Source organism: Virgibacillus ainsalahensis (genome assembly GCF_055380755.1).
On sequence record NZ_AP043943.1, the window covers coordinates 692,057 to 749,727 of the forward strand.

The window sequence follows — 57,671 nt, forward strand, 5'->3', positions numbered from 1 at the left end:
ACCTATTACATGGCTTCAAGATCCCTTTTGGGCGAAAGTAGTCATTATATTGGCGATAACTTGGAGATGGGTAGGATACAATATGATTTTTTATCTTTCTGCGCTTCAAAATGTTGATGAATCTATTTATGAAGCTGCAAAAATGGATGGTGCATCAGCATTTCAACAATTTTTTAAGATTACCATTCCGATGTTAAAACCAATTATTCTATTTACTTCCATTGTCTCTACAATAGGAACACTTCAGTTATTTGATGAACCTATGAATATTACAGAGGGCGGACCGGGAAATGCGACCTTAACCATCTCTCAATATATTTATAATCTATCATTTGAATATACTCCTGATTTTGGATACGCAGCTGCAGTTTCCTTTACGATTGTTGTAATGATTGTCATCTTTTCCATTATTCAGTTCAGATTTGCAGGTGATAAAAATGAATAAATTAAAACAAGGATTTATGTATGCGTTTTTAACTGGTGCTTCGATTATTTCAATTTTTCCTTTTTATTATATGATTGTTAGCGCTACAAATGAATCGATTGATGTAACAAGGGGAAGTTTGCTCCCTGGAACAAAATTGATCGAAAATTTTCAGAACATGTTAGATACTGTTGCAATTGGCCAGGCATTATGGAATTCAGCACTTATTGCAGTTGGGACGACTGTATTTGCATTGCTGATCGCATCTTTAGCCGGTTATGGCTTTGAGATTTTCCGAAGTAAGGGGAAAGATATCGTATTTAGCATTCTGCTCCTTTCCATGATGATTCCATTTGCATCATTAATGATACCTTTATTCCGATTTTTTGGTGGTATTTCACAAGTAGCTCCCTTCATCGGTATTGATACACTGGCAGCTGCGGCTTTACCGACAATTACCACCGCATTTTTGATTTTTTTCTTCCGGCAAAACACGAAAATGTTCCCACGTGCATTGCTTGAGGCTGGAAGAATGGACGGGCTCTCAGAATTAGGGCTTTTCTTTAAGATCTATGTACCGACAATGAAAACATCCTATGCCGCTGCAGCAATCATCACATTTATGAACAGCTGGAATAATTATCTGTGGCCACTGGTTGTTTTACAATCTCCGGAAAATCAGACGGTTCCATTATTGATTTCTAATCTTGGTTCAAGTTATACACCAGATTATGGTGTGATTATGCTGGCTATTGTTATCACTACATTGCCGACAGCACTTATTTTCTTCCTGCTGCAACGATATTTTGTTGCTGGTATGCTTGGATCTGTAAAATAAATGATGAGCAAAGCACTTCCATCAAGGAAAGTCATTTGGACAAGATGAAGGAGGTAAACGATGATTCTATTCAATGAATCAACAAAGGAATTCCACTTACAAGCCAAAGATACCAGCTATATCTTTAAGGTGTTACGGAATAATCAGCTGGGGCATTTGTATTATGGCAAAAAAATAAGGCATCGCGATTCGTTTGCTCATTTATTTACCAGAAGAAACCGTTCAAACATCAGTAATGTCTATGAAGGGGAAGAGAGTTTTTCTTTAGAAGTTATCAAACAGGAATACCCATCTTATGGCACGACTGATTACAGAGAACCTGCCTATCAGATTTTGCAAGAAGATGGAAGTCGTATCACAAACGCTGAATATAATGGGCACCGCATCTTTAAAGGAAAGAAGCCCCTTAAAGGGTTACCGGCTACTTATGTGGAAAATAATGAGGAAGCAGAAAGCCTGGAAATTTCATTATATGATCATCTGATACATGTAGAGATCAAACTTACTTATACGGTTTATGAACAATTTAACGTGATTACGAGATCTGCCATGTTTATCAACCATGGGAAGGAAGATATGAATCTATCAAGGGCACTGAGCGCCAGCGTAGATTTCTTTGATTCTGATTTTGAAATGATCCAATTATCCGGTGCATGGTCAAGAGAAAGACATGTGACATCCAGAAAACTAACCCAGGGCATTCAGCGGATTTCCAGTACGAGAGGTTCCAGTAGTGCCCATCAAAATCCTTTTCTTGCTTTAAAAAGACCTGAGGCAACCGAGCATCAGGGGGAAGTCTACGGATTTAGCCTGGTATATAGCGGGAATTTCCTTGCACAGGTAGAAGTTGATCACTACGATGTCTCCCGTATGACGATGGGAATCCATCCATTTGATTTCAATTGGCTATTGAAAAATGGAGAAGTTTTCCAGACGCCTGAAGTTGTAATGGTCTATTCGAATGAAGGATTGAATGGAATGAGCCAAACCTTTCATCATTTATATCAAAGCAGACTCGTTCGCGGCAAATGGAGGGACCAGGAAAGGCCGGTATTGATTAATAACTGGGAAGGAACTTATTTTGACTTTAACGAGGAAAAAATTCTAAACATGGCAAAACAATCCAAGGAATTAGGGATAGAATTATTTGTGCTGGATGACGGCTGGTTTGGGAAAAGAGATGACGACACCACCTCACTGGGTGATTGGTTTACTGATGAACGAAAACTACCGAATGGAATCACAGGACTGGCGGAGAAAATTACGAAAATGGAACTGGATTTTGGATTGTGGTTTGAACCGGAGATGGTTTCTAAGATCAGTGAACTTTACGAAACCCACCCGGACTGGATTATCCATGTACCAGGACGCCATCTTTCTCATGGAAGAAATCAATATGTTCTTGATTTTTCCCGAAAAGAAGTGGTTGACCATATTTATCACAGGATGGCTACCATACTGAAGGATGCTCCAATTACTTATATCAAATGGGATATGAATCGTTATATGACAGAGATCGGTTCTGCTGGATGGCCGAAAGACAGGCAACAAGAGGTGGCGCATCGATATATTCTTGGAGTCTATGATTTATATGAAAGACTTACCACAGAATTTCCTGATATCTTATTTGAATCCTGCGCCAGTGGCGGTGCCCGTTTTGATCCAGGTATGCTTTATTATGCGCCACAAGCGTGGACGAGTGATGATACAGATGCTGTGGAACGACTGAAGATTCAATATGGTACATCTATCGTATATCCGCTTCGTTCGATGGGCGCACATGTTTCTGACATTCCAAATCACCAGGTGGGAAGGAATACCAGTCTTGCCACAAGAGCAAATGTCGCTTGTTTTGGGGTGTTTGGTTATGAACTGGATCTGACCAAAATGACGATTGAAGATAAAGAACATGTGAAAAGACAGATCAGCTTTTATAAAGAAAATCGCAAACTCCTATTAAATGGTGACTTTTACAGACTGGAAAGCCCTTTTGAAGCAGATGGAAATATAACAAGCTGGATGGTTGTTTCCAAAAATAAGGAAGAAGCACTGGCAGGACGCTTTCAGGTGTTATCTCTTCCAAATACCGGCTTGAAGCGGATTCTGTTGAAAGGACTACATCCCGACTATGAATATAACATTGCGGGACTTGAGGAAACTTTCTATGGGGATGAACTGATGCATGCCGGGTTACGGATTGACCTGTTTCCGGCTGAAGAACGTGCCAAAGATTTTTCATCACAGATTGTTAAATTAAGCAGATGTCAGGAAAGCTGAACCAGTTGCCGCGAGCGCAGAACAATCTGGCTTGAGCGCAGGACAATGCGATCTAAGCGCCGGACTAGCTGTTCCAAACGCAGAACGATCCGCCCTGAGCGCAGAACCACCTGCTCTGAAAGCTGAACCATCTGTCGCAAACGCAGCCCCACCCGTCCTAACCACGGGACGTCATCAACACCAAAGTATAATAATAAACTAGGAAATAAACAAAATGAAACTTATCCAATGCGGATGAGTTTCATTTTTTAGTTTAACGCGATATAACCACAGTAATGCAGGTGGCCTTAAATAAGGTATACTATATATAACATTATTTAATTGAAAATATTCCTTTCATTTAAAAAGGAGGTATCCGATTGGACAATGCCAGTGAATTAGAGACGCACGGTATTCGGATAAAAGAAAACAAACATGCGCAAAGAAATCTAGTGAAAGATCATTATCATCCAGTTTACCAAATATTATATGTTTTAGAGAATAAGGGTGAAATCACATTTGATCATCAAAGCCAGCCGTTTTCGCAGGACAGTTTGGCATTTATTACGCCATATTCGAATCATTCAATCACGTCTGAGAGCAAAATGACGGTGCTTGCACTGGAGTTTGATTTGAAAAAATTGGGTGCAGATATGGAAAATCTGCTGGATCAACATCAATGGAAGGAAACGAAGCAAATTGAACTGAATCTATTTGATGCAGGGAAAGTAAGGCAATTATTAAGAAGAATGCTGTATGAACAATCGCAGGGGGAGGCCATTAACCTAGTGGCAATGAAAATTTACCTTGCTGAATTATTACTTATTCTACTCAGGATCAGGAAAGAACCATATATAACGGATGCGAATATCCTGCGGGCCCAGCGGTTGCGTAAATATATTGATACGAATTATTTTGAAGTTGCGGATGCGAATGATATTTCTCAGAAACTTGGAATTAGCACACGGCATGTTAATTCGATCTTTAAAGAACAGTATGACATCACGCCAATGCAATATTTAAATGAGGTACGTATGGAAGTGGCAAAAAAATTGCTGATGGAAACAGATAATGATATTGCCTCCATTTGTTTTGAAGTTGGTTTTGAATCACTTTCTACATTCTATAGAAGATTTAAGGAATTTACCCATTTATCCCCAAATAAATACCGAATGAATCATCCGTTTTCAGAGACGGATGAATAAGAGCAGTCTGATCCTTTAATTGGGTCAGGCTTTTTTCATTTCCGAAATTGAGAATTTAATTCTTTGATTAGTAAGACTTCAAAACGAAAATCCCCTAGGCTTAAACTAAGAAATAAATCATATAGCAGGAGGATGACACATGACTACAAAAAATATTGGTATTATCATGAATGGTGTAACAGGTCGGATGGGGACAAATCAGCATTTGATTCGTTCCATTGTTGCAATTCGCGAACAGGGAGGAATTGAACTTCCTTCTGGAGATATTATTATGCCAGATCCGATTCTGGTTGGAAGACGTGCGCATCGTCTGGAAGAGCTGGCAGAAACGCATAACCTGTCGCGCTGGGCAACAGATTTGGATAAAGCGTTGGCCGATGATTATAATGAAATCTATTTTGATGCACAGACAACAGTAAGAAGAGCCGAAGCGATCCGCAAGGCAATTGCTGCAGGGAAACATATTTATTGTGAAAAACCAACCGCAACAAGCATGGAGGAAGCAGTGGAACTTGCGAATCTTGCAAAAGATGCTGGTGTGAAAAATGGGGTCGTACAGGACAAATTGTATTTGCCTGGTCTCCTGAAGCTGAAACGTCTTATTGATTCCGGGTTCTTTGGAGAAATTCTCAGTGTCCGTATGGAATTCGGTTATTGGGTATTTGAAGGTGACTGGCAAGAAGGGCAGCGTCCATCATGGAACTATCGAAAAGAAGATGGTGGCGGAATTATTGTAGATATGTTCCCACATTGGAGCTATGTCATCGATGATTTATTCGGATCCGTGAAATCGGTTTCCTTCCTTGGTGCGACACATATTCCGGAACGTCTGGATGAAAATGGAAAGGCATACAAAGCTACGGCGGATGATGCAGCATACGGAACATTTGAACTGGAAAATGGCATTATCGTGCAGGCGAATTCTTCCTGGGCAGTCCGTGTAAACCGTGATGATCTGCTTACTGTACAGGTGGACGGTACAGAAGGTAGTGCGGTTGCTGGCCTTAGGGATTGTAAAACACAGCATCGCGTAAATACACCGAAGCCTCTTTGGAACCCGGATATTGAGAATCCATTTGATTTCCAGTCCCATTGGGAAGATGTACCAGCGAACCAGGTGTTTGATAATGCATTTAAAGTACAGTGGGAAATGTTCTTGAAACATGTTGTTGCTGATGAAGCGTATGATTTGGATTTAATGGAAGGTGCGAAAGGGATTCAACTTGCAGAACTTGCCCTTCAATCTTGGGAGGAAAGACGCTTTGTTGATGTACCGAAAGTCAAAAGTAAAGTAAACGTATAGGAGGGATTGTATTGGTACAGTCGATCAGATTACCGAATAAAAACGGAGAATTATATACGTATACACCAAAAGAGCCTGTTTCGTTTGATATTCCAAAAGAAAACTTTAAAAACCGGATCGCCTATTCTGCGGCACACGTCGTAGCGGATCCTTTTGCGGATACAGACCCGATTCATAACAGTAAAATTGATTGGGATACGACATTAAAATACCGTCATCACCTGTGGTCCCTCGGTTTTGGTGTGGCTGAGGCGATGGACACAGCCCAACGCGGGATGGGGCTGAACTGGGAGCATGCCAAAGCGTTAATCAGCCGTTCGGTGAAGGAAGCGAAAGCGGTAAATGGAAGAATCGCCTGTGGGGCAGGGACAGATCATTTGGCAGCAGGCCCGGATGTGACGATTGATCAAGTAGAAAAGGCATATGATGAACAATGTGAATTTGTAGAAAAAGAAGGCGGCCGAATTATTTTAATGGCCAGCCGTGCATTGGCTGCATGTGCGAAAACACCAGAGGATTATGAACGTGTCTATCGCAATGTATTGAATAAAATCTCTCAACCGGTTATCTTACACTGGCTCGGTGATATGTTTGACCCGGCATTAAAAGGATACTGGGGCCATGAAGATATTGATCAGGCGATGGATGTCTGCTTACGGGTCATCAAGGAAAATGAAGATAAGATTGATGGGATCAAGATCTCTTTACTTGATGACCAGCGGGAAATCCAGATGAGACGCCTGCTTCCGGATAGTGTGAAAATGTATACAGGGGATGACTTTAACTATCCTGATCTAATCAAAGGGGATGAACAAGGATATAGTCATGCATTACTAGGGATATTTGATGCGATAGCACCGGCAGCGGCCAGTGCGATGCATTCACTGGATGCGGGCAATATGGAAGCCTATGATGCTGTTTTAGAGAAAACCGTTCCATTATCCCGCCATATTTTTCAAAAACCAACCTATGCCTACAAAACGGGTGTTGTGTTTATGGCATACCTGAATGGGCATCAATCCCATTTCAGAATGATAGGTGGAGCAGAGGGGCAGCGTTCCATCATGCATTTAAGCGAATTGTTTGTGATGGCAGATGATGCTGGATTACTTGGAAATCCAGAAATGGCTGCAGAGCGAATGAAGCTTGTATTAGCTCAAGCCGGCGTTTCACAACAAACAAAACAGCTGTTGTAATTGTAAAAGAGGAGGAGAAAGAGATGGAGGAAGATATCACCTTGTTGAACCGGCTCAGTTTAAATCAAATCACAACTGAACAATGGAATTTGCGTGAGGCTGTTGCTGGTTGTGAGCGGGCACAGGTTCCATGGATTTCCTTATGGCGTCATAAGATAGATGAAATTGGCCTTGCTGAGAGTAAGCGGCTTGTAAACGATGCTGGTCTGAAAATTTCCAGTCTGTGCCGTGGAGGGATGTTCCCGGCAGCAACAAAAGAAGAGCGCCAGAAGAACTTGGATGATAACAAACGTGCAGTGGAAGAAGCAGCGGAACTGGGGACAGATGTACTGGTTCTTGTTTGCGGGCCTTCACCAGATAAAAATATTGACTTATCACGCAGGTGGGTGGAAGAAGGAATCGAACAACTCGTTCCTTTCGCACAATCCCATGGAGTCAAACTGGGAATCGAACCCCTTCACCCAATGTATGCTGCAGACAGATCTGTCGTTGTGACACTTGGCCAGGCGAACAAAATGGCTGAAAAATTCACCGCTGATCAAGTCGGTGTTGTTGTAGATGTGTTCCACGTATGGTGGGACCCGGAGCTTTATGAGCAGATCGCACGTGCGAAGGGAAGAATTCTTGGATTCCATGTTTCGGATTGGAATGTACCAATTACAGATACGTTCAAAGCTCGTAAAATGATGGGCGATGGCGTGATTGAAATCCGTCGAATGAGAAAAGCAGTGGAAGAAGCAGGATATCACGGACCGATTGAAGTAGAAATTATGAATCAGGATTTATGGAATATGGCCGGTGATGATGTCCTGACCTTAATGAAAGATCGTTTCGTGAAACATGTTTAACTGATACAAGGGGAACGTGAGAATAGTTTACAGCTATTCTCTTTCCTTGTTTTTGTTAGAATGAAAGATATTAATTTGGAGGTGACGGGAGAATGAAAGGTTTATTTATTATGGAAACAAGTATGTTTGATATGGTCTATCCGGAAAAGGTAAGAAAGGAAATTGAAACATTGGCAGATATCTATGCTCCGCCAATGAGAGCGGATGAAGTCATGGAGGATTCCTCCATTTTAAAGGATGTCGATGTGCTTTTTTCCAGTTGGGGCGGCCCGAAAATCGATCAGGCTTTTTTAGATGCAGCCCCTCATTTGAAAGCAGTATTCTATGGAGCAGGCACGATTAAAAATATTATGACAGATGCGGCATGGGATAGGGACATTATGATTACAACAGCAAATGCAGCAAATGCAATCCCTGTCGCAGAATATACGCTATCACAAATTTTATTCTTAGTAAAAGATGGCTGGCGGTTAGCGTTGGATGTTAAACGAAATAAATCCTATCCAAAATGGCCGCTGACAACAATTGCCGGAGCATATGGCAGTACAGTAGGGATCATTTCCCTCAGCACGGTGGGACGTAAAGTCATTGAACTTCTGAAGCCTTTTGACATGAACGTGTTATTATATGATCCGTTTGTGAGCGAAGAAGAAGCAAAAAAATGGAATGTTGAGCAATGCGCTTTGGACGAAATTTTCGAACGTTCGGATGTAGTGTCCCTGCATAGTCCGTTATTAGAGGCAACAACAGGTATGATTCGAGGAGAACACTTTGAAAAAATGAAACCGAATGCAAGCTTTCTAAATACTGCAAGGGGAGCAATTGTAAACGAACCTGAAATGACAGAGGTGTTAAAACGCCGAGAGGACATTACCGCTGTATTGGATGTAACCAATCCGGAGCCACCTGTGGAAGAATCCCCCTTATATGAATTACCAAATGTGATTTTAACCCCACATATTGCCGGAAGTATAAGACAGGAATGTGGCAGAATGGGTGCTTATATGCTGGAAGAATTTAAACGCTATCGGAAAGAAGAACCCCTGCAGTGGCAGGTTACTAAGGAAAAATTTGATGTGATGGCTTAAAATGTGTGTTCAAAAAGTTGTTGAAATAGAAGCAAGAAGGTCGAGGCGGCGTAGTTTTGAGAATCGGAACGTATGCTTTTAGCGGAAAAACAAGCCAACGAAGAAATTCGCCGCTTATCATTAAATGACTTATTGAACAACTTCTTAAGAGGGGACCTGTTATTTGGCAGTTTAGACGAACGCAGGACGTTTGGTCGTGAGCGCAGAACAATTGAGTGTGAACGCAGAACAACCGGGGCTGAGCGCAGGACGTTTGGCCATGACCGCAGGACAACCGAGTTTGAGCGCAGGACCATCTGCCCCGACCGCCGGACCACACGCCCGGAACGCAGTACCTCCCGCCGTGAACGCCGAACCACCTGCCCTGAACGCCCCACACAAAAAAGATGCAACCCCCAAAAAGGTTGCATCTCTTGTGCCAGCTTCCGCACTGTCCTACCTAGTTTGATTCTACTGGTTTTCTCCAAATACCAAGGATAATTGCTGTAATAACGGTTCCGATAGCAAGTGCCAGCAGGAAGAATAGCGCATTATTTGCTAATGGTGTGACGAAAATGCCGCCATGCGGAGCTGGAATCGTACTGTTCCAAAGCTGTGTCAGACCGCCTGCCACTCCAGCACCGATAACGGAAGATCCGATAACACGAAGCGGATCCGCTGCAGCAAAGGGAATGGCGCCTTCTGTAATGAAGGAGAGGCCCATCACATAGTTGGTAACTCCTGATTTTCGTTCATCCTCTGTAAATTTATGCTTGAAAATGGTGGATGCCAATGCAATTGCAAGTGGTGGGACCATTCCGCCCGCCATCACTGCAGCCATTAAGCTACCATCCCCAGTATCTGTGAAAATACCGATGGAAAAGGCATAGGCTGCTTTATTAAATGGTCCACCCATATCGATGGCCATCATGCCACCAAGTAAAACACCGAGAATCACTGCATTTCCTGTTCCAAGATCTTGCAGGAAGGTAAGCATTGCTGTGTTAATTCCGGCAAAAATAGGGCCGAATATAAAGTACATTAGAACCCCTGTGATAAGCAGTCCGAATACAGGATAGAGCAGAATTGGTTTTAATCCATCCAAAGATTTCGGTAAGACGCGCAACAGGCGTTTTAGCATAATAACGACATAACCTGCCAGGAAACCGGCAATTAGTCCACCAATAAATCCGGCATCACTATTCACCGCGATTAATCCGCCAACCATACCTGGCATTAAACCTGGCCGATCGGCAATACTCATTGCAATAAAACCGGCAAAGATTGGAATAAGGAAGTTAAATGCATTGGAACCTATCTCATTTAGAAAAAGAAAGGTTTCACTTTCGCTTCCAAGCATGCTCTCAACTAAGAAGGAAATCGCCATGATAATCCCGCCGCCAATGACAAATGGAAGCATATGGGAAATACCATTCATGAGATCCTTGTAAATCGTCCCCCAAATAGATTTTGGCTTCTCGTTATCCCCGGAGCTATCTTCCTGTTGCTGTGCCTGATAAACAGGAGCATCCTGCTGAATTGCTTTGGTAATCAATTCTTCTGTTTTCTTGATGCCGTCTGCTACAGGTCTTTCCAGCACAGGCTTTCCATCAAAACGTTCCATATCGACTTTTTTACTGGCAGCTACAATGACTGCGTCTGCTCGCTTGATTTCTTCATCGGTTAACGCATTTTTCGCACCATCAGAACCATTGGTTTCCACACGAATATCAACATCCATTTCCGCCGCTTGCTTCTTCAAAGCATCTTCTGCCATATAGGTATGCGCAATCCCTGTTGGACAGGCAGTGACCGCCACAATAAAGGGCTTGTCTGCTGGAGCATCCGTTACGTTTTCAGGTGCTTTTGTTTCGCCACCCTCATCCTCATCCTCTTCTTCTTTTTCAAAAAGGCGATGCACATCTTCTGGTGTTTCTGTTTTTATCAATTGATCCACAAAATATTTATCCATTAATAAGCGGGAAAGCGCTGCGATGGTTTGTAAGTGGGTATCGTTTGATCCCTCTGGAACAGCAATCATGAAAAAGAGGAAAGCTGGCTCGCCATCCATGGATTCATAGTCGACACCCTTTTTGCTTTTGGCAAACAGAACAGTGGGTTCCTTCACCGTTTCTGTTTTTGCGTGAGGCATGGCGATTCCGTCACCAAGCCCGGTAGATGACTGTGCCTCCCGATCAAGAATAGCTTCTCTGAATTGGTTGACATCATTGATCACATCATTCGCTTGAAGGCTTGTAATCATCTCATCAATTGCAGCTTCTTTGGAGGTTTCCTGCAAGTCCAACAGCATGACATCTTTTCGCAATAAATCCGTTGTCTTCATTGTTATGTTCACTCCTTTATAGGACAATCGCCTACGATTTATACCGACGTATTTCTACTTGGTCACGTATGGCTTGAATGTCCTTTTCTTTTGCTAAATCACTTGAAAAAGCGGTCGCACTCCCAGCAGCAATTCCCGTTTGAAAGGCTTGAATCGCGTCGCTTGATTGCTTATATTCTCCAATGAATCCGGCAATCATGGAATCACCCGCGCCGACGGAATTTTTCACCGTTCCTTTGGGGGTAGTGCCCTGATATATCCCATTTTTTGTAAAAAGGAATGCGCCCTCACCAGCCATGGAAACAATCACATGTTTTGCACCGGCATCCTGTAATTTTTGCCCATATTGAAGAATTTGCTCTTTCGTATGAATGGATACATCAAATAACTGCTCTAATTCCTGCAAATTTGGTTTAACGAGCAATGGTTTATAAGGTAATGCGGCTTGTAATGCCTTGCCAGTGGTATCGATGATAAATTCCGCTTTATTTTCGATGAGGCGTTTAATCAGTTCCATATAATAATCCTCCGGCAGGGAAGGAGGTTTGCTTCCCGATAAAATGACCGTATCGGCACTTGTTATCTTTTCCATCTGGGTTAGAAGTTTCTCTGCTTCTTCCTTTTCTATCGCTGGACCGCGGGCATTGATTTCGGTTTCCGTATCCGATTTTATTTTAATATTGATGCGTGTATCTGCATGAATGGGGATAAAATCAGAAGGAATCGCATCGTTTTTCAGGGATTTTAAAATAAAATCACCGGTGAACCCACCTAAAAAACCAAGTGCCGTCGCATGTGTTCCTAATTCTTTTAGAATACGGGACACATTAATACCTTTCCCTCCAGGAAATTGCTGGCCGCTTCTACTATGATTTATTTCGCCAAGCTTCACATGGTCTGCTTGAACGACGTAATCAATGGATGGATTAAGGGTCACAGTATAGATCATTGTTTTGCCTCCAATATGGTCGTTTTTTCTTCATAGGCTTTCCGCTGGTTAGGATGCCCATTCGTTATAATAGTAGTTTCTCCAATGTCACAAACTTTTACGAAATTTACTTTGTTCCATTTTGTATGATCTGCCAGACAATAGGTTATTGCTGCATGTTCATGGGCCAATCGTTTAATTGCTGCTTCTTCTGGGTCAGGGGTGGTACAGCCAAAGGCGATATCAAGGCCATTAATTCCGAGAAATGCCTTCGTGAAGCGGTAATTTTGCAACTCCTGCAGCCCCGTCGCGCCGACAATCGCTTTGGTCGCATTTTTTAATTTCCCCCCGATTTGAATGGTGGGGATGTCTTTGTCGGCAAGCATGGAAGCATGCCATACACCATTTGTGACAACCGTAATATTTTTTGCATGTATTGATTCAATCATTGCCATCGTTGTCGTACCAGCATCTAAAAAGATCACATCATTCGCTTCAATAAGGGAAGCAGCTAATTTGCCAATGGCATCCTTTTCTTGAACGTTTTTGGATGTTTTTTCTTTATTTGATATTTCCTCATCCAATTGATATATCCGCTTGGCCCCACCATGAATCCGCTTAAGGGAACCTGCTTTTTCCAATTGGTCAAGATCTCTGCGGATTGTGGATTCGGAGCAATTTAACTCCTCCATTAAATCCTGTGATTTCACGACACCATTTACTTTTAATTGTTGTAAAATATAGGAATAACGTTCATCTGTAAGCATGATAACCCTCCTATAACATTATAATACCATCAAAATCATTCTAAAACAATCATAATGAAAACGTTTTTTGCGTGTTGGATAAATTTAAGGAGGAAGCAGGTAAGGCCACCCTCGCCTGAGGTCAAAAGCTGCGAATTCCCGCTGGTTGTTGGGAGAAAAAGTTCTCTAATGGAAAAAATGAAATTTTCTTGTATCAATATTTAAATGGGTTGGTTGAACACGATCGTCACCATTTTGAACAAATCAAAAATACTTTAAGTTATTGAACAAATGGGTGCGTTATGATAGTTAAAACAATAATCGTAATAGAATAATTGGATTGCTTTTTTTCTTCTGTGAAGCTTCAATACCGCTAAAAAAAAGCAGATCAACAAAAAGTTGACCTGCTCTTTCAATTTTAAATGGTATGATTATTCTCCGGTCATCTGATCTACTTTATCGCGGTTTTCTTCAATCCACTCGGCAGCTAAATCTTCAAAGGATGTACCGTTTTCTTCATTTTCACTTATCATTGCTTCAAGTTCATCGATGGAAATACTCCAATTCGATAGAATCTCATATGCTTCTGGATGTTCTTCTTCAATCCCTTTATAAGACAATACATAAACGTTGTCTGGCTTAAAGTATTCATCTTGACCTTCTAAGAATTTCAAGTCATTTCGTGCAAAGACAGAATGTGGTCTCCAGGCAGTGAATACAACAGGCTCTTCATTAGCGATTTTTTCTTGTACAACGGAAATCATCGCACCTTCACTGGATGGTGTTAATTTCAATCCGTGTTCTTCCAGGTTTTCACCTTCCATTAGTTCTTTTGAAATTTCAACAATGCCTGCACCTTCAGAAATTGTGTACACTTCGCCTTCATATTTGTCTGCATTTTCAATTAGATCCTCAATCGAGTCTTCTTCCACATAAGTAGGTACGACCCAGCCAAGCGCTGCATTTTCATAACTGGTGGACACTTTCACTAACTCATCTTTAAACTCTTTCCATCTGGCAGCTTCTGTATATGGTAACCATGCGTCCATAAAGAAATCAATCTCTCTTTTTACCATTCCTTCCCAAATAACCGGTTGTGAGATTTGTTGGACTTCAACTTCATATCCTTGTTCCTCTAAAATTTGTTTTGCGATTTGTGTTGGTGGTGCAGTACTTGACCACGGAGTTTGTCCGAATACAATCGTTTCTTTTTCTTCATTTACTTCTTCATTTGTTGTATTATTTTCCTCATCACCATTGCCGCAAGCAGCAAGTGTCAATAAAGATAATGTGATAAGTAACAGTAAAAATCTTTTCATTCTTGATGTCTCCTTTACTTGTGTAGTTTATTAAAAATTTCTTGCATATTTTCCGGGGTAAATTGCAAGGAATCGACTTTATCGGATTCCCATGCATCGTATTCTTCCCCATTGATACGTTTGAGTATATTTGTCGTATCATACATTTTGAGAGCATACACCCAATTTGCCATCATCATAAGTGCTGCCATATGCGACCCTTGATTGGAAGCTGTGCAGATATCTTTAACAAGGTGGATATTATAATCTCTGAAATAAGCATCAAATACCGAGGTTAATAAACAACCATCTGTCACTACTCCACCAATCACAACATTTTCCACGTTTAGACTCCGGAGTATAAGATCAAGATTTGTTTCGTAAAAAGCACTCCATCGATATTTATCAATAACAATGTCTTCATCTTGTGGTTTTATTTCATCGATAATTTCTATACTTTCGTCAGCAGAGTTGTAAAAAAACGGTGTACCATCATTGTTTAAGGGGTCACCTAAGGAAAGTCCGACTCCATCTGCCCGATTGATCTGACGTGTATAAATAATAGGGATATCCATTTCTCTAAAACCATCAATCAGTCTTTTTGTGTTTGTAACTACTTGATCCATTTGCTCCAGTCCAAAATTACTTTCCTTCTGTAAATCAATGAGGACTAAAGCTGTGTTCTGTTTATTCATGTTGCATCTCCTTCATTCTTCTGTTTTTTTGGCAGATAATTAAATATCTCCCCGGATTCCATTGCATTTGCAAGCCGCATCGTCCAATCAAAATAATGGTGAGAGTTCTTAATGAGGGCAAGGTCTTTTTCAGCCTCAGCTTTTACTTGATCATCAGAAGTATGACGCATGATATCTTCTAAAGCTGGCTCGACTTGTTCTGTAGCCTTCATAATTAAATTGCGTTCTTGCCGTATTTTGTTAACAAGGTACGTAATAAAATTTCTTAAATAATCCTTCTCTGCAACATAATGGTCTTTTCGGTCACCTTTTTTCCAAACCTTTGTAACCATATCTGTCTCTAATAATTCCCTCATGCCATTGCTTACACTTGCCTTGCTCATTGCTACCTGATCTTTTATCTCATCAAGGGTCATTGGTTCTGTGGAAAAATAGAGCACACCGTAAATTCGGCCTACAGATGGGGTAACCCCATAGATAACCATGGACTGTGCTATCGCGCTGATCATAATGTCTCTTGCTTGTTCTACTGATTCCAGCTCATTAGACAATAATACCAACCTCATTTTGTTTAGTTTGTTTAAGTTATATTAAATATATTAAATTAATTGAACGTAAAAATCAACCGTCTCTTTGAAAAAAATGAAAATTGGAGAGATATATCGAAACCGATTTCGTGATAAAAATGATTTGGAAAAATGAAGTATAATGAATAGAAGCAGTTTTCGAACATAGTGGTAAGTGGGATGCAAGTAAATGTTAATAGTTAAATACAGAGTTTGTAACAAAATATCCTTCAGCTAAATGGTGCTTTAATACAGCAATTAGATCGTCGATACAGGGCCTTATTCAACGAATGGGGCAGTTTAATTGAAGAAGGTGGTAGTTAAAGTTCTTTAAAAGTAAGCGTTATGAAAAGAGGGATATTCTATACTCGTTCAGAATATATAAATTAGAAGATCTAAACTAGAAACGAGGGCGGCGTAATGAGCAAAAAACTAGTATGGTTCACCTTAATTTTCTTAATAATAATCTCAGTTGCTGCTTTGAAACTGACTACCCAAAGTGAAAGCGAAGAATCAATTAATACGGAAAACAACACTCTGGGAAATTTCACCCCCAAAACAGTGCCTCCAGGTAGTGATAGTCAATACGATATGGAATTAACAATGACTAAAGAAGGAAAATTCAATGTAGAGGCCAAAGTAATCATAAATAACACCTCTCAAGATTCGTGGAACGACCTGGTATTTTACTTTATCCCAAATATCTTTACGGAGAACACTTCCCAAGAATTAAATTCTTCTATAGAAGTTCCAGCAACTGTTCAATTAAATAATGTCATATTAGATGATGAACAAGTGGATTATAATCTAGAAAAAGATACATTACGTATCCCTCTTGCAAAAGGATTAGAACCAGGTAATAGTGTAAGCGTGCACTTTGATTATGAATTCACGCTTCCTGAAGGAGGATTGAGATTTACTAAAAGTAATCAAAATTACCATTTGGCTCAATTCTATCCAATGGTTGCAACATATCGAGATCATAAATGGAATAAGGAAGAATATCGGTTTAGGGGAGAAACATACCATACAGGATTCAGTGATTTTAAAGTATCATATGATATTCCTGAAGGTTATACCTTTGTTTCTACAAGCGAGGTTGATGAATACCCGGGAAAAACGGTTGGAACAGTTGAAGTAAATAATGTTAAAGATTTTTTTATAGCAATCCTAAAAGAACCAATGGTTATTCAGAAACAGGACGGCAACGTAAACATAAGCGTATTTGGATTCGAGGAGAAAGAGGGTTTATACAAGGAGATTAGTGAAGTCGCTTCAGATACGTTAACTTATTTTCAAGAGAATATTGGTCCTTATCCATTTACCCAACTAGACATTGTGATAGATGGTCTCGGAATGGAGTATCCAGGCATTGTTACAGCTAATTCAATTTATCATAGTGGTCCTGTAAATCCTGATGCTCTAAAAAGTATGGTCATTCACGAAATAGCTCATCAGTGGTTTTATGGTGTTATTAGCAATGACCCATATCATAATGCTTGGTTAGATGAAGGATTGGCAAGCTTCTCAGCTAGTCTTTATCATTTTTCTACAAGTGATGAAAAAATTCCATACGAATCTATGAACGAGCAATTAGAGAAACTTGAGCCAATCCCAGTTAATTTACCATTAGATAAATATGATAAACATATGAGTTCATATGTTTATGGCAAATCGGGCACTATGTTGTGGAATTTATTTAAACAAAAGGGTGGAATAGAGGAAGCTGAAAAGTTTGTAAAGACTTATTATGATTATTATAAATATAAAGAAGTAGATTCTGAGGAATTTGTAAGATTTACGAAACATTATTTCAACTTAGAAGATGATTCATTCTTCAAAGAATGGTTATTACTGGAGTGATTTTAGGCATTTCACTTTTATTATTAGAATGACGAGGATATTGTTGAGTTTTTTAAAAATTACTAATATATGGTAAGCTAACTTTGTGAAATATTGTTCTTCAACTAACGAGCAGTTTAGTGGAACAGTCTAGATTGTAGCATTAAACTAAAATACGACATAAGGAGATTTGATGACATCTTGGGTTTCTTGGATAGCTGTGGGACTTATAGTAGCTGTATTAATTTATGCGATTTTTAGCATATATTTAAAGAAACCGATAGGCTTATATATTGCAGCGGCTTTCCATATTGTTTTGGGGATTTTTTCACTTCCTTCAATTGGATTATATGTATTAGGATTAGCCATATTTGAAATAATCGTAAGGAATTGCAATGACTGTAAAATACCGTCGTACACGTACTAATTAATCGAAAACATGAGATAAATTATCAGTTAACTTGTGCTATATTTAATCCCAAGTTAGAACATTAATTTTTAGAAATGATACTATACTATAACAAAAATGGTAAGATGAAGTAAGGAGGGATATATATGAAAAAAGTTGATGGTGAAGCTGCAAGAGTTTTAGAAGATATTATTCAAGACAAAGATCAGTCATTTGAATTTAATGGGAGACAGTATAAAATTGTTGCAATAGATAATAAAGATGACTCTGAAACAACAGTAGCAGAAGATGTTAAAAAAAATCCAGAGTTAAAACAAAAATTGTTACAGGCTAAAAAGGATATTGAAGAAGGAAATTATTACACTTCTGAGGAAATGCGAGAAATGATTCGGAGTGGCCAAATATAATATGGATTTTATCTGGTTAGAAAACACAAAGGAGTCATTTGAGAATATTAAAAGTCGGCATTTTTCCTATAGTGAAACCATTGAATATAAATTAAGATTGTTAGAGCGTATTGAGGATAAGATTCAAACACTTGGCACAAGTACAAGAGCAGATAAACCAGAATGGAAAGGCAGTCATAAAATCCTCGTGGATAGGTTCATTATTTACTACTCCTTTTCTGAGGATAAACAAACTTGTTATATTGAATATTTTAAACACTCTAGCCAACATTATTAACCTATCCTCAACTTATCATGAGGATAGGTTTTTATTAAATTTTTTCTTTTTAAGTAGACCTTAAATTTATTTGAGGTGAATGAATATGTGAAATGTTGGACTTAAACAAACTGGTGCGATTGTTTAATAAGATAAGACTTCATATTAGTAATAAATTATGAAATAAATATTACTTATAAAGTTCATTTTATTGGAGGGAGTGTATGGAGAGAGTATTTAAACGTTTGGTTATAATAGTTTCGGTTATTTTTGGGATTTTTGCGTTTATAATTTTTGCCAGCTATATTAATCATCAAATACAACTTTCGAAAGAAGATGAACGATTTAAACCTACTGGGCATGTTGTAGAAGTAAATGGTCATCAAATGCACGTTTATGTAGAAGGGGATGGAGAAGAAACGCTTGTTTTTATGTCTGGCGGTGGTACGAGCTCACCTGTTTTAGATTTTAAATCACTATACTCTTTATTAAACGATAAATACAAAATTGTTGTCGTTGAAAAGGCAGGTTATGGATTTAGTGAAGTCACAGGTTCTGAACGAGATATTGATACAATCCTATCTGAAACAAGAGAAGCTCTTTTAAAATCGGAAGTTGAAGGACCATATATTTTACTCCCTCATTCTATGTCGGGCATTGAAGCATTATATTGGGCACAAATCTATCCTGATGAGGTAAAGGCAATCATAGGCTTGGATATGGCTATTCCAATTGCATATGAAAATTTTGATATAAATATGTCCCTTATTCGATTAGGTAAGTTTGCTGCAAATACTGGTTTAACCCGATGGATTCCTAATCTCTCCGAAAGCGATGCAATAAAATATGGATCTTTAACAGATAAAGAGAAAGATTTATATAAAGTGATTTTTTATCGGCGGACATCCACTAAGAATATGATCAAAGAAGTTAAGCAAATTAAGGAAAACGCAGAAGAGGTGGGAAAAGGTGACATACCAAATGTTCCATTGCTTTTGTTTTCATCAAATGGCCAGGGAACAAGTTGGGATGAAAAAACTTGGATTGGATTTCAAAAAGATTTTAGTGTACAAGCAAATGGTAGATTAATTGAATTAGACTGCTCTCACTATGTTCATAGTATTGAATATGAAAGAATAGCGGAGGAATCAAAAAAATTTATAAATGGTTTATAGTTTTTAGCCTTGAGCAAGACCTTTATTTACTGTTATAACTGTATTCAACCAACACATTTAGTTGAAGAAGGATTACCGGAAAAGATCAAACTTTTTTATGAGAAATTCGTGCTATGCGCGAACGATAGGATCCATTTTGGTCAATCTTTTTATTTACCGTAAAACACGAGTTTACAAGGTATTTTTGATTATAATTTATTTTAGGACATATCGGTATTAACATGGATATGGCGCACTTAGTCGAACTTTCCTTTGCTTTGGGTGACCAAGGCTCGCCCTGAGCTTTTATTTATCACAATTTATCTAATTCACGTACTTTATCATATGAATTTAATAGTTGCTCAGGCACCAATGTTCTTCCAAATTCCCAAGCATTTGTTTCAATTAGAGCTTGGAGCTTTTCTTTTTCATCATCGTAACCATATATGAGTGTTATTATATCATGTTTGTTTTTCTTAAAATCTAAGTAATAACCGATCACATGATACAGAATAATTTTAGCAACGTTTTCGTCGGTTTCTTTAATTTTAAATTTTCCTATATAGCGGTTCACTTCAATATAATTAAATTTTATCGTATTTGTCGATACGTTATAACTCATCGGTGCAGTTAGATTATTATTAAACTCATAATCAATATGTAAGTTATGCTCACGTAATGTATTTTCTATTATCCTCTCGATATTCCATAGGTAGAGCAACTATCAAACACTCCTCTTCAAGTATGTAAAGTGAACATTCTCCGTTAAATTGTAATCCGATACCTTTATAGAAAACTCTTGCTTGTTCTGCAACAGGACCCAATCTATTTTTTCATACAAGAATGAAATTATCAATAGCACGCGAAATCAAGCGGGACGCACTGCATTTCGAACGCCGGACATCTGGCTGTGAGCGCAGGACCCCTGGCCCCGAGCGCAAGACCTCCGGCTGTGAACGCCGGACTACCGGCCACGAACGCCGAACCACCCGCCGTGAACGCCGGACTACCGGCCACGAACGCCGAACCACCCGCCGTGAGCGCAGGACTACTGGCCATGAACGCCGTACTCCTCACCATAACCGCAGGACCACCAGCCCTGAACGCCGGACTAACGTCAGCAAGCGCAGTACACCCCAGCCAGAACGACCCCGAACCCCACTCCTCAACAGACAAATCCGGCCCACCTGCTACACAGTAAACTCAAGCGTAACCTGATTCTCCGCCATATCCTTCGCTGTCAAAAATACGGTCAATGTATAGGTGCCGGGTTCCAGTGAAGGCAGTGACATATCATAGTCCAGTGCTTCACCCGGAGCCAGTGTAATATCTGCGAGTACTTGCATAAAAGCTCTACCATCAGAGAAACGTTCAATGACGCCTTCCTCATCGCTTAATTCATATTCATAGCGCTGACTCGTTGTAAAAGACAGCTTCACTTCATCATCACTCACATTTGTAACCGTATACGTGAATGTTTTGCCTGCATCAGCAGCTTCCTCTTTCATCTGCAGGGAAAATTTTAATCCATTTTCTGTTATTTCCTCCATATTCCGCTCCTCTCCAGGCGCTTTATCCGACTGACAAGCCGCCAAAAATATCATCAGTATGCCTGCAATTAATAGGACTTCACGATTTCTTCGGCAGATAGGAAAGTATAAAACTTTTTTACCTGCATACGTGCAACGAAGCCATTTGACCAAGGGATTGGCAAACGTCCAGTTTTCTAATGGTTTCATCATGTCCCCCTCGTTAAAGTATTATTGGTTTACCATCGGTTTTATATCATAAAACGCTTCTACCATGTTGATGAATTCGCGTACAGCATATGGCACATATTTGTCTTTTTTCCAAATCATTGCCGATTCCAAATGAACGACAGGGCTGTGAAACGGGATGACTCTAATATCTTCCTTGTTTAGCTGGCTACAAATTTTACCTGGTAATAAGGCGACTCCCAGTTTCGCTTCCACCATTTCAACCATGAAGTCTTTTTGTGAGCTCTCGCAAACGATGTTTGGATAGAATCCATGTTTTTCACATGCTCCAATGATACTGTCATGCAGGGAGAAATCATGCCGGTATAAAATAAAGGGCTCTTTATCAATATGAGAAAATTCAACGGCTGCTCTTTCGGCCAGCGGATTGTCTTTATGCACAATAAGCTTTAACGGATCTTTTACGATTTGCCTTGTTTCAAAATTTTCCTTTTCTAATGGCAGGTTACAAATTAGACCAATGTCCAGTGTTCCTTCATCAACACCTTGTTTAATTTTATTGCTGCCTACCTCTGTTAATAACAGTTCGATGGAAGGATAGGCTTCTTTGTATTTGCTGATTAATTTTGAAAAAAATGCGGCACCGATAATGGGGGGGATGCCAATTTTGATTTCCCCTTTTTTTAGATCCATGACATCATCCAGTTCGGTTGTCAAATTTTCAAATGCCTCCAGCACACTTTTCGCATTGACCAGAAATGCCTTCCCCGCATCCGTCAATTCCAATTGGTTAGCCCTTCTATAAAAAAGTGAGGTGCCGAGGTGGCTTTCAAGATTCTTAATGGTTTTACTCAATGATGGCTGGGAAATGTGAAGAATGGAAGCGGCTCTCGTAAAGTTCAATTGTTTCGCAACTTCTGCAAAATATTCAATTTGCCTTATGTCCATGATAGACTTCCTTTCAGAATTATATGAATGGTACATCAATTATACGATAAGGTATAGCCAAAGGGAATAGCATTCATGCAAAACTTGTATTTCCGTCTCTTTCCAGTCCGTATTAGAATAGTAGATACAATAAATCAACTGGGAGGGATTGGGAATGACAGGTTACGTAAAAACGGGTAATCTTCAGGTTGCAACAGAGCTTTATGAATTTGTAAATGCAGAAGCACTTCCAGAAACAGGTCTTGACAAGGAAACATTTTGGATGGATTTAGGGAAGCTTGTCTCTGATCTTTCTCCGAAAAATAAAGCATTGTTGGAGCAGCGTGAGACATTTCAAAAGCAAATTGATCAATGGCATAAAGCGAACCGTTCATTTGATTTTGCTGAGTATAAGGAGTTTTTAGAAGAAATTGGCTACCTGGAGCCGCAAGTCGAGGACTTTTCGATTACGACAGAGAATATCGATGATGTCATTACAGTCCAGGCAGGGCCGCAGCTTGTTGTACCAATTGATAATTCGCGCTATGCAATCAATGCTGCCAATGCACGCTGGGGATCGCTTTACGACGCATTATATGGGACGGATGTAATTAATGAGGAAGATGGCGGGGAAAAAGGAGATTCTTACAATCCTGTTCGTGGTGAAAAGGTCATTGCTTTTGCTAAAAACTTCCTTGACGAGCATGCGACACTTCAAACTTCCTCCCATACAGAAGCAAGTCAATATACAATCCGTAATGGAAAATTGGAAGTAATCCTTAAAAATGGAAACACAACCGGGCTTCAAGAGCCTGTTAAATTTGCCGGTTATCAGGGAGATGCACAAAAGCCCGAAACTATTTTACTGAAAAATAACGGCTTACATTTTGAAATTCAAATCGACCACAATCACCCAATTGGGAAAACAGACGAAGCGGGCGTGAAAGATGTCTACTTAGAGTCGGCAACCTCAAGCATTATGGACTGCGAAGATTCTGTCGCAGCAGTAGATGCCGAAGATAAGACACACATTTACCGTAACTGGCTTGGTCTCACACGAGGAGATTTGACGTCCGTATTTTCGAAAAATGGAAAAGAAATCAACCGTACATTAAATCCTGATCGCAATTATACAGGTCCGAATGGGGAAGCGGTCACACTACCGGGACGTGTGCTTATGTTTGTCCGTAATGTTGGCCACCTTATGACAAATAATGCGATCCTGGATGAACAGGGAGAGGAAATCCCTGAGGGAATCATGGATGGTGTGTTTACAAGCCTGATGGCAAAACATGGTCTCCTTGGCAATGGACCATATCAGAATTCCAAAGAGGGATCTGTTTATATTGTAAAACCGAAAATGCATGGATCCAAAGAGGTGGCATTCGCCAATGAGTTGTTTAACCGGATAGAAGATATGCTTGATATGAAACCGAATACGCTTAAAATTGGTGTCATGGATGAAGAACGCCGCACAAGCCTGAATCTGAAAAATTGTATTAATGAAGTAAAGGAAAGAATTGTTTTCATTAACACAGGCTTTCTGGACCGTACAGGCGACGAAATTCATACATCCATGGAAGCTGGTCCAATGATCCGAAAAGGTGAAATGAAAGCATCGGCGTGGCTGAATGGTTATGAAAAAAGTAATGTGCGCATTGGTCTGGATACCGGTTTGAAAGGGAAGGCGCAAATTGGTAAGGGAATGTGGGCAATGCCTGATCTGATGGCCGCCATGCTTGATCAAAAGTCCAGTCATCTAAAAGCGGGTGGCAACACGGCTTGGGTCCCGTCACCAACGGCAGCAACACTCCATGCATTGCACTATCATGAAATTGATGTGCGAAAAGTTCAAGAGGAACTTGCGAAAGAACAGATCGATTATCGTGAAGATATTTTACAGCTCCCGCTTGCTGAAAACACAGATTGGTCGGCGGAAGAAATCCAGGAAGAGATTGAAAACAGTGCACAGACATTACTCGGCTACGTTGTCCGCTGGGTTGAGCAGGGTGTCGGCTGTTCCAAAGTTCCTGACATTAATAATGTAGCGCTTATGGAAGACCGTGCAACATTGCGCATATCCAGTCAAATGCTCACCAACTGGCTCTACCATGGTGTTTGTACCGAGAAGCAACTATTGGAAACATTGAAGCGAATGGCAAAAATTGTTGACGGGCAAAACGCAGGAGATGCCACCTACCGTCCAATGGCACCTGCCTTTGATGACTCGATTGCATTCCAGGCGGCTTGTGATCTTGTATTCAAAGGAAAAGAGCAGCCAAGCGGTTACACCGAACCAATACTTCACCAGCGTCGTCTGGAAGTAAAGGAAAAGTATCATGTAATAAATTGAGACCTCTATCTAAGAAAGGACTATTACTTTGAAAGTAGTTAGTCCTTCTTTTTCCATCTTATAGAATCCGCATAGCAAAGTTTCCTAGTAAAATCTGCACTGACAAGCAAATTGAGCTCGCTATCTTACCTCATAAGTAAATGACATTATTTTTATTTTATAATAATTCTGATTTTTTAAAATATGTATTGCCTTTTATATCGTATAATGATTTAATGAAATAAACATGAGACGAATGATTGAAACCAAACAATTAATAGGTTGAGAAGCATACGATTAACTTCACCAAGTGAATAGGAGAATACAAGTGGTGATGCGTGTGTGTAATCCATTAATTGAAATCGATTTCATAATCAATAAAAATATGAATAGAAAAAGTTAAGGGGGAAGAAAGAGATGATTTCTCCAAGTTTAGAAGGTGTTTTGCCGACAGAACAAATGAGACAGAACGAGGAAGCAGTCCATATGCTTGGCAATGGCGGAATGCAAGTGATTGAAGCCTATTGTGAAGCAGACATCTCGAAAGTACTCACATATGCGAACGAAAATAATAAAACGGTCAACGTCGTTTCAGGTGGGACGAAACGGGGTTACGGGGGAATGATGGAACAAGCAGATATTTTATTATCACTTGCCAAATACAAAGGTATTGTGGAGCATTCCGTCGGCGACCTGACATTGACGGTCAGCCCCGGAACGACGTTAAAAGAAATTACAGACGAATTAGCCAAACATGGGCAGCGTGTTGCGCTTGATACTTCCTGGCCGGAAATTGCAACGATTGGCGGCATTGTTTCTAGCAATGATAGTGGGGCAAAAAGACTGCTTTACGGATCTGCTAGAGATTTGGTCATTGGCATGCGAATCGTATATGCGGATGGAAGGGTCATCCGTACAGGCGGTAAAGTTGTAAAAAACGTGGCAGGCTACGATATGAATAAGCTTTTCGTCGGTTCAATGGGAACACTTGGTGTCATTAGCGAAATCACGATTAAACTAAGACCGCTCCCGAAATATGAGGGGTTGTTCCTGATGGGGTTTCCGGATGGCAATGCAGAAGCGATTCATGAATTTTCGGTAAAACTGCTTGATTCTCTGATGGAACCGGTATCGCTGGAAATTTTAAATCCACGAATCGCTGAAAAGATGACAGGCAAACGTCATTATACACTTGCAATTGCATTTGAAGACAGGGAAAACGCCGTTCTTTATCAGGAAGATTGGATTAAGGAACATCTGCCTATTGGCGCTGAGCATGCCGTGTTGCATGAAGAAGAGGCAAGACAGTGGTGGGAAAGATTCCATCATTTCGGACCAAACGGCTACAATGATGACAAGAACGAGGCAGACACCCAGGCTGCGTTGAAAATCGGGAGCAATAATTTAGATGTGCTCGTTAATCTAAAAGTAGCCGAGGAGTTTGCTGAAGCGTTCCAGGTGGAAATTGAAGCCCATGGTGGCGTTGGACATGGTATTTCAAAAGTTTATGTCCAAGGTTTTCCTGAAGATATTGTCTCTTTTATTAAAGCACTACGGAAAAAGGTAGAGGAAAAAAAAGGGTATGTCGTATGTACACATTTGCCATTTTCATTAAGAGGAGCGGTTAGTGTATGGGGAGAAAAACCAGGGTATTTTGCTTTATTAGAAGGTATTAAACGAACAAACGACCCAAAAAAACTCCTGAACCGCCAACGTTTTGTAGGAGGTATCTAAAATGAGTGGAGATGAAAACAGATCAGTAAATGTCCTGGACAATACAAAAACTGGTGCACCCTGTGAAACGAAGGGGTTGGGAAACTTTATTTGGGAAGATCTTCCGGATGAAAATAAATGGCAAGACTGTGTTCACTGTGGCTTGTGTCTTGAAGCTTGCCCGACGTATCAGGAAACAGGGGAAGAGCAACATTCACCCAGAGGCCGCATTCATTTAGTAAAAGCCGTAGCGGAAGGAAAAATTGATGTGAATGAAGCTTTTTCTAAACCTGTCTTTGACTGCCTTGATTGTCGTGCTTGTGAAACAGCATGTCCAGCAGATGTTCAAGTCGGTGGCATGATTGAAGAAGCCCGTGGGCAAATTCGCCAGGCGATGCCGTTAAAAGGTTTTGCAGGTGCACTTAGCAAGACAGCTTTGAAGGGATTTTTTCCATATCAGAAGCGCATGAATTCACTCGGTTCTTTAATGAGGTTTTACCAAAAGAGCGGATTACAAGGTGTTGTAAGGAAAACTGGCTTGCTAAATGTTATGCCAACACACATGAAGGATATGGAAGCCATTCTACCCAAAGTTGAAAAACCGATTCTCGGCAGGTATCCGGAAATCGTTCCGGCTGAAGGAGAGACAAAACAACGGGTCGGCATGGTAACAGGCTGTGTGATGGATGTCATGTTCAGTGATGTTAATGAATCAACGGTTCGAGTGCTTACACATAATGGATTTGAAGTTGGATTGCCGAAACAACAGGGATGTTGTGGTGCACTTCATATTCATGCTGGTGAGAGGGACACAGGGAAAGCACTTGCGAAACAAAACATAGAGGCTTTTAAAGATTACGATAAAGTGCTCGTCAATGCTGCAGGCTGTGGGTGTGCGCTTCAGGAATATGATGAATTATTCAGAAATGATCCCGAAATGTTTCCGTTAGCACAAGAGTTTTCGGCAAAGATTGAAGATGTTTCCAAATTTTTGTATGACAATGATTTTAAACGGCCAAAAGCAGAAATTAAAACGAAGGTCACCTACCATGACGCTTGTCATTTAGCTCATGGGCAGGGCATACGTTTTGAACCCCGGCAACTGTTAAAAGAAATTCCAGGTGTGGAAATGGTCGATTTACCTGATGCAGACAGATGCTGTGGAAGTGCTGGTATCTACAATCTCACACATCCCGAGATGGCTGGAGCGCTCCTTGACCGTAAGATTGAAGATGTTCCTGACAACGTTGAAATGATTTCGATGGGTAATCCTGGTTGTATGCTCCAAATCGCTATGGGTGTTGAAAAATATGGTAGAAGTGAAAAAGTTGTCCATACCGTTCAACTGCTTGATTGGGCATATGAAAAAGAAAAGTCCTATTCATAAACTTCATTGCCCCTTAAAGCTTGTAGTTGATATAAAATGCGACGTAAAATCAACGGTAGTTGGTGCCTTTTACTGCTACGGAAATACACTTCGCTGATTGTGCATTGCAACTTTACCAAAATACTTATGTGACGGTTGATTGGAGCTGCGGACCGTTGACTCCAGCGGGAACAGCACGTGTCTGAAGACCCCGCAGAGTGGGTTTCTCGAGGAGGCTGAAGCCGTGCCCGCTAAAAAGCAACGGTCCGCAGCGGAGATCGCAGCGTACGTAGCAATTGATCGTTTTTGTGCCAAAAGAAAGAAGCAGGCAAGGGAATGAAATCGTGATGAGAAAGGATGTGGAAGTTTGTTTGGAAAAAAACGTAAAAAACAAAGCCAGGATGCTGTTGTTCAAAAATTAATCAATATAGTTGGAGAAAGTGAAGTTCTTTATTTGAAAGAAGATCTCATTGCATATGAATGTGACGGTTACACGCTGTCAAAAGGGATGCCAAGAGCAGTAGTTTTTGTAAATAATACCAAACAAGTCTCAGAAGTTGTGAAGCAATTAAACCAAGAAAATGTTCCATATATTGCACGCGGAGCAGGAACAGGCTTAAGTGGTGGCGCAACTCCATTTGGTGGTGAAGTCATCATTAGTCTCGTACGGATGAAGCGGATGCTGGACCTCGACTTGGAGAATAGAAAAGCAGTGATTGAACCGGGCTATGTTAATTTAAAATTGACACAATCTATTTCAGATAAGGGCTACTATTATGCCCCAGACCCTTCAAGCCAGTATGCATGTACGATTGGTGGGAATGTTGCTGAAAATGCAGGTGGCGCCCACTGCCTTAAATATGGTGTAACGACCAATCATATTTTGGGACTAGAGATTGTTCTTCCTTCTGGTGAAATCATTGAAATTGGAGAAGAAGGGGTTCCGGATCGACCAGGCTATGATTTGCTCGGGATCTTGACAGGTTCGGAAGGGACACTCGGCATTGTAACAAAAATTACGGTGAAAGTCTTAAAAAATCCGGAAGGGAAGAAAACCGTTCTTGCATATTATGATGATATTAATGATGCAAGCCAGGCTGTTTCAGAAATCATTTCTGCCGGTATCATTCCAGCAGCTCTTGAAATGATGGATTCTATAGCTATCGAAGGTGTGGAATCTGCCGCTTATCCAGTCGGGCACCCGAGAGACATTGCTGCATTTCTGCTAATTGAAGTGGATGGAATAGTTGCTGGAATTGATGATCAGATCGATGAAATTCTTAATGTATGTAAAAATAACAATGTACGTGAAGTGAAAGTGGCGAAAGATGAAAAGGAGCGTGGACTTTGGTGGGCAAACCGCAAAATGGGATTTGGCGCCATGGGGACAATTTCGCCTGACTACCTCGTTCAGGACGGTGTTATTCCAAGAACGCGGTTACCTGAGGTGCTTGGTAAAATTACAGCAATTAGTAAAAAGTATGATCTTCGCATTGCGAATATTTTCCATGCAGGTGATGGAAACCTTCATCCACTTATTTTGTTCGATGCAAGTATTCCAGGTCAAAGTGAGCGTGCTTCAAAAGCGGGTTCTGAAGCCTTACAGGTTTGTGCGGATGTTGGTGGTTCGATTACTGGCGAACACGGAGTCGGGATTGAAAAGTCAGCTGAAATGCGATTCGTATTCAGTGACGAAGAAATTGCCGCACAAACGGATATACGTGCTATATTCAATCCAGACGACCTATTAAATCCAGGAAAACTATTCCCTTTACCTGGTCGTTGTGTCGAAGTCAAGCAAGTACCTGAAAAAGTGGAAGTATGAACCTTTAAGACATAATGTAGCGGAATGGCAGAGAAAAGTTGTCAATTATCTAAATATTAGGAACTATAGGGGTGATAATCATGAAATTTGTCAGATTTAGAAAACAAACGGATGGAGCAATTTTACAAGGGATCGTGACAGATAATAGTATCCAACAAATTGAAGGAGATATATTTACCGATTGGCAACATTTAGATGTCATACACAATCAAGAAGAGGTTGAAATATTGGAACCGCTAACACCAAGACAGGTGATTGGTATTGGTGCAAACTATGTTGGTAAAACAGAGGATTTACCTTCTGAAGTTCCTGATATTCCTGTATTTTTTTATAAGCCGGTTTCTTCTGTAATTGGGAGCGGGAAACCAATTGTTGTCCCAAGTAAAATAGAAGAAGTGAAATTCGAATCCGAACTTGCGGTAGTGATTGGTAAACGTACAAGCAATATTTCTGAAGAAGAGGTCACCGAGTCTATTTTTGGTTATACGGTAGCTAACGATGTTACGGCACCGCAATTTTTCCATGAAGATGGACATTGGATGGTAGGGAAGTCATTCGATACATTTACACCGCTTGGCCCATATATCGAAACAGAACTGGATCCTGACAAAGTTAGAGTGGAAGCATCTATAAACGGTGAAAAGAAGCAGGATAGTACCACAACGCTTATGATTATTTCAATACGAAAAATGATTGCTTATCTTTCCAGCATTATGACACTGGAAGCAGGTGATGTGATTCTAACTGGAAGTCCACTTGGTGCTGAAATGATGAAAGCCGGCGATGAAATCGTCTGCCAAATTGCTGAAATTGGTGAACTGCGTAATCCCGTTACCCAAGGTTATTAATGAAACTTTAATATTTTTCCCCCTTCTAAGATTAAACATAGAGAAGGTTCGTTACCTGAATGTATAAATTTTATTTAAAAAAGGGGATGTAAAAAATGAGTACTGGAGTATTAGCAATTCTGGCCTTTCTTCCAATTATTGTTGTTGCAGTTTTATTAGTGGGACTAAAGTGGCCAGCAAGTAAAGCTATGCCGCTTTCTTACATTGCTGCTGTATTACTGGCCCTATTCGTTTGGGATGTAGCATTTCCGAAAGTTGCTGCTGCATCTGTTCATGGTCTGATTGTAGCTGTTACGCTTTTATACATTATTTTTGGTGCAATATTACTCTTAAACACACTTCAAGAAAGTGGAGGGCTTCATACGATTCGCCGCGGATTTACAGACATAACACCAGACCGCCGCATTCAAGTAATTATTATTGCATGGCTTTTTGGTTCATTTATTGAAGGTTCGGCAGGGTTTGGGACACCTGCAGCCGTTGCTGTTCCATTACTGGTTGGACTCGGATTTCCGGCGATGGCAGCTGTTGTCAGTGGCATGGTTATACAAAGTACGCCGGTTTCATTCGGGGCAGTTGGAACACCGATGATCGTAGGTGTGGGTTCGGGAGTTGAGCCGCTTAGTCAAATTACGGATGTTTCAAGCTTTGTATTTGGAGTTGCCGGGAAAACTGCGATACTTCATACCATTGCAGGACTGCTAATTCCATTATTTCTGGTCGCACTTTTAACAAGATTCTTTGGGAAAAACAAGTCATTTAGTGAAGGATTAAAGGTTTGGAAATTTGCATTATTTGCCTCTGTAGCGATGACAATTCCATACGTGATTGTTGCCAATACATTAGGTCCGGAATTTCCTGCAATGATTGGCGGGTTAGTTGGTTTGATTATAGTCATTCCAGCTGCCAAAAAAGGTTTTCTTATGCCTAAAGAAAGTGAAATCTGGGATTTTGAAGAAAAAGACCGTTGGGATCCTACATGGAATGGACGTGTTGAACTGAAGCAAAGCGATATTTACGCTGGTAAAATTAGTATGGTTCGTGCATGGGCTCCATATATTCTCATTGCTGTTCTTTTACTTGTTTCCAGATTAACGGTTGTTGGAGATTGGCTGAAAGCTGGAAGCATAAATATTCCGAATATTTTTGGAACGGAAGTTTCCTCCAGCTGGGACATCCTTTTCTCGCCAGGATTTATCTTTATTGTGGTTTCCTTAATCACTTTTTATATGCATGGTATGAAAGGATCCGATTACCTTCGAGCCTGGAAAAGTTCCGGTAAAACAATGATTGCGGCAAGTACTGCGCTTGTTTTTACTGTTCCCATGGTACAGGTGTTTCTTAACTCGGATGGCGGGGCAGCAGGTTATAATGAAATGCCACTGGTTCTGGCAGAGGGCGTCGCAGACATGGCGGGATCTGTGTATCCATTATTTGCACCGTTAATTGGAGGATTAGGTGCGTTCGTGGCTGGTAGTAATACCATCAGTAATATGATGTTCTCTCTTTTCCAATTTGGTGTTGGGGAAGGTATTGGTGGGAGCCCATCATGGATGGTTGCACTGCAGGCAGTTGGTGGTGCAGCTGGTAATATGATTTGCGTGCATAACGTTGTTGCCGCATCGGCCGTAGTTGGTCTTGTAGGGAAAGAAGGACATATTATTCGTAAAACACTCCTTCCATTTTTCTATTACGCGCTATTAGCAGGTTCAATCGGCTATTCAATTATGTGGACAGCTGAAAAAGGAATTTTCAACATCGGATCGATTATTGCCGTTGTTATTTGGCTGATTGCTATTTACATTATCGCAACGAACAACAGACGTTTAAATAGTATCCAACGCAGCAAAGCTTCTTAAAAACGACATGACAAAGAGCTCCTTCATCATGAAGGGGCTCTTTGGCTCTTTGTCATGTCTGTGGATGTTTACTGACACAATCTATCATTTCCCCTATAATGGTACTAAAGACAATCGTAAAAAGGAGAGAATGGTCATGCGCAAGGAGAATCACTCGCTTCCGCCAAAACAGAGTTCCATTGACAAGCTCGTTACCGTTCCGGCAGACGTGGAAAAAGTAATCAATGGACAAAAAACAGCAACACGCCGAAGTGGCCGTTATGCAGATATTGGGGAAACCATGATATTGAAGAATCGCAAATTCATTGTAAAGGATGTTTTTCGACAAAAGCTTGGTGAAATTACGGATAGGCAGGCGGTGCAGGAAGGGTATAAAAATATTGATGAATATAAACAGTCCATCCTGTCGATACATCCTGGCATGAAATGGGAGCCGGAGATGCGTGTATGGGTGCACGAATATGAAGCTTGGGAATAAATGGAGAAGTATAGGAGTAGCCTTGCTTCCAACTACACATTAGGAAGGAAAAAACTGCACAGCAAAATCCAGTAGATTTGGAATAAAGTTGAACCGTTTTCCCCTTTGGATATGATTATCTAAAGGGGATCACTTATCATAAGAAAACATCCTTCATCTATCATTGTTTAATGTAGGTTCTCCCTATAGCGTGATGAAAGAGTTTGATTTAATGGATGTTGGAACGACTCACCCTAGATTCCACAGACAGAAAAAGATTGTGCCGCTCTTTCCCCAGCTTTTCTTATTTACTCATTCATTCAAATCTTTTTTCTTTTTTTCATCGACCTGAGTTCCGTCTGCAGTCCTTTTAACAGAGATATGGCCATGAGTATCACGATAAAAGAAAACGGGAACGCAGCGGCTATAACCGTATTCTGCAGTGCTGTTAATCCTCCCACGTATAATAGGACGATGGCTACGGAGGACAGTGCAAGCCCCCAGACGATTTTTACGCTGTTGCCCGGGTTTAGAGATCCATTGGTTGTCTGGATTCCCAAAACAAAGGTGGCCGAATCGGCAGAAGTAATAAAGAATGTCAAGATCAGTAAAATAGAGATCAGTGACAATAGAAAAGAAAATGGTAAATTGGCAAACATGTGGAAGTTCATTATCTCGATGGCGTACTGTGTCAGATCTACGCCGCTTTGTTGTACATTGATCGCTGTGGTGCCAAAGGTGGAGAACCATATGCCGCAAAGTACGGTTGGCACAATCATTACACCAATCATAAATTCTCTAATTGTTCTACCGCGAGATACGCGGGCGATGAACATTCCAACAAATGGCGACCAGGAAATCCACCATGCCCAATAAAAAATGGTCCAGGCATCCATCCATGCACGATTATCCGTGCCTAGAGGGGCAGTACGGAAGCTCAATTGAATGATGTTCTGCAGATAATACCCGAAGGACTCCGTGAACAAATTCAGAATAAGTAAGGTTGGGCCGATAAGTAATATGCTGCCAAATAGTAAGACTGCCAATACCATGTTGGCATTTGACAAATATTTGATTCCTTTGCTTAAGCCGGACCAGGAGGATATCAAAAATAACACCGTAATGACAGCGATGATGATAAATTGGGTGGCGAAGTTTGCTTCCCAACCGAATAGATGTTCAAGCCCGCCATTAATTTGAGCAGCACCAAGTCCCAATGAGGTTGCCACCCCGAATATGGTTGCAAATGTAGCCAGCACGTCGATTGCCTTTCCAAACGGTCCTTTCATTCTGTCACCGAGTAACGGCTTCAGTGTGGAGGAAATTAAACCGGGCTCTCCTTTCCGAAATTGGAAGAAAGCCAGAGAGAGTGCGACTAATCCGTACATAGCCCAGCCATGTAGCCCATAATGGAAAAAGGTGAACATAAGCCCTTCTTTTATTGCCTGATCCGTACCGGGCTCTGATAATGGAGCGTCTGAAAAAGAATGAAGCAGCGGTTCGGCTGCACCATAGAATACAAGACCGATACCTAGCCCCGCAGAGAAAAGCATCGCAATCCATGTTGGGGTGGAGAAGTCAGGTTTTTCCTTATCTTTACCCAATCGGATTTTACCGTACGGACTAAATGCGATAAAGACGGATACAGCGATAAATCCCAGCATAATCCACATGTAATACCAGCCGAAAGTTGTTGATAGGAACGTATTCAGATCTGTTGTAACACTTTCCGCCACTACAGGAAATAAAGCTCCCAATAATACCGCAATTATTATCAAGGCGGCAGTTATGTAAAAGACACTCGAGACTCTTTTCATGCAGATTCCCCCCCGTGAAGTTGAATTATCTTTAATGAATCACGGGATTAGTATGGCTGTTTATTAGGATGGATATACAAATACCTGTATCGGCTAAACAGAAAATTAAAAACCTCTGCGGACCAAGAGGTTTTGTAATAAGTGAATCTAAACAGTTCGTTGGAGAATCATTTGTGCTTGGATTACTACTATTTCAACTGCAAGGTGTTTGAATCCACACGAAAAGGTACAAAAAAACAAACGTAAAATAAACATTTACGTTTGTTTTTCTCTTTCATGCTGCGGCCTGTATGTACTTGTGTAGCCAGGTATGCAGACTGTCCCCGTCCACGCCCCCCTTTTACGAACATTTCTATTTATGTGGTGGACTTTGGATAATTGGGTCCTGCTCAAAATCCCTGAGAGATAATTCAGATCCAAAGGGCGGAAAATGTTCATTACTGTTAGGATGGGAACGGTTTTGTTTTCCCAATGACGTATATCTGATGTGAAATTCTTCTTCAAATTCGTGCATTTCCTGTTCGGAAGCGGGCTGTACCATTCCGGCTATCCATGTCTCAAATTTATATGTCCCCCGGTCAATGATATCACAGATACCTTCAAGCGATTGGGTCAGCTCCGCCAGACATTCCAATCCGTTATTCAGGAAAATACCCCGCTTTTTAGCTTTTTCCACAGAATGCTCCAACTTATAGGATTGCTCTTGGTACTGAAATTCGATAATGCAACTATTTCGATCCCAGTTAAATTCGTAATTTCTGACTCTTAAACGCTTCATGATCCGTGTGAGCTTCTTTTCACACTTCATTTGATCATTTGGCATCCATTTGTATAGAACTTCCTTTAACATATCATTCACTCCCCTTATTTTTTTGCGATTAACTTCTTATATTACGGTTTCTATAAGGTGATTAAAAACCCTGCTATAATCGTTTTACAATTACTGATACTTTCTGACAAACAATAGCGAGATGACGTGAATCATGTAAAAATATTCTGATTTATTGCACATGTTTGTCGAAAGTACAAAAATGAACATGTATGATAATCCAAATTGCAGAGCTTCTGTGAACAACTACTTAACCGATGGATAATAAATATCAATTTACTATTTATCAAACCTGAGTAATTTGATATAATTAATCATAATTAATGACGTAAATAATAAAAAGAATGAGGAGGAAGAAGAATGGCTAAGAAATTTCCAGTTCTCTCTGGTGCAGAATCGTTTTGGATGGAAGGGGGAAAAACGGGGATTCTAATTTCCCATGGTTTTATGGGGACACCACAAAGTGTACGTGATATCGGTGAAAAACTAAATCGCTATGGGTATTCAGTTCTTGCTCCTAGACTTGCGGGACATGGGACACATTATCTTGATTTGGAAAAATGCAGCAACACCGATTGGTTCAATTCACTGGAGGAAGGATACCAGGAATTAAGAAAGCACTGCAGGAAAGTCTTCGTTTTAGGTCAGTCAATGGGAGGCACATTGGCACTTTGGCTCGAACAAAAACATCAATCGATAGATGGAATTATTTTGGTTAATCCTGCTCTAACTATCCCGTCCTACGAGAGACTCAGAGAAGAATCAAAACCAAGATTTCTTCAGGAAGGGAATCCCGATATTAAGGCAGAAGATGTTTATGAACTAACATTTGATCAAACACCGCTTCAATCTATTCATGAACTGCAAAAATTAATGGATCAAACACCACGAATTCTTTCCGAAATTAATTGCCCTGTTCTTGGCTTTAAATCAAGGGACGATCATGTTGTTCCACCTGGAAATACAGATTATATTTTGAAATATATCGGCTCAGCAATCAGACAAAAGACCGTATTGAAAAATTCCTATCATGTTGCATCAATGGACAATGACAAAGATAAAATTGTCAGAGATTGCCATCATTTCATCCAGCGTCAAGCGCACGCACGAGCAATGGATAATTGTCAATATTCAACATCTATCTAACCAGTAGAAAAATCAAAGGGACGCTCTGTAATCTGTTTGCGGGAGCATCCCTTTGATTTTTCATCTTTAAGCACTTTTTCGCATTGCCTTCATAATCAAACTTACAATGAAAATAAGCACGATTGCGCCAATTAATGCCGGAACAAGGAAAAACCCGCCAATTTCAGGGCCCCAGCTTCCTAATAGGGAAGAACCAATCCATGCACCAATAAAACCTGCGATGATATTTCCGATAATGCCACCTGGTATATCTTTACCAACAATTAGACTTGCGATCCAGCCTAGAATACCTCCGACAATTAAACTCCAAATAAAGCTCATCGATAATTCCTCCTTGTCATGATGTACTTTTAAATTAACCGAAATGACTGTTTTATAAACATAAGAGGGGAGGGAGGAGCATTGACCTAAGCGCAGAACCCCAGGGTGCGATCGCAGAACTTCTGAGAATGAGCGCCGTACTACTGGCTATGAATGCAGGACCCTTGGCGTCGAGCGCCGGACTGTCGGCGATGAACGCAGGACCTCAAGCCACGAGCGCAGGAACACAGCCCACGAACGCAGAACCATCGGCGATGAACGCAGTATCTTGTGCTCCGAGCGCCAAACCTCTCAATCCACCAGACAAGGCATAATGCCCCCTGCCAAAACATAAACATATACAAATCTGCAGCTGTTCTTCTTTCTGTTTTGTGTAGACATGCTTCTTTTTAACTAATAAAAAGAAATGGGGGTTAGGAAATGGATATTTTATCTGTTGTCCCACCGCTTGTTGCAGTGATTTTGGCCATCTTGACGAAACGGGTGTTGTTCTCACTTTTTGTTAGCATTTGGGTAGGTGGACTGATTGCAGTTGGTGGGAATCCGTTTGAAGCGGTAGGTGTGACATTTACATGGATAAAAGATGTGATGATTGACCCATGGAATGCGCGTTTCCTTGTCATGACTGCATTGCTTGGAACTGGTGCTGCTTTTATGTTTAAAACAGGTGGATCGGATGGTCTAATCAGGACGCTGGAAAAAAGATTAACAACGAAGAAAAGGGTGTTATTTTTACCCTATCTTTTAGGAATGTTGATTTTTTTCAATGACTATGTAAACTCGGTCATTGTTGGGAATGCGACGAAGGATATTACAGCAAAGCACAAGGTATCCAGGGAGAAGCTGTCCTATGTCATTGATTCGACAGCTGCTCCGATAGCGACGATTGGACCTGTTTCAGATTGGATTGGCTTTCAGGTTTCTCTTATTGCAGCAGCCTTTGCCAGTTTGAGTATTGTGGGAATGGAACCTTACTTCGCTTTCCTGCAGTCCATTCCCTGGAATTTTTATGCTATTCTTTGTCTTTTGGCAGTGCCTATGATTATTGCCGGTAAGGACTTTGGTCCAATGGCAAAAGCAGAGCACCGTACCAAGACTACTGGAAAATTGATCCCGGACGGTTCCACGCCACTGTCGTCCGTTGATCAGGATTTGGGAGAGCCTTTCAAGAAAGATGGAAGTGTTTGGAATTTTATCCTTCCACTTGTCGCACTTATCTCTGTAAGTATCTGGGGATTATGGTATGCAGGAGGAGGAGCTACAGGTAAATCATTGATGGATGCGCTTGCTGATACCGATGTTTCCATTGCTTTGACATGGGGTGCTTTTGCGATGACGACGGTCGGTATCATTCTTGCATTAGTACAGGGGAAAGGTTTAAAGGCGTGTGAAGATACACTATTAGGCGGTATTCGTACCATGCTTCCAGCGCTGATTATTATTGTATTCGCCTGGTCGATCGGAACAGTTACAGCTGAACTTGGGACTGCGGAATATGTGGTCAATGCGACACAGGGCTGGATGACGGCAGCTCTCCTGCCATTTCTCGTTTTTGTGATTGCGATGTTTATCTCTTTTGCGACAGGTACATCCTGGGGAACAATGTCCATACTTACACCGGTTGCTATCCCGATGGCGTACACAATGGGGGGCGAAGAACTCATACCTATAATAATTGGAGCGATTTTTGCCGGGGCGATATTCGGGGATCATGTTTCGCCGATTTCTGATACGACTGTAATGGCTTCCATCTTCTCAGAATCTGATCACATTGCCCATGTCAACACACAGATTCCATACGCGCTCGTGCCTGCTGGGATTGCGGGAGTTCTCTATTTATTGTATACAGTTATTGGTAGCAGTATCGTTTTATTGGTTACTGGTATCGTTGTTCAGTTTTTCCTCCTTCGCTATTTGGGAAATCGACACGAGAAAAAGGCTGGATATTAACAATAAGTTTTGGGTTGAGCACCGAACCCGGGTGTGAGCGCAGTACTATTGGTTGTGAGCGCCGGACTGTCGGCGATGAACGCAGGACCTCAAGCCATGAGCGCAGGACCACAGCTTACGAACGCAGGATCCCGGGCCGCGAACGCAGAACCGTCGGCGATGAACGCAGGACCCCAGCCGATGCTCGCCGAACTCCCAGCTCACGAACATCTAACACCCAAACAAAAAAAGAAGGAAGCAAAAAACTTGCTTCCTCCCATTCTGTTATTCCATATTACTTAATACAATTTCACTGCCATCTGAAGAAATTTCGGCTGTATATTTCCATTCATATTCCTCGGTTTCTTCCTTACCGCTTTGATAGATTAACTTTACTTTCTCATTGGTGGTTACAATCCACTGTCCTTCACCGGTTTCTTCGATATCTGTGACTTCGGCATCCAGTAATTCCTGTGACATGCCGGAGTCATTTAAATGATCAACCAATTCAGCCTGCATAGCTTGCAGTGCACTTCCATCTTTGATAAATGGCCGGACAATATTATAATCATTTTGATTGATTGCTTCTACCAAATTTTCGATATAGCCTAAAGTTATCGATTCTATATTGGAATCTGTGTAGCTGTCATCCGCATCTTCGCTTTCATTCGAAACCTCTTCGCTTGCGACTTCTGTTTCCGGACCTAGTTCCTGATTTGCATTTGATCCTTGAACGATATAGCGCTCTGTTTCCAGACCCAAATCAATCGGTGCATCCAGCGTGCTATAAGAGGAACCTCCTTTGTCATATACGCTCCATCCATCATCATAAACAAATTCATATTGATAGGTCCAAGATTCATCTTTCGGCTCTCGATGATCTGTGGACCAATAATTCGCTTCTATCGTATCTTCCTGAACCTGTGCGTACAGAAAGTATGTGCCATCATTTTGATCCAATCGCATATTTTTTGAATCCAGTTTCACACCGGTCACCTGTTTTTCGTAAAAACTCTTGCTTTTATGATTACGGTCGAAATCCTTCTCATAGATTTCCAGTCGATCCGGCGCCATATACTCTAGTTTGGAAGGATCATTTTCCTGCCAGCTTGTTAAGTATAGCTTTGTATGATCGATTAAGGCATTTCCCAATGATTCCTGTAATTTCTCATCTGCAGTAAAATCAATTCGGGCTGTATGACCTTCTATCGGCTTTTTGGGCGTTGTCATCGTACCCCACGGATAATCAATTTCTGCTGTAAATGTTGTAGAGCCGTCCAATGTGACCGGACCAAATTCTTCTTCTGAAAAGATATCGAAGTCTACCTCCTCATCATTTACAATCAGTCTGCTTTCTGTATTTTTCAATGGCGGTATATTCATATCAAAGCGAACATACCCCGCATCCAGGTTTAAATGGACGTTTTCCCCGGAACGCGTCAAAACTACCTCTTCTTCTGTGGATAAATCGATCATGTTTGTTTCATTTACTGCTTTAAATGTATGCCGGCCGGGAACGAGAGGACCAAATTCATAGCTGTAATCACTGGAATCTGATGTGGTTATTTCCTTCTCATCCGCATAAAATGCTGTTCCATCTACATTGGTGCTTAATGTAACATACACCGGATCAATCTTTAGTTCATATGTATCGTAAAATAAAAAGCCGTCTCCTTCTTCCAATATGATAAAGTGATTGCTGTCACCGGAAGAAAACCATAATACCTCCAATTTTTCCAGCTCCGATTTTTGAATGTCTCCGTTGTTCATTGTTTCAGATTGCTTATTCAGTGAATCAATAATCTCCTGGACACTGTCCTGATCTTCTTCCAATAATGCCAAAAATCCTTCTACGTCTCCCGCCTCAATTTCCTCATCAGATTCATAGAAAGATAGTGTGTCAGCAAGCTTTTCTGCATCCTCTTCCTTGATGGCATCTGTGAAATTATTGACTAGGCGTTCCTGGGAAGTGAGGGTGTTTCCAATAAAATATAAACTAATGAATAAAACTGCAGCTGCCGAGGCAAAAATCATCAGCCTTTTCTGTTTTTTCGTCATCGGTTTTTTAGGTGCTTCCGCTTGTTTTGCGGATACCGGTGCACCTTGTTGAGAAGCTTCTTCTTTTTTCGAAGGATCTGAAGTAAGTGATGTCCCGCAATTCACACAAAATTCCAGGTCCTTCTTTTCAATTTTCTGGCCACATTCTTTACAAAAATCCATAAAATCTCTCCTGCTATATTTTATTTATTATGTATGGGTAAATATTACCATAATAACAAATGTGATTATAGTCCTATTTGAAATAAACAAACTTTTATATGATTATATTTTTTCCTTTTAAAATAAAGCATGATTACTGTTAAACAAGTTTATGTGGAAATCTATTGTTCTTTTTAAAATACCCTTTAAAAATTTACATAATTTGCTATAATATTAAAATGTAGGAAATTATTCATAGGTTAAAATATTTAGAAAGGAGGGAGAGGAAATGAAGTTTTGCACAAGTTGTGGTTCTCAATTAAGTGAAAAACAAACCTTTTGTACCGAATGTGGTGTCAAGCAGGAAACCACCCAGCCCGTTGAATCGAAACCGTCAGCAACTTCGTTTGAACAGGAAACACCACAACAGGAAGTACCTGTCAGTGCACCACGAAAGCCAATGGCCAAGCGTACAAAAATACTTATTGGTACAGCTGCAGGGTTATTGCTGGTCCTTTTTGGAACACATTTGTTTCTATCATCCTATTTTGACCCAATTAAAGATTTGCAGGCGATGGATAATGCTGTAACCAGTAATGACCGGGATGAATTTATGAGTCATATTACCTTTGATGATGCTGCGGTTCTGGATGAGGAAAGTTATTTTGCATACATAAAGGATAATGAATGGGACCTTACAAGGGAAAAATATCTGGAACTTCTGGAAAAACAGCAGGAAAACCCATCACCCTTAGACCAAAGCCTATCCAGTGTAACAGGCGAGAAATTATTTACGGTGAAAAAGAAACCGCTTGTATTTGGGATTTATACGACTTATTCATTGGAGGCAAACCCGACAAAACTGTCCGTTTCAGCTTCGATGGATGATACCGAGATAACGGTTGGTGAGGAGTCACAAACACTAAAGGCAGATGCGCCTGAAGAGTTTCTAATCTATCCGGGGACCTATGCTGTTTTGGGTCATGCCCAAAATGAATTCGGGGAGTTTACATACGAGGACACTCTCGACATCGGGGCAAAGGAAGTACATGAGTTACCAATCACGTTTGCGGACAATACGTATGCGTTTAGCACCAACATCCCTGATGCCACATTATTTGTGAATGGGGAGGATACAGAATTAAGGTTAATGGAGCTTGATAGAATTGGTCCAGTACCAGAAGACAGCGAAATGGAACTCCATGCAGAATGGACAAGTTCAGAAGGGGAAACCTACACCGCAGAAGGTCAAAACGGATGGGGAGGACTCACGTTTAATTTTGATGAAACTGAAATCTATCAAGAAGAAACGCAGTCTGAAGCGGAAGTAGCTTCAACCGAAACGGAAGAAGAATCGGAGTCTGAAACTAAAACAGACTCAGGGGATGCCGGAGAGATTGTCCTTGATTTCCGTGACGCCTATGAAAATGCGGTGAATAACAAAGACTTCAGTCAAATAGATTCATTTTTACAGGATGACAGTACTGCAGATAGTGAGTTAAGTGAATACATTGGGGATTTGGAAGATACGGACTATCACTATGATTTCACATCGAATGAAGTCCTGGATGTAAGCGAAGATGGGAATGAGATTGAGGTTACGACAAATGAATTATTTACATTTACAAATCACCTGAATGACGTAACAGAATATGACCGGGAGAAAGTTTATACGCTCGTTTCTGAAGATGGATCGTATAAAATTACCAACATTGAGTATTTGGAAACAAACCGGGATCGACAATAAGAACAAAGGGGTTTTAAGATGTTAGTATGTCCGAAATGTAATAATGAGCAGGAATCGGGAAAATTTTGTGGAGTCTGCGGGACAGAGTTGCAGGCGTCCGGGCAAACGGTAGCCCCAGACGCTCATCAATCTGTGCAGCAACCGCAAGGAAATCTAGCACAGGATCAGGCAGCTGCAGGGGCAGCACCAGTGCAAACACAACAAACACCTTCTCAGTCAGCTGACGCCGCTCAAAATGTAAAAAATGTATTGGGCGATTATTGGGCTTATTTTCTGGAGTTAATAAAAAATCCTACACGGGCGTTCAATCAAACGGAAAATCATTTTGTTAATGGACTAATAACGTTGGGACTGTACGTTATTGCATTCTCATTGAGTATTTATTTCTTGCTAAGTAGCATGTACAATGCGACTATAGGTAGCTTTACAGATACTTCGGTTCCTTTTTTTTCAGTAACTTTTAATATGATATTATTGAGTGTAGTCGCCATAGCACTAACGTTTTTCAGTGCTTTTGCAATGATAAAAGCAGCGAAGCATCCAATCTCATTTAAATTACTAGTGTCACAATACGGCGCATTGCTAATTCCATTTACTGCGCTTAATGTTATTTCTATGCTAGGTGCCCTTATCGGATCTGTAATTTTGACAACTGTACCGCTTGGGATTTCCGGTGTTTTAACTTTACTATTCGTACCTGTTTTACTAGTATATGAAAAAGCGTCCCAAGTTAATAAACAGGGGCAAAATATATATCTTAGCCTTGCTACAGTCGTGCTAATTACAATTGGCTTTTTCATCATAAGCGATGTAATAGTTTCCTCGATATTAGATAGACTACCAAGCTTATAGAAGCGTCAAAAGTTAACAAGTAGCCTTAATCCATTTATTGGATTAAGGCTATTTTGGTTAATCGAGGAAGGATATTGGGGAGCAAACGCAGAACATTGGTCACCGAGCGCCGAACCCCTGTCTGTGAACGCCAAACTTCTGACCATGAGCGCCGTACTACAGGCTGTGAACGCAGGACCATTGGCACCGAGCGCCGAACCGTCGACGGTGAGCGCAGTACCTCAGCCCCGAGCGCCGAACCATTGGCATCGAGCGCCGAACTGTCGGCGATGAACGCAGGACCATAGCCCACGAGCGCCGAACCATTGGCATCGAGCGCAGGACCCCAGCCCATGAACGCAGGACCCCAGTCCACGAACGCAGGACTCCAGTCCACGAGCGCCGAACCATCGGCGATGAACGCCGAACCATCGGCGATGAACGCCGAACCCCCTGCCGTGACGAACGATTCCCCACGGTTTGCCACACTAATAAAAAGAAAATTATAAATCTTACTGAATTTTATATTTACAAAAGGGGAAAAGAACATTATACTATTGTTAACTTAAAAACAGGGGTGGTTGACAATGAAGCTTAATCTATTAATCTATGTATCTATGTTTGCGGCAATTATGGGAGCATTAGGGATTCTTCCGCCTATTCCTTTAGGCTTTTCACCTGTTCCGGTTACCATGCAAACATTAGGAGTCATGCTGGCTGGAAGTGTGTTGGGCGCGCATTTGGGGCCGAAATATGCAGCATTAAGCCAGGTGTTATTTTTACTGCTCGTTATGACAGGGGCACCACTGTTGTCCGGTGGGCGTGGCGGAATAGGAGTTTTCTTTATGCCGTCAGCAGGCTTTTTGATTGGTTGGGTCGCAGGTGCCTTTGTCATCGGCTATCTGTGTTACCGAATGAAGAATGTCTCGTTTTTGAAGCTGATGCTAATTAATATAATTGGCGGCGTGTTTGTTATCTACTTGTTTGGTATTCCGGTTCAAGCTATGCTCATGCAGATTTCAATCAGGGAAGCAGCATTCTTGAGTTTGGCCTTCCTGCCAGGGGATTTTATCAAAGTGACGGTCGCTTCATTAATAGCTGTTAAATTGTATCACGTGGTTCCATTTAAAAAGGGGGCCCGCATCTAATTCAGTGGAATTCTTTTCATGTTTTATAGGTTGTAGAGAGATTAGGGAGGGGAAAAAACATCCCCTCGCTCCCACAAAAGGAGGTTGGATTCTGAATGAAGATTACCGGTACATATCACCAGCATGCACAGCGGCATCCGGATCACGCTGCGATCGTAACCGATGAACAAACCATTACCTACCAGGAGTGGGTCAAGATTGTTCATAAAACTGCATCTGCTTTTTCGCAGGAGACAGCTGTCCACAGACGGGTTGCTATTTTCTTACCAAATGAGCATGTATTCCTGCAGGTGTTTGCAGGTGCAAGTGAGGCAGGGTGGGCAAGTATTGTCGGGGATATGCGGTGGAAGCAACAGGAAATGGAGGAACGGCTGAAACAGACAGAACCTGATTTGATTATCGCTGATGAGCGTTTAAAGGATTCTTTTCAAAACCAGACAGCTAAAATCATTTTTTCCACAGAAATCAGGAACTGGATAGGTAACAGTCAACAGCAATGCCGTACAGTTGACGGGGGGCAGATTCCTTTTTACATTGGATTCACTTCTGGATCGACAGGCGAGCCAAAAGCATTTATCCGTTCCCACCAATCATGGGTAGAGACATTCCAATGTAATCAGGTCGATCTCGGAATGACCGGGGCAGATCATGTCTTAATCCCAGGGTCTTTTGTCAATTCAACATTTTTATATGGGGCGCTTAGCACACTGTACTTGGGTGGGACCATCTATGTGCTGAAAAAATTTTCTCCTGCCCGGTTGATGAATATCCTTCAGCATAATCCGATTTCTGCTGTGTATGTGGTACCGACTATGATCCAGGCATTAATGGAAGAAGGATGGCAGGGGAAGCAGCAGATTTCGTTCATTTCAACGGGGGCCAAGTGGCTGCCTTCGGTGAAGCAGGCGATGCGGATTCAATTCCCACATGCAGCATTTTATGAATTTTACGGAACGTCTGAACTCAGTTATATTACAGTTCTTAAAGATGAAGAACAGACAAACTATGGTGATTCAGTCGGCAGGGCTTTTCATAATGTCGAGATCAGCATTCGTAATGAGGAGGAAATGGAAGTAGACACAGGTGAAGCTGGCGTGCTGTATGTGAGAAGTAATATGCTTTTTGATGGATATATTAACAATAAAGAAGAAACGGAGAAAGCTTTTGCTGGAGAATGGGCGACCGCTCAGGACATCGCTAAAAGAGATGAAGAAGGGTTTGTATACATACTCGGTCGCAAAAATGACATGATTCTCTATGGTGGGACCAATATTTATCCCCAGGAAATAGAAAGGGTATTGAAAGATATGGATGGTGTTGAGGAAGCCGTTGTTTTCGGTGTGAAAGATGCCTATTGGGGGGAGAAAGTGGCTGCATGCATCAAAGGTGATGTGACGATACGTGCACTTAAAGCCTATTGTCGACAGTGTTTATCCGCCTACAAAATCCCCCGAATTTGGAGAAGGATTGACTGCGTACCCCATACATCCGGTGGAAAGGTCTCCCGTCAGGAATTAAGAAAATACGTAGAGACAGGAGTGCTCAAATGAAGCGGGCAGTCATTGTAAAAGCAAAACGGACGGTCATCGGAAAAAAGGGAGGTATCCTAAAAGATTATGCTCCTGAAAAACTTGCTGCTGCTGTGATTCAGGAACTTGTCCACGATCTCACACAGCCGGTGGATGATATTCTACTAGGCAATGTAGTCGGACCTGGAGGAAACCTCGCGAGATTATCCGCTTTAGAAAGCGGTCAGCCAGTTTCCTCATCAGGTGTTACGATTGACCGGCAATGTGGATCCGGATTGGAAGCTATCCGACTTGCGTGCCATCTCATTCAAGGCGGTGCTGGGGAAATCTATCTCGCGGGTGGTGTGGAAAGTACAAGTCAATCGCCATACGATGAGCGGGCCCGTTTTTCACCAGAAGGCATTGGAGATCCGGAAATGGGAGTGGCAGCAGATCAAGCTGCTAACAAATATGGAATCACAAGACAGATGCAAGATGATTATGCACTGCTTAGCTATCAACGCGCGATTAACTCCTTGGAAAAAGACCATTTTCATGATGAAATTGTAAGTATCGATGGGATTTCCAAAAAGGATGAAAGTCTCAAGTTGGGAATCAATTATAAACGAATGCTTGCCCGGTTATCTCCCAGCTTTATGGAAAATGGTACGGTTACGATGGGGAATTGCTGCGGGATCAATGATGGTGCTGCAGCAGTGCTGGTGATGTCCGAGGAAAAGGCCGATGAACTCAACTATCAGCCAATTTTAAGATTTGTCGACAGCACCTCGGTGGGGGTAGATCCAAATTATCCGATTACCGGTGCTGTTGCCGCTGCTTCTGACATACTGGAAAAGCATCAGTTATCGTCCAGTGACATTGATCTCGTGGAGTTAAACGAGGCATTTGCTGCAAAAGCCGTGTTATTCTCAGAAAAACTCTCTTTTCCATACGATAAGTTAAATGTGGAGGGAGGAGCTATAGCGCTTGGGCATCCCTACGGCGCGTCAGGTGCCATTTTGGTGACACGATTATTTAATGAAGTTCAACGGTACAAGTCGAAGTACTGCCTGTCAGTGATAGGGATGGAGGAGGAATGGGGATTGCGGTGTTGTGGGAGCATGTCGAATAAATCAAAAATGATTTCCGTGACGTGGAGCCTTACGGAGGAAGTGGTCCGGCAATTGGAGGGCATTTATGGAAAATAGCAACCACCCTTTTTAGGATGATCTAAGCACGCCCCCTGAACGCAGGATTCGACGCCGCGAGCGCAGAACCCTCGGCGATGAGCGCAGAACCCCGGGTTGTGAGCGCAGTACTGGACGGCATAATCGCAGGACCAACAGCCGCGAGCGCAGAACGCCGGGTTGTGAGCGCAGTACTGGACGGCATGACCGCAGGACCAGCAGCCGCAAGCGCAGAACCCCTTCCCCTGAGCGCAGTACTCAACGCCCTGACCGCAGGACGCCGGATTGTGACCGCATGACTGGACGCCCTGACCGCAGGACCCGCAACCCCGAACGCAGAACCTGAAGCCACCCACTGGGACAATGAACCTGTCCCTCTGTCCCACTATCCTTTCAACCCATTATTCGTTATTTGGCTGATGAATGCTGCCATTTCTTTTGGGGATTTATCAAAGTCATTATTCAGCCAGTTTTTGATGATATGAATGCATCCACTGATGATGAAGATACTGATATATTCGGAAAAGTCTTCATCATGCTCATGGAATTCCACCCAATTTTGTAGCAGGTATTCCCGTGCGACCTCCATCACGCGTCTCTCAAATGAGGTGTCCCCGTTTTCATTAAGTAGTGTTTGAAAGACCTCGCGCTTGGAAACGACATATTCGAATAATCGCTCCATCATCTTCAGGGATTCCTCCTCTTTATTGAAATTATATTGACTGAGGTAGGAATTCATATCGTCGATGATTTCTTTTTCTATTTCATTTAATAAATCAAACGGGTCTTTGTAATGTGTATAAAAGGTGGAACGGTTGATATCTGCCCCTGCACAAATTTCTTTGACGGTGATAGCTGAAATCTGTTTTTTATTTAATAATTCAATCAAACTGTCTTTTAATACCATACGTGTATATTTCTTTCGTCGGTCCAGTTTTTCATTCATATCATTGTTCCTCCTTTTAGAGCAGTAAAATGTATAAAAACTTCTTCTTGCATACGTTCAATACAGGGATTTATTGCCATAAGAACTTGGTGAAACGTTCTACACATAATTTTTCTCCTGTTTTCCAACACGATGCTTTAATATGTTGCCTACTGAACGTTAATTAAAAAACTGTTTGTTGTAAAAGCAACACCGTGTCTTATATAATATTATCGTGTTGTTTTTAAGTGTGCAAGAGAGGATGAACATCGATTGATATGACAAACAAAATTTTAAAGCATAAAAAGGCTGTTGTAATTACATTCATGATCCTGGCAGTAATCAGTACGATTGCTCAGTTCGCCGTATCTATCAATTACAATATGGTAGATTACCTGCCTGAGGATGCACCTTCGATAGAAGCAATGGATGTAATGGAAGAAGAATTTGATGGGAATGTAGCAAACACAAGGGTGATGATGCATGACCTCACCATCCAGGAGGCACTTTCCTTTAAAGAGGAACTGGCGGCTGTTGATGGTGTAAGTGAGGTTATGTGGCTGGATGATGTCATTGATATCAAAACCCCTGTGGAAATGGCAGATTCAGATACAGTAGAATCCTATTATAAAGATGGGGATGCGCTGTATTCTTTCCATATCGAAGAAGGGCGGGAAGTGGAGACGACAGATGCCGTCTATGAGCTCATCGGCGAAGGTAATGCCATGTCAGGGGAAGCACTCGACACTGCCACTTCCCAGAAAATGACGGGCAAAGAATCGATGTATGCGGCGGCATTATTGGTTCCAATCATCATTATTATTTTGGTGCTGTCGACACGGTCATGGGCCGAACCGGTATTTTTCCTGACAGCAATTGGAATTTCGGTGTTAATTAATCTTGGAACCAATATTTTTATTGGGGAAATCTCGTTCGTTACCCAATCCGTGGCACCGATCTTACAGCTTGCGGTCTCGCTGGATTATGCGATTTTCCTGCTGCATAGCTTTTCAGATTATCGAAAACAGACAGCTGATCCTGAAGAAGCGATGCGGCTTGCGATGAAGCGGTCTTTCCCGGCAATTGTAGCAAGTGCATCCACGACATTCTTTGGTTTTATTGCACTCACATTTATGAATTTCGAGATTGGCGCAGACCTAGGCTTGAATCTAGTGAAAGGGATTTTGTTAAGCTTTATCAGTGTCATGGTTTTCTTACCGGCAATGACACTCCTATTTTACAAATGGCTCGATAAAACAGAGCATAGGGCATTCATTCCAGAACTGCCAAGGATTGGGAATTTTGTTGTAAAACTGCGTATTCCCGTACTAATCATTGTATTCCTTTTAATTGTTCCTGCATTTTTAGGACAAAGCCAGACCAATTTCCTCTATGGTATGGGGGAACAGCCGGAGTCTTCGAGAGCTGGCAGTGATATCATCGAAATTGAAGAAGCGTTTGGTAAATATACACCAATGGTTCTCCTTGTCCCAAAAGGTGATCTGGCAGCTGAAGAGGAATTAGTCCACGACCTGGAGGAGATAGATGGGATTGATAGTGTCGTCTCCTATGTGAATACAGTTGGTGCTGCAATACCACCTGAATATTTGGAGGAATCAGAGACAGAACAATTTTATTCCGAAAACTACAGCCGGATTACATTAAATACAAGTACCGGTCTGGAAGGGGATGCGGCATTTGATTTAATTGATACCGTCCAGCATACGACGGCAGATTATTATGGCAATGATTTCTTTACGCTTGGTGAGAGCGTAACGCTTTACGATATTAAAAATATTGTGGAAAAAGATAATACGATGGTTAATCTGTTAACAGTTCTGACGATTGCGGTTGTCCTACTGGTTACTTTCAAATCGATTTCGATGCCGGTTGTACTTCTGCTTACGATTCAGTCAGCAGTTTGGATTAATTTATCGGTACCTTATTTCACAGATTCCTCCCTTGTTTATGTTGGATATCTGATCATTAGTACCGTCCAGCTTGCGGCAACGGTTGATTACGGAATTCTGCTTACCGAAGCATATATGCAAAACCGTAAAGAAATGCCTGTAATTAAAGCAATTAAGCAAACGTTAGACGAGAAAATTTTCTCGATTGCTGTGTCAGCATCAATTTTATCCAGTGTTGGCTTCATCTTATGGATTACGTCAACGAATTCGATTGTCGCATCAATTGGACTCTTGCTGGGACGTGGTGCATTACTGGCCTTTATTATGGTCGTACTCTTCCTGCCGGCATTGCTGATTGTATGTGATAAGGTGATTCATAAAACAACCCGGAAAGCAAATTTTTATAAGGAGAAATGATAAAGGTGCAAAAGCAAAAAATATTACTAATCATGCTAAGTACGATGCTTGTGTTCGCCTCTTTTCCATCCGCAGCTTTATCCAGCGAAAATAGTGAAGAGGAGCAGGATGAAGCAGCATCAGGGGATGGTGCGTATTCCTCAAAAGATGAAGTCATTTATGGAAATTTGGATGCAACAGGCACAACGCAGGAAATGTATGTTGTTAACACCTTCCACATGACAGAACCTGGTGAAATTGTGGATTATGGTGATTACACATCTGTAAGAAACCTGAGTAATTTATCGGATATCGAACAAACAGAAAATAATGCCGTTCAATTTGAGGCGGAAGAAGGTGAATTTTATTATCAGGGCAATATGCAAAACAAAACGCTTCCATGGGATGTAAACATTACCTATCTTTTAGATGGCGAAGAAACTGAACCAGAAGCACTTGCAGGTGAGAGCGGCTCCCTGGAAATTCAGATAACGACTTCAGCGAATGAGGATGTCGATCCGGTATTTTTCGAACACTATGTTCAACAGATTTCGATGACGCTTGACCCGTCCATATTTGATAATATCCAAGCACCGGATGGGACGGAGGCAAATGCAGGAAAAGATAAGCAAATTTCCTTCACCGTATTGCCGGAGCAGGAAGAAGAGTTGATTGTATCTGCAGATGTATCGGACTTTGAAATGGAACCAATCGAAATTTCAGCAACACCTTATTCGATGTCCATTGACAGCCCGGACATGAGCGGTATGACAAATGAAATGCAGACACTTTCTGATGCCATTGCAGACGTAAATGCAGGGGTTGTGGATTTAAATACAGGAATTGCTGAACTTAACACTGGTGCAACCAATTTAAGTAATGGCTCCACGGAATATCAAAGTGGAATAAATGAACTTGATCAATCATCAGGTGAACTTGTGAATGGCTCTGCATCTATTCTTGACGCACTTGATAGTGTGGGTGCAGCCATGGAAGGAAGCACAGGAGATATAGAACTGGGTGAACTGGAAGCATTACCTGGTGAACTTCGTAAAATTGCGGGAGGATTAAATGAATCTGCGGATGGACTGGATACATTGAAAGAAAATTATGGTGCTGCCTATAGCAGTCTTGATGAAGCAATGGCAGCAATTCCATCCTATGAAATTAGTGAAGAACAAATTCAAGCATTATACGAAAGTGATATAGATACAGAAGTCGTCGACCAGCTTGTAGAAACATATAACAAGGCAAAAGCAGCTAAAGAAACCTATAATGGGGCAGAGGAAGCATTTGCAGCAGTTAGTGAACCGCTGGAAGAAGCATCAAGTGCTATTCGTGAAATGACAGGCCATATGGAAACAACGGCAACAGAAATGGAAAATGCGATCGCGAATATGGATGAGATGGACTCACTTACCGAACTGCAGGATGGCCTATCCTCACTATCATCTGAGTATGAATCCTTCCACAATGGTCTTGTAAGCTATACAAATGGTGTAGGAGAACTGGCTGGATCATATAATGAACTGAATGCTGGTATTCAGGAGCTAGCTGATGGTACAGCCTCGCTTGATAATGGGGCAAGTGAATTGCAAAATGGCACAGCAGAACTTGAAGCATCCACAAGCGATTTACCTGGTCAAGTCCAGGAAGAGACAGATGAGATGATGGAAGAATACGAAGCAGGAGATTTTGAGCCGGTATCCTTTGTGTCAGAGGATAATGAAAACGTCGAAGTTGTTCAATTTGTCCTAAAAACAGAAAGCATTGAAATCGAAGAACCCGAATCAGAAAATGAAACGAATGAAGAAGAGGAAAAAGGATTTTGGGATCGGTTGAAAGATTTGTTTTAACAAAAAAGGAAGCAGAGAAATTTCCTAAGTAGTTCACATATGGTGGAGAAAATATAAAATCACATTATTCAGCGTACTAAATCATAAAAGATTCAGTACGCTGTTTTTTTATTGACACACCAATGTTTAAAAGGATGTATCATTTTATTATTTGTAATAACACCATAAATGGCAAAATGACAATATTTATTGTTTACCCATAAAAGTAGTAGAATTACTATGTTAAACTAAATACAGAGATTTTGAACGATTACCCAGTTAAACTACTGGCAGGTTAGTTTAATAATAATAAGAGGAATGAATAGCTTAGTGACTTATATACAGTTATTAATGTAAAGCTAATCTAGTTTTGACTTAGTGATTTAACTTATAGCGGAAGCTTGAGATCAATTATGACAAATAGTTGATAGAAAGATAGTAATAGTAAACATAAAACATCTAGCATTGGAGAAGTAGAAATGGGTATTAATGACATCATCGTTTATATCGTTATAGGCTTTTTTTGTTTAGGGGCAATTGATAAATGTATGGGAAATAAATGGGGGTTAGGGAAGCATTTCACAGATGGGTTCATGACAATGGGACCCATCGCGCTCGCAATGGTTGGAATTATATCTTTAGCCCCAGTTCTTGCTTCAATTCTAACTCCTCTCATTGCGCCTGTTTATGGATTAGTAGGAGCAGACCCTGCATCTTTCGCAAGTACGATAATAGCTATGGATTCGGGAGGTTATGCATTAGCAACAGAAATGTCTCAAAATGCAGAAGCTGAATTATTTGCATGGGTGTTTTTAGGGTCAATGATGGGACCAACTCTGGTTTTTACGATTCCTGTTGGATTAGGAATTATAGAGAAAGAGCATCACCCGTTTTTTGCCAGAGGTATTTTGTTAGGTTTAATAACGGTGCCGTTTGGCTGTTTGGTTGGTGGAATTGTTGCACATATCCCTATACCGGTTATCATTAAAAACCTTATTCCAACTATCCTACTGTCTATATTGATTGCGATTGGTCTATGGAGATATACAGAGAAGATGATTTCTGGATTTTCTATATTGGCTAAGGGCATAGAAATTATAGCTATTATTGGTTTAACAGCAATATCTGTTGAAACAATTACAGGTTTTACCGTTATTCCTAACATGACACCGTTAATGGAGGGAATCGAAATTGTTGCAAGGGTTGCTATATTTCTTGCAGGAGCATTTCCACTGGTTGCCTTTATATCCTTCATCTTTAAGAAATTATTAAGGAGGATTGGAGTTTTATTAAATATAAATGAAACATCTACTGCAGGATTAATGGCATCTTTAGCTCATAACATTCCAATGTTCTCTATGTTTAAAGACATGGATGATAGAGGGAAAATTATTAATGTAGCCTTTGCTGTTAGTGGTTCTTTTGTGTTTGGGGCACACTTGGGATTTGTGGCAGGAGTTAACAAAGAAATTGTTTTATCGATGATCGTAGGAAAGCTTGTTGGAGGTCTTAGTGCTGTTATTTTAGCTATTATTACAACACGAAATAAAAAGAAGCGCACAGATCATGTTGATAAATTTGTGAAAAGGTGTATTTAAATTAACTGAGTGCTTTAATGGAGCAACACAATGCAGGAATGATCAAACTTTATTTCAAATCTACTCGTTTCACTTATAACTATTAACAGGAAAATATGTTCTGTTATAATAGAACTTGTACAATAAGGCTTCGTGGGTGGTGGCTCACTTCCTGACTTCCATAATGGAAGGGGGGTGATGCCTGATGACAGTATTTGAATCACTTTTTTTAATAGGTAAGAAAAATAGACTTTTGGCAGCATATTAATTCCTTGTCAGTAATGGCCTCGGCCAGCTCCAGCGCCTACCCCCTCGAGGTCTTAAGCAAGAACTCCCTGTGGCCAAGAACGCCACTGTGAGTTCTTGCTTAAAGCTATGCCTTAGGGTGATCAAGGCGCTTGCGCTTTTGTTTATGATTTCGTTTGGAACATTAATGGTTGCAGTACTGTCAAATCATAAAAAATAACCACCCATAGGCCTGGTAAGCATAATGGGTAGTTATTTTAAAAAAACCTATAATGTGAGCCGCCCCCTTGAAGGGCTAATGTATCTGACCGTTAGTGCATCAGTACTAGCGGTCTCTTTTTATGTTATGCAATATATCTCTTTTTATTATACCCGATATTCCTGGAAATGAAAACAGTAAAATAATACATAGTATGAAGAGGCAATAGGGATGTCTGATTACAGAAGGGCCCAGGATATGTAATAATTTCTATGAATGGATTTAATTAATGATGTAAGTTAGTGTAAACTAAACTCGAGAATACATACAAATGTAAAGTATGAAGTTTGTGAGTCAACTAACGAGGATAGTTCAAAAATCCTCCTAGGTGGTTTCAGTATATTTATGGTTTTTTTATTTTGTAACTAATTCAATACCTACTTAAAAACTGTAATAATAATGTTTTAACAAGGAGAGGGATTCGGTGGACACAAAAAAACTACACTATCTTATTGCTTTTATATCATATCCAATATTAATTTTACATTTTATCTTCGGTAATTACACAAACGAAAAGTTAATTTCTGGTATAGTGTTTTTTTAGTTACTACTGTTATTTATGTGGGGTTTGTTTATTTATTCTTTAAAAGTGATATAGGTAGGTTAATAGTAATGTGGGGATTAGTTTTAATTGTAATCGTTTCGATTTCCTTAACCTTTACAATAGAGCAATAATATCTATGTTTATTCAGTTCTCTTTCTTAATCGCTTAAAGCAGGTTAATAAAAATCTGAATTATGAATATAAACGCAAATGGGAACGAGGGAGGATAAATATATGTATGTAGTAGAGCCTGCTTTTTGGCCGAATTTAATATTATTGTTAGCCATTATATTATTGTTGATGGTTTTGTTTAATACAATAATGAGAAAATGGTTAAGAATTAAAAAAAAGAAATTCTTTTCATATAATCATGTGAATGAGAAACATAAAAAAATTGATTGGACAATTAGAATTACTACAATAGTCGTTATTTTATTGGGATATATTATAACCATCACGAGAGGACCTATGGATATGATTTGGTTTTTACAACCGTGGTTTATACTATTTATTTTTATGATTGTTTCTGAAACGGTTAGAGCTGTTATGGAGCGAAAGTATGCAGAAAATCCTAATGCTTATAAACTAACAATTAGCCAAATCGTATTTTTTCTTATATTGCTTTTCACATTGTTCATGACTGATTTTTTTGGATTAATAGAAATAACGAAAAGGGAGTACTATTGAAGTAACTAGTGCTTATCTTTAAGAAGTATTTTCTGAAATCGGAGTGGATTACAGCTTCATTATTAAGTCAATGTTTTAAATGAAAGGCTGTTGAGTTATCGGGCAGTATTGTAGAATAGGATTGTTATTTATAGCAAACATTTTATTTCTGAATTCAAAGCACAAGGCGAACATCAAATCTTGTTCGTCTTTTTATTTTTGTAAAAACTTAATAATATTTTTGGAACATTATGTTAGTGTTGAAGGGTGCGGTATTGAACTAATGGTAGTTTAGTGAAAAAATTACTTGTTTGAAGAAAAAGGAGTAAAGGAATGAAGAGAAAGATTAACATTTGGTCATTTATCCTATCAATCATTTGCATTTTATTATTTGTTATAGTTTCATTTTCCCGTCTCATTGAGTTTTCCGTATTGGGTACACACCCTTTAAATCTGGTTTTATATATAACGTTGATAACATTAGTTTTAGGGGTATTCGGTTTTTCAGGAATTCAAGATTGGCAGGGAATGGCAAGGAGTGTGACTACTGTAATTATTACGTTGGGTTTATCAAGTTTGTTAGTTTTCGTTATATTTTTTGGAAGTTTCTTAAGCTAAAGGGTAGTTTTTCTGGAGGATGATAGAAAGAAAAGATGCCAATTCTGTTCAGCAAATGAACTAGATGAAACTTTAGATTTCTCCAAATCGTACTGATGAAATGCTGCCAGAGGCGGTTTGCTTTTGATTTCATAACTCTTTTTGCCAATACTGTTTAGGGAGAATAATTTAGATCCCAAGAAATGCCTCCAGGAAAAAAATGATAATTAATAAGTTAATCATTTGAAAACTAAAAAATAGATGGATTTTTATTTTTTGAGTAATTTTATATGTTTTACTGAGTAGAATTTGTTAGAAGAGAATCGAAGGGTGGGATAATGTGAGCTTAGTAACATTATTACTAGGGGTAGGCGTGGTGTTTTTTATATTTTTTATAATCGCCATTGCTTCATCGAGGAAATAACTTAACCAGTTTTGGCAAAGTTGAAACATTGCAATACGTTACTCAATTAGGTGTATTTGATGTAGATGATATTATATTAAACACATTAGGTGGATATTTAGGATTTCTGATTTTAGTTTTATTTAAGAAAAGGTCATTAAACTAATGTATGCGATTGTTAAAGAAGGCAGTAGCTTTTTCACTATTAAAGCAGATTAGCTGAAGATTTAGTTAATCAAAGAGGTGATAACGATGGGGTTCGTTTACACTATGCTAGTTATTTTATCATCGGCAGGTTTCTTATATTATTTGGGAAAGTCAGATAAGGATTCAAGAGAACAGAGATAAAGACGAATTTTTTTCTGAAAGGATAATTTTTATTTTGAACTATTGCTACTCGTGTTAGTGCGCAAATCAGTTATCTGGCTTAAAGGAAAAGGGGTCTGATCCTTTGCTTTGGCTCAGCCCCCCCCCCCTGTAATTATACAATCGCCCGAAAACGGGAAAAATATCCCCTTGCTTCCGTCAGCACGTTTTGCAATACAGCAGTTTCTTCCCGGTCCAGTGGCATCATTGGCAGACGAACGCCACCCACTGGAACACCGCTTATATTCAGGGCAGCTTTTACCGGTGCTGGACTTGGGGCTGCAAATAATGCTTCCATCACAGGAAGCAGATCCTGATGAAGAGAAGCAGCACCAGCAATATCTCCTTTTTTAAATGAAGCAACCATTTCCTGCATTTCATTACCAATGACATGTGAAGCAACCGAAACAACGCCTGCTCCGCCGATAGATAAAGCTGGTAATGTCAGCCCGTCATCGC

General features: G+C 40.7%; 46 protein-coding genes and 1 pseudogene (2 of these 47 running past the window's edge). 31 read left to right on the forward strand and 16 right to left on the reverse strand.

The features are described from left to right. The 8 genes from ACZ427_RS03195 to ACZ427_RS03230 form a co-directional block, all read left to right on the forward strand. Nucleotides 1-445, forward strand: partial view of a carbohydrate ABC transporter permease gene (locus ACZ427_RS03195; RefSeq protein ID WP_461178362.1) — the 3' portion only. Its footprint begins 407 nt before the window's first position; only the last 445 of its 852 coding nucleotides appear in the window; the start codon falls outside the window, past its left edge; the stop codon is at nucleotides 443-445. Further along, nucleotides 438-1,262: a carbohydrate ABC transporter permease gene (locus ACZ427_RS03200; protein WP_461178277.1), complete on the forward strand. Its 825-nt coding sequence runs from the start codon at nucleotides 438-440 to the stop codon at nucleotides 1,260-1,262. The genes ACZ427_RS03195 and ACZ427_RS03200 overlap by 8 nt, the downstream gene beginning before the upstream one ends. 60 nt (nucleotides 1,263-1,322) lie before the next feature. Beyond that, nucleotides 1,323-3,539, forward strand: a complete 2,217-nt coding sequence (locus tag ACZ427_RS03205) for an alpha-galactosidase (protein WP_461178278.1) — start codon at nucleotides 1,323-1,325, stop codon at nucleotides 3,537-3,539. A gap of 359 nt (nucleotides 3,540-3,898) precedes the next feature. Continuing rightward, the gene (locus ACZ427_RS03210) at nucleotides 3,899-4,723 is read left to right on the forward strand and encodes a helix-turn-helix domain-containing protein (RefSeq protein WP_461178279.1); all 825 of its coding nucleotides are present in this window, start codon (nucleotides 3,899-3,901) and stop codon (nucleotides 4,721-4,723) included. Nucleotides 4,724-4,862: 139 nt separating this feature from the next. Further along, nucleotides 4,863-6,026 carry a Gfo/Idh/MocA family protein gene (locus ACZ427_RS03215; protein ID WP_461178280.1) on the forward strand — a complete coding sequence of 388 codons (1,164 nt, stop codon included), beginning with the start codon at nucleotides 4,863-4,865 and terminating at the stop codon, nucleotides 6,024-6,026. Nucleotides 6,027-6,037: 11 nt separating this feature from the next. Next, nucleotides 6,038-7,222 (forward strand): dihydrodipicolinate synthase family protein, encoded by a 1,185-nt coding sequence (locus ACZ427_RS03220; protein WP_461178281.1) that lies wholly within the window; start codon nucleotides 6,038-6,040, stop codon nucleotides 7,220-7,222. 23 nt (nucleotides 7,223-7,245) lie between these two features. Beyond that, entirely contained in the window at nucleotides 7,246-8,070 is an 825-nt protein-coding gene (locus ACZ427_RS03225; protein ID WP_461178282.1) for a sugar phosphate isomerase/epimerase family protein, read from the forward strand. A gap of 92 nt (nucleotides 8,071-8,162) precedes the next feature. Next, nucleotides 8,163-9,158, forward strand: coding sequence for a hydroxyacid dehydrogenase (locus tag ACZ427_RS03230; protein ID WP_461178283.1), 996 nt, complete (start codon nucleotides 8,163-8,165; stop codon nucleotides 9,156-9,158). A 439-nt stretch (nucleotides 9,159-9,597) separates the two neighbouring features. Here the strand turns inward: ACZ427_RS03230 and ACZ427_RS03235 are convergent, their stop codons facing one another. The 6 genes from ACZ427_RS03235 to ACZ427_RS03260 all read right to left on the reverse strand — a co-directional run bounded on the left by ACZ427_RS03235 (nucleotide 9,598) and on the right by ACZ427_RS03260 (nucleotide 15,699). Next, entirely contained in the window at nucleotides 9,598-11,481 is a 1,884-nt protein-coding gene (locus ACZ427_RS03235; protein WP_461178284.1) for a PTS fructose transporter subunit IIABC, read from the reverse strand. A gap of 31 nt (nucleotides 11,482-11,512) precedes the next feature. Beyond that, nucleotides 11,513-12,430, reverse strand: coding sequence for a 1-phosphofructokinase (pfkB, locus tag ACZ427_RS03240; RefSeq protein ID WP_461178285.1), 918 nt, complete (start codon nucleotides 12,428-12,430; stop codon nucleotides 11,513-11,515). Further along, nucleotides 12,427-13,176 carry a DeoR/GlpR family DNA-binding transcription regulator gene (locus tag ACZ427_RS03245; RefSeq protein WP_461178286.1) on the reverse strand — a complete coding sequence of 250 codons (750 nt, stop codon included), beginning with the start codon at nucleotides 13,174-13,176 and terminating at the stop codon, nucleotides 12,427-12,429. The genes pfkB and ACZ427_RS03245 overlap by 4 nt, the downstream gene beginning before the upstream one ends. 410 nt (nucleotides 13,177-13,586) lie before the next feature. Beyond that, entirely contained in the window at nucleotides 13,587-14,474 is an 888-nt protein-coding gene (locus ACZ427_RS03250) for a glycine betaine ABC transporter substrate-binding protein (RefSeq protein WP_461178287.1), read from the reverse strand. Between the two features lie 14 nt (nucleotides 14,475-14,488). Then, nucleotides 14,489-15,148, reverse strand: a complete 660-nt coding sequence (locus ACZ427_RS03255; RefSeq protein ID WP_461178288.1) for a cysteine hydrolase family protein — start codon at nucleotides 15,146-15,148, stop codon at nucleotides 14,489-14,491. Then, nucleotides 15,145-15,699 carry a GbsR/MarR family transcriptional regulator gene (locus tag ACZ427_RS03260; RefSeq protein WP_461178289.1) on the reverse strand — a complete coding sequence of 185 codons (555 nt, stop codon included), beginning with the start codon at nucleotides 15,697-15,699 and terminating at the stop codon, nucleotides 15,145-15,147. Before ACZ427_RS03260 ends, ACZ427_RS03255 begins: the two co-directional genes overlap by 4 nt. Nucleotides 15,700-16,134: 435 nt before the next feature. Here ACZ427_RS03260 and ACZ427_RS03265 point away from each other — a divergent pair, with 435 nt between their 5' ends. The 4 genes from ACZ427_RS03265 (at nucleotide 16,135) to ACZ427_RS03280 (ending at nucleotide 19,803) form a co-directional block, all read left to right on the forward strand. Then, nucleotides 16,135-17,577, forward strand: coding sequence for a M1 family metallopeptidase (locus ACZ427_RS03265; protein ID WP_461178290.1), 1,443 nt, complete (start codon nucleotides 16,135-16,137; stop codon nucleotides 17,575-17,577). 534 nt (nucleotides 17,578-18,111) lie between these two features. Next, the gene (locus tag ACZ427_RS03270) at nucleotides 18,112-18,372 is read left to right on the forward strand and encodes a hypothetical protein (RefSeq protein ID WP_461178291.1); all 261 of its coding nucleotides are present in this window, start codon (nucleotides 18,112-18,114) and stop codon (nucleotides 18,370-18,372) included. Between the two features lies 1 nt (nucleotide 18,373). After that, nucleotides 18,374-18,649 carry a hypothetical protein gene (locus ACZ427_RS03275; protein WP_461178292.1) on the forward strand — a complete coding sequence of 92 codons (276 nt, stop codon included), beginning with the start codon at nucleotides 18,374-18,376 and terminating at the stop codon, nucleotides 18,647-18,649. Between the two features lie 203 nt (nucleotides 18,650-18,852). Further along, a complete protein-coding gene (locus ACZ427_RS03280) occupies nucleotides 18,853-19,803 on the forward strand; it encodes an alpha/beta hydrolase (RefSeq protein ID WP_461178293.1) in 951 nt (316 codons plus the stop codon). Between the two features lie 292 nt (nucleotides 19,804-20,095). On the opposite strand, the gene ACZ427_RS03285 is transcribed toward ACZ427_RS03280, so the two are convergent. The 3 genes from ACZ427_RS03285 to ACZ427_RS03295 all read right to left on the reverse strand — a co-directional run bounded on the left by ACZ427_RS03285 (nucleotide 20,096) and on the right by ACZ427_RS03295 (nucleotide 22,448). Continuing rightward, nucleotides 20,096-20,503 (reverse strand): hypothetical protein, encoded by a 408-nt coding sequence (locus ACZ427_RS03285; protein ID WP_461178294.1) that lies wholly within the window; start codon nucleotides 20,501-20,503, stop codon nucleotides 20,096-20,098. A gap of 469 nt (nucleotides 20,504-20,972) precedes the next feature. After that, nucleotides 20,973-21,524 (reverse strand): BsuPI-related putative proteinase inhibitor, encoded by a 552-nt coding sequence (locus ACZ427_RS03290; protein ID WP_464883524.1) that lies wholly within the window; start codon nucleotides 21,522-21,524, stop codon nucleotides 20,973-20,975. An 18-nt stretch (nucleotides 21,525-21,542) separates the two neighbouring features. Further along, a complete protein-coding gene (locus ACZ427_RS03295) occupies nucleotides 21,543-22,448 on the reverse strand; it encodes a LysR substrate-binding domain-containing protein (protein ID WP_461178296.1) in 906 nt (301 codons plus the stop codon). A gap of 154 nt (nucleotides 22,449-22,602) precedes the next feature. On the opposite strand from ACZ427_RS03295, the gene ACZ427_RS03300 reads away from it, so the two are divergent. The 7 genes from ACZ427_RS03300 to ACZ427_RS03330 all read left to right on the forward strand — a co-directional run bounded on the left by ACZ427_RS03300 (nucleotide 22,603) and on the right by ACZ427_RS03330 (nucleotide 32,848). Then, nucleotides 22,603-24,780, forward strand: coding sequence for a malate synthase G (locus ACZ427_RS03300; RefSeq protein ID WP_461178297.1), 2,178 nt, complete (start codon nucleotides 22,603-22,605; stop codon nucleotides 24,778-24,780). Nucleotides 24,781-25,176: 396 nt separating this feature from the next. Further along, nucleotides 25,177-26,493, forward strand: coding sequence for an FAD-binding oxidoreductase (locus tag ACZ427_RS03305; protein WP_461178298.1), 1,317 nt, complete (start codon nucleotides 25,177-25,179; stop codon nucleotides 26,491-26,493). 1 nt (nucleotide 26,494) lies between these two features. Continuing rightward, complete coding sequence (locus ACZ427_RS03310; protein WP_461178299.1) at nucleotides 26,495-27,859, forward strand: (Fe-S)-binding protein; 1,365 nt, start codon at nucleotides 26,495-26,497, stop codon at nucleotides 27,857-27,859. 346 nt (nucleotides 27,860-28,205) lie between these two features. Further along, on the forward strand, nucleotides 28,206-29,663 hold the full coding sequence (locus ACZ427_RS03315) for an FAD-linked oxidase C-terminal domain-containing protein (RefSeq protein WP_461178300.1): 1,458 nt from the start codon (nucleotides 28,206-28,208) through the stop codon (nucleotides 29,661-29,663). Between the two features lie 80 nt (nucleotides 29,664-29,743). Next, entirely contained in the window at nucleotides 29,744-30,511 is a 768-nt protein-coding gene (locus ACZ427_RS03320) for a fumarylacetoacetate hydrolase family protein (protein ID WP_461178301.1), read from the forward strand. Between the two features lie 95 nt (nucleotides 30,512-30,606). Then, a complete protein-coding gene (locus ACZ427_RS03325; RefSeq protein ID WP_461178302.1) occupies nucleotides 30,607-32,370 on the forward strand; it encodes an L-lactate permease in 1,764 nt (587 codons plus the stop codon). 130 nt (nucleotides 32,371-32,500) lie between these two features. Beyond that, the gene (locus ACZ427_RS03330) at nucleotides 32,501-32,848 is read left to right on the forward strand and encodes an ASCH domain-containing protein (RefSeq protein WP_461178363.1); all 348 of its coding nucleotides are present in this window, start codon (nucleotides 32,501-32,503) and stop codon (nucleotides 32,846-32,848) included. Nucleotides 32,849-33,147: 299 nt separating this feature from the next. Here ACZ427_RS03330 and ACZ427_RS03335 read toward each other — a convergent pair whose 3' ends face one another. Further along, a complete protein-coding gene (locus ACZ427_RS03335) occupies nucleotides 33,148-34,644 on the reverse strand; it encodes a BCCT family transporter (RefSeq protein WP_461178303.1) in 1,497 nt (498 codons plus the stop codon). 352 nt (nucleotides 34,645-34,996) lie between these two features. Further along, complete coding sequence (locus ACZ427_RS03340) at nucleotides 34,997-35,494, reverse strand: hypothetical protein (protein ID WP_461178304.1); 498 nt, start codon at nucleotides 35,492-35,494, stop codon at nucleotides 34,997-34,999. Nucleotides 35,495-35,833: 339 nt separating this feature from the next. On the opposite strand from ACZ427_RS03340, the gene ACZ427_RS03345 reads away from it, so the two are divergent. Beyond that, nucleotides 35,834-36,619 carry an alpha/beta hydrolase gene (locus ACZ427_RS03345; RefSeq protein ID WP_461178305.1) on the forward strand — a complete coding sequence of 262 codons (786 nt, stop codon included), beginning with the start codon at nucleotides 35,834-35,836 and terminating at the stop codon, nucleotides 36,617-36,619. Between the two features lie 66 nt (nucleotides 36,620-36,685). Here ACZ427_RS03345 and ACZ427_RS03350 read toward each other — a convergent pair whose 3' ends face one another. After that, on the reverse strand, nucleotides 36,686-36,940 hold the full coding sequence (locus ACZ427_RS03350) for a GlsB/YeaQ/YmgE family stress response membrane protein (protein ID WP_461178306.1): 255 nt from the start codon (nucleotides 36,938-36,940) through the stop codon (nucleotides 36,686-36,688). 420 nt (nucleotides 36,941-37,360) lie between these two features. Here ACZ427_RS03350 and ACZ427_RS03355 point away from each other — a divergent pair, with 420 nt between their 5' ends. Beyond that, complete coding sequence (locus tag ACZ427_RS03355) at nucleotides 37,361-38,890, forward strand: Na+/H+ antiporter NhaC family protein (RefSeq protein ID WP_461178307.1); 1,530 nt, start codon at nucleotides 37,361-37,363, stop codon at nucleotides 38,888-38,890. 264 nt (nucleotides 38,891-39,154) lie between these two features. Here ACZ427_RS03355 and ACZ427_RS03360 read toward each other — a convergent pair whose 3' ends face one another. Next, a complete protein-coding gene (locus ACZ427_RS03360) occupies nucleotides 39,155-41,089 on the reverse strand; it encodes a zinc ribbon domain-containing protein (RefSeq protein ID WP_461178308.1) in 1,935 nt (644 codons plus the stop codon). A 268-nt stretch (nucleotides 41,090-41,357) separates the two neighbouring features. On the opposite strand from ACZ427_RS03360, the gene ACZ427_RS03365 reads away from it, so the two are divergent. Both ACZ427_RS03365 and ACZ427_RS03370 read left to right on the forward strand, forming a co-directional pair. Further along, nucleotides 41,358-42,815 carry a TcaA NTF2-like domain-containing protein gene (locus ACZ427_RS03365; protein WP_461178309.1) on the forward strand — a complete coding sequence of 486 codons (1,458 nt, stop codon included), beginning with the start codon at nucleotides 41,358-41,360 and terminating at the stop codon, nucleotides 42,813-42,815. An 18-nt stretch (nucleotides 42,816-42,833) separates the two neighbouring features. After that, nucleotides 42,834-43,667: a DUF6574 domain-containing protein gene (locus ACZ427_RS03370; RefSeq protein WP_461178310.1), complete on the forward strand. Its 834-nt coding sequence runs from the start codon at nucleotides 42,834-42,836 to the stop codon at nucleotides 43,665-43,667. Between the two features lie 34 nt (nucleotides 43,668-43,701). Here the strand turns inward: ACZ427_RS03370 and ACZ427_RS03375 are convergent, their stop codons facing one another. Next, entirely contained in the window at nucleotides 43,702-44,133 is a 432-nt protein-coding gene (locus ACZ427_RS03375) for a hypothetical protein (protein WP_464883525.1), read from the reverse strand. 100 nt (nucleotides 44,134-44,233) lie between these two features. Between ACZ427_RS03375 and ACZ427_RS03380 the strand changes: the two genes are divergently transcribed. The 3 genes and pseudogenes from ACZ427_RS03380 (at nucleotide 44,234) to ACZ427_RS03390 (ending at nucleotide 47,434) form a co-directional block, all read left to right on the forward strand. Next, nucleotides 44,234-44,794 carry a biotin transporter BioY gene (locus ACZ427_RS03380; protein WP_461178312.1) on the forward strand — a complete coding sequence of 187 codons (561 nt, stop codon included), beginning with the start codon at nucleotides 44,234-44,236 and terminating at the stop codon, nucleotides 44,792-44,794. Between the two features lie 95 nt (nucleotides 44,795-44,889). Continuing rightward, entirely contained in the window at nucleotides 44,890-46,344 is a 1,455-nt protein-coding gene (locus ACZ427_RS03385) for an AMP-binding protein (RefSeq protein ID WP_461178313.1), read from the forward strand. Next, nucleotides 46,341-47,434, forward strand: a pseudogene (locus tag ACZ427_RS03390) (acetyl-CoA C-acyltransferase). Before ACZ427_RS03385 ends, ACZ427_RS03390 begins: the two are co-directional and overlap by 4 nt. 440 nt (nucleotides 47,435-47,874) lie before the next feature. Here the strand turns inward: ACZ427_RS03390 and ACZ427_RS03395 are convergent. Next, the gene (locus tag ACZ427_RS03395; RefSeq protein WP_461178314.1) at nucleotides 47,875-48,435 is read right to left on the reverse strand and encodes a TetR/AcrR family transcriptional regulator; all 561 of its coding nucleotides are present in this window, start codon (nucleotides 48,433-48,435) and stop codon (nucleotides 47,875-47,877) included. A 257-nt stretch (nucleotides 48,436-48,692) separates the two neighbouring features. On the opposite strand from ACZ427_RS03395, the gene ACZ427_RS03400 reads away from it, so the two are divergent. The 5 genes from ACZ427_RS03400 (at nucleotide 48,693) to ACZ427_RS03420 (ending at nucleotide 57,012) form a co-directional block, all read left to right on the forward strand. Further along, nucleotides 48,693-50,741: an efflux RND transporter permease subunit gene (locus ACZ427_RS03400; protein ID WP_461178315.1), complete on the forward strand. Its 2,049-nt coding sequence runs from the start codon at nucleotides 48,693-48,695 to the stop codon at nucleotides 50,739-50,741. After that, nucleotides 50,738-52,576 (forward strand): YhgE/Pip domain-containing protein, encoded by a 1,839-nt coding sequence (locus ACZ427_RS03405; protein ID WP_461178316.1) that lies wholly within the window; start codon nucleotides 50,738-50,740, stop codon nucleotides 52,574-52,576. The genes ACZ427_RS03400 and ACZ427_RS03405 overlap by 4 nt, the downstream gene beginning before the upstream one ends. Nucleotides 52,577-53,034: 458 nt before the next feature. Then, nucleotides 53,035-54,153 (forward strand): ethanolamine utilization protein EutH, encoded by a 1,119-nt coding sequence (gene eutH / locus ACZ427_RS03410; protein ID WP_461178317.1) that lies wholly within the window; start codon nucleotides 53,035-53,037, stop codon nucleotides 54,151-54,153. Between the two features lie 1,261 nt (nucleotides 54,154-55,414). After that, entirely contained in the window at nucleotides 55,415-55,867 is a 453-nt protein-coding gene (locus tag ACZ427_RS03415) for a DUF4181 domain-containing protein (RefSeq protein ID WP_461178318.1), read from the forward strand. Between the two features lie 1,028 nt (nucleotides 55,868-56,895). Continuing rightward, on the forward strand, nucleotides 56,896-57,012 hold the full coding sequence (locus ACZ427_RS03420) for a VanZ family protein (protein WP_461178319.1): 117 nt from the start codon (nucleotides 56,896-56,898) through the stop codon (nucleotides 57,010-57,012). A gap of 315 nt (nucleotides 57,013-57,327) precedes the next feature. On the opposite strand, the gene dapA is transcribed toward ACZ427_RS03420, so the two are convergent. Then, nucleotides 57,328-57,671 carry the 3' end of a 4-hydroxy-tetrahydrodipicolinate synthase gene (gene dapA, locus ACZ427_RS03425; protein ID WP_461178320.1) on the reverse strand. It continues 559 nt past the right edge of the window, so the window shows 344 of its 903 coding nt (coding positions 560-903); its start codon lies beyond the right edge, outside the window — the gene reads right to left on this strand; the stop codon is at nucleotides 57,328-57,330.

Coding starts and splice junctions, on each gene's coding strand:
- ACZ427_RS03330 (WP_461178363.1), top strand. CDS start 32,501: ATGGTCATGCGCAAGGAGAATCACTCGCTTCCGCCAAAACAGAGTTCC.
- ACZ427_RS03235 (WP_461178284.1), bottom strand. CDS start 11,481: ATGAAGACAACGGATTTATTGCGAAAAGATGTCATGCTGTTGGACTTG.
- ACZ427_RS03275 (WP_461178292.1), top strand. CDS start 18,374: ATGGATTTTATCTGGTTAGAAAACACAAAGGAGTCATTTGAGAATATT.
- ACZ427_RS03400 (WP_461178315.1), top strand. CDS start 48,693: ATGACAAACAAAATTTTAAAGCATAAAAAGGCTGTTGTAATTACATTC.
- ACZ427_RS03370 (WP_461178310.1), top strand. CDS start 42,834: ATGTTAGTATGTCCGAAATGTAATAATGAGCAGGAATCGGGAAAATTT.
- ACZ427_RS03355 (WP_461178307.1), top strand. CDS start 37,361: ATGGATATTTTATCTGTTGTCCCACCGCTTGTTGCAGTGATTTTGGCC.
- eutH (WP_461178317.1), top strand. CDS start 53,035: ATGGGTATTAATGACATCATCGTTTATATCGTTATAGGCTTTTTTTGT.
- ACZ427_RS03405 (WP_461178316.1), top strand. CDS start 50,738: ATGATAAAGGTGCAAAAGCAAAAAATATTACTAATCATGCTAAGTACG.
- ACZ427_RS03415 (WP_461178318.1), top strand. CDS start 55,415: ATGTATGTAGTAGAGCCTGCTTTTTGGCCGAATTTAATATTATTGTTA.
- ACZ427_RS03270 (WP_461178291.1), top strand. CDS start 18,112: ATGAAAAAAGTTGATGGTGAAGCTGCAAGAGTTTTAGAAGATATTATT.
- ACZ427_RS03335 (WP_461178303.1), bottom strand. CDS start 34,644: ATGAAAAGAGTCTCGAGTGTCTTTTACATAACTGCCGCCTTGATAATA.
- ACZ427_RS03250 (WP_461178287.1), bottom strand. CDS start 14,474: ATGAAAAGATTTTTACTGTTACTTATCACATTATCTTTATTGACACTT.
- ACZ427_RS03265 (WP_461178290.1), top strand. CDS start 16,135: ATGAGCAAAAAACTAGTATGGTTCACCTTAATTTTCTTAATAATAATC.
- ACZ427_RS03305 (WP_461178298.1), top strand. CDS start 25,177: ATGATTTCTCCAAGTTTAGAAGGTGTTTTGCCGACAGAACAAATGAGA.
- ACZ427_RS03255 (WP_461178288.1), bottom strand. CDS start 15,148: ATGAATAAACAGAACACAGCTTTAGTCCTCATTGATTTACAGAAGGAA.
- ACZ427_RS03295 (WP_461178296.1), bottom strand. CDS start 22,448: ATGGACATAAGGCAAATTGAATATTTTGCAGAAGTTGCGAAACAATTG.
- ACZ427_RS03225 (WP_461178282.1), top strand. CDS start 7,246: ATGGAGGAAGATATCACCTTGTTGAACCGGCTCAGTTTAAATCAAATC.
- ACZ427_RS03245 (WP_461178286.1), bottom strand. CDS start 13,176: ATGCTTACAGATGAACGTTATTCCTATATTTTACAACAATTAAAAGTA.
- ACZ427_RS03215 (WP_461178280.1), top strand. CDS start 4,863: ATGACTACAAAAAATATTGGTATTATCATGAATGGTGTAACAGGTCGG.
- ACZ427_RS03310 (WP_461178299.1), top strand. CDS start 26,495: ATGAGTGGAGATGAAAACAGATCAGTAAATGTCCTGGACAATACAAAA.
- ACZ427_RS03280 (WP_461178293.1), top strand. CDS start 18,853: ATGGAGAGAGTATTTAAACGTTTGGTTATAATAGTTTCGGTTATTTTT.
- ACZ427_RS03385 (WP_461178313.1), top strand. CDS start 44,890: ATGAAGATTACCGGTACATATCACCAGCATGCACAGCGGCATCCGGAT.
- ACZ427_RS03365 (WP_461178309.1), top strand. CDS start 41,358: ATGAAGTTTTGCACAAGTTGTGGTTCTCAATTAAGTGAAAAACAAACC.
- ACZ427_RS03350 (WP_461178306.1), bottom strand. CDS start 36,940: ATGAGCTTTATTTGGAGTTTAATTGTCGGAGGTATTCTAGGCTGGATC.
- ACZ427_RS03200 (WP_461178277.1), top strand. CDS start 438: ATGAATAAATTAAAACAAGGATTTATGTATGCGTTTTTAACTGGTGCT.
- ACZ427_RS03360 (WP_461178308.1), bottom strand. CDS start 41,089: ATGGATTTTTGTAAAGAATGTGGCCAGAAAATTGAAAAGAAGGACCTG.
- ACZ427_RS03345 (WP_461178305.1), top strand. CDS start 35,834: ATGGCTAAGAAATTTCCAGTTCTCTCTGGTGCAGAATCGTTTTGGATG.
- ACZ427_RS03300 (WP_461178297.1), top strand. CDS start 22,603: ATGACAGGTTACGTAAAAACGGGTAATCTTCAGGTTGCAACAGAGCTT.
- ACZ427_RS03320 (WP_461178301.1), top strand. CDS start 29,744: ATGAAATTTGTCAGATTTAGAAAACAAACGGATGGAGCAATTTTACAA.
- pfkB (WP_461178285.1), bottom strand. CDS start 12,430: ATGATCTATACTGTGACCCTTAATCCATCCATTGATTACGTCGTTCAA.
- ACZ427_RS03395 (WP_461178314.1), bottom strand. CDS start 48,435: ATGAATGAAAAACTGGACCGACGAAAGAAATATACACGTATGGTATTA.
- ACZ427_RS03340 (WP_461178304.1), bottom strand. CDS start 35,494: ATGTTAAAGGAAGTTCTATACAAATGGATGCCAAATGATCAAATGAAG.
- ACZ427_RS03205 (WP_461178278.1), top strand. CDS start 1,323: ATGATTCTATTCAATGAATCAACAAAGGAATTCCACTTACAAGCCAAA.
- ACZ427_RS03380 (WP_461178312.1), top strand. CDS start 44,234: ATGAAGCTTAATCTATTAATCTATGTATCTATGTTTGCGGCAATTATG.
- ACZ427_RS03230 (WP_461178283.1), top strand. CDS start 8,163: ATGAAAGGTTTATTTATTATGGAAACAAGTATGTTTGATATGGTCTAT.
- ACZ427_RS03290 (WP_464883524.1), bottom strand. CDS start 21,524: ATGATGAAACCATTAGAAAACTGGACGTTTGCCAATCCCTTGGTCAAA.
- ACZ427_RS03325 (WP_461178302.1), top strand. CDS start 30,607: ATGAGTACTGGAGTATTAGCAATTCTGGCCTTTCTTCCAATTATTGTT.